At 73.2% G+C, this 57,671-nt stretch carries 43 protein-coding genes and 1 pseudogene (1 of these 44 running past the window's edge); 20 read left to right on the top strand and 24 right to left on the bottom strand.

What is annotated here, in order from left to right:
- The 6 genes from ACGFIZ_RS11095 to ACGFIZ_RS11070 all read right to left on the bottom strand — a co-directional run.
- Nucleotides 1–488 carry the 5' portion of an SDR family NAD(P)-dependent oxidoreductase gene (locus ACGFIZ_RS11095; RefSeq protein ID WP_393418070.1) on the bottom strand. 5,020 nt of this gene lie to the left of the window's left edge, so 488 of the gene's 5,508 nt are visible here — the first part of the coding sequence; it begins with the start codon at nt 486–488; the stop codon falls past the left edge of the window.
- A 45-nt stretch (nt 489–533) separates the two neighbouring features.
- The gene (locus ACGFIZ_RS11090; protein ID WP_393418272.1) at nt 534–4,034 is read right to left on the bottom strand and encodes an amino acid adenylation domain-containing protein; all 3,501 of its coding nucleotides are present in this window, start codon (nt 4,032–4,034) and stop codon (nt 534–536) included.
- A gap of 5 nt (nt 4,035–4,039) precedes the next feature.
- The gene (locus ACGFIZ_RS11085) at nt 4,040–6,364 is read right to left on the bottom strand and encodes a lantibiotic dehydratase (RefSeq protein WP_393418068.1); all 2,325 of its coding nucleotides are present in this window, start codon (nt 6,362–6,364) and stop codon (nt 4,040–4,042) included.
- The gene (locus ACGFIZ_RS11080; protein WP_393418066.1) at nt 6,346–9,483 is read right to left on the bottom strand and encodes a thioesterase domain-containing protein; all 3,138 of its coding nucleotides are present in this window, start codon (nt 9,481–9,483) and stop codon (nt 6,346–6,348) included. The genes ACGFIZ_RS11085 and ACGFIZ_RS11080 overlap by 19 nt, the downstream gene beginning before the upstream one ends.
- Entirely contained in the window at nt 9,480–12,956 is a 3,477-nt protein-coding gene (locus tag ACGFIZ_RS11075; RefSeq protein WP_393418064.1) for an AMP-binding protein, read from the bottom strand. The genes ACGFIZ_RS11080 and ACGFIZ_RS11075 overlap by 4 nt, the downstream gene beginning before the upstream one ends.
- A gap of 332 nt (nt 12,957–13,288) precedes the next feature.
- Complete coding sequence (locus tag ACGFIZ_RS11070; protein WP_393418062.1) at nt 13,289–13,735, bottom strand: DUF2267 domain-containing protein; 447 nt, start codon at nt 13,733–13,735, stop codon at nt 13,289–13,291.
- Between the two features lie 145 nt (nt 13,736–13,880).
- Here ACGFIZ_RS11070 and ACGFIZ_RS11065 point away from each other — a divergent pair, with 145 nt between their 5' ends.
- On the top strand, nt 13,881–14,489 hold the full coding sequence (locus ACGFIZ_RS11065) for a class I SAM-dependent methyltransferase (RefSeq protein WP_393418060.1): 609 nt from the start codon (nt 13,881–13,883) through the stop codon (nt 14,487–14,489).
- A gap of 49 nt (nt 14,490–14,538) precedes the next feature.
- Here ACGFIZ_RS11065 and eccB read toward each other — a convergent pair whose 3' ends face one another.
- Complete coding sequence (gene eccB / locus ACGFIZ_RS11060) at nt 14,539–15,930, bottom strand: type VII secretion protein EccB (RefSeq protein ID WP_393418058.1); 1,392 nt, start codon at nt 15,928–15,930, stop codon at nt 14,539–14,541.
- A 329-nt stretch (nt 15,931–16,259) separates the two neighbouring features.
- On the opposite strand from eccB, the gene ACGFIZ_RS11055 reads away from it, so the two are divergent.
- Complete coding sequence (locus ACGFIZ_RS11055) at nt 16,260–16,973, top strand: spermidine synthase (RefSeq protein WP_393418056.1); 714 nt, start codon at nt 16,260–16,262, stop codon at nt 16,971–16,973.
- Nucleotides 16,974–17,026: 53 nt separating this feature from the next.
- Here ACGFIZ_RS11055 and ACGFIZ_RS11050 read toward each other — a convergent pair whose 3' ends face one another.
- Together ACGFIZ_RS11050 and ACGFIZ_RS11045 are read right to left on the bottom strand one after the other, a co-directional pair.
- On the bottom strand, nt 17,027–18,169 hold the full coding sequence (locus ACGFIZ_RS11050; protein WP_393418054.1) for a fatty acid desaturase family protein: 1,143 nt from the start codon (nt 18,167–18,169) through the stop codon (nt 17,027–17,029).
- A 14-nt stretch (nt 18,170–18,183) separates the two neighbouring features.
- A complete protein-coding gene (locus tag ACGFIZ_RS11045) occupies nt 18,184–19,278 on the bottom strand; it encodes a ferredoxin reductase (RefSeq protein ID WP_393418052.1) in 1,095 nt (364 codons plus the stop codon).
- 85 nt (nt 19,279–19,363) lie between these two features.
- Here ACGFIZ_RS11045 and ACGFIZ_RS11040 point away from each other — a divergent pair, with 85 nt between their 5' ends.
- A complete protein-coding gene (locus ACGFIZ_RS11040) occupies nt 19,364–20,590 on the top strand; it encodes a PucR family transcriptional regulator (RefSeq protein ID WP_393418270.1) in 1,227 nt (408 codons plus the stop codon).
- Between the two features lie 70 nt (nt 20,591–20,660).
- Here ACGFIZ_RS11040 and ACGFIZ_RS11035 read toward each other — a convergent pair whose 3' ends face one another.
- From ACGFIZ_RS11035 to ACGFIZ_RS11025, 3 genes are read right to left on the bottom strand one after another with little or no spacing between them, the layout of a single operon-like run.
- On the bottom strand, nt 20,661–20,822 hold the full coding sequence (locus tag ACGFIZ_RS11035) for a hypothetical protein (RefSeq protein ID WP_393418050.1): 162 nt from the start codon (nt 20,820–20,822) through the stop codon (nt 20,661–20,663).
- Nucleotides 20,819–21,052: a hypothetical protein gene (locus tag ACGFIZ_RS11030; protein WP_393418048.1), complete on the bottom strand. Its 234-nt coding sequence runs from the start codon at nt 21,050–21,052 to the stop codon at nt 20,819–20,821. Before ACGFIZ_RS11030 ends, ACGFIZ_RS11035 begins: the two co-directional genes overlap by 4 nt.
- Nucleotides 21,049–22,599 carry a PQQ-dependent sugar dehydrogenase gene (locus ACGFIZ_RS11025; protein ID WP_393418045.1) on the bottom strand — a complete coding sequence of 517 codons (1,551 nt, stop codon included), beginning with the start codon at nt 22,597–22,599 and terminating at the stop codon, nt 21,049–21,051. The genes ACGFIZ_RS11030 and ACGFIZ_RS11025 overlap by 4 nt, the downstream gene beginning before the upstream one ends.
- 246 nt (nt 22,600–22,845) lie before the next feature.
- Between ACGFIZ_RS11025 and ACGFIZ_RS11020 the strand changes: the two genes are divergently transcribed.
- The 3 genes from ACGFIZ_RS11020 to ACGFIZ_RS11010 are packed head-to-tail and all read left to right on the top strand — an operon-like array spanning nt 22,846 to nt 23,836.
- Nucleotides 22,846–22,995, top strand: a complete 150-nt coding sequence (locus tag ACGFIZ_RS11020; protein WP_393418043.1) for a substrate-binding domain-containing protein — start codon at nt 22,846–22,848, stop codon at nt 22,993–22,995.
- Nucleotides 22,983–23,384, top strand: coding sequence for a DegT/DnrJ/EryC1/StrS family aminotransferase (locus ACGFIZ_RS11015; protein ID WP_393418041.1), 402 nt, complete (start codon nt 22,983–22,985; stop codon nt 23,382–23,384). Before ACGFIZ_RS11020 ends, ACGFIZ_RS11015 begins: the two co-directional genes overlap by 13 nt.
- Complete coding sequence (locus ACGFIZ_RS11010) at nt 23,381–23,836, top strand: NUDIX hydrolase (RefSeq protein ID WP_393418039.1); 456 nt, start codon at nt 23,381–23,383, stop codon at nt 23,834–23,836. Before ACGFIZ_RS11015 ends, ACGFIZ_RS11010 begins: the two co-directional genes overlap by 4 nt.
- Nucleotides 23,837–24,069: 233 nt before the next feature.
- Here the strand turns inward: ACGFIZ_RS11010 and ACGFIZ_RS11005 are convergent, their stop codons facing one another.
- Complete coding sequence (locus tag ACGFIZ_RS11005) at nt 24,070–33,744, bottom strand: hypothetical protein (protein ID WP_393418037.1); 9,675 nt, start codon at nt 33,742–33,744, stop codon at nt 24,070–24,072.
- 236 nt (nt 33,745–33,980) lie between these two features.
- Between ACGFIZ_RS11005 and ACGFIZ_RS11000 the strand changes: the two genes are divergently transcribed.
- Nucleotides 33,981–34,850: an alpha/beta fold hydrolase gene (locus ACGFIZ_RS11000; RefSeq protein WP_393418269.1), complete on the top strand. Its 870-nt coding sequence runs from the start codon at nt 33,981–33,983 to the stop codon at nt 34,848–34,850.
- A 62-nt stretch (nt 34,851–34,912) separates the two neighbouring features.
- Here ACGFIZ_RS11000 and ACGFIZ_RS10995 read toward each other — a convergent pair whose 3' ends face one another.
- Nucleotides 34,913–35,812 carry an amidohydrolase family protein gene (locus tag ACGFIZ_RS10995; RefSeq protein WP_393418035.1) on the bottom strand — a complete coding sequence of 300 codons (900 nt, stop codon included), beginning with the start codon at nt 35,810–35,812 and terminating at the stop codon, nt 34,913–34,915.
- Nucleotides 35,813–35,867: 55 nt separating this feature from the next.
- Complete coding sequence (locus tag ACGFIZ_RS10990) at nt 35,868–37,049, bottom strand: D-alanyl-D-alanine carboxypeptidase family protein (RefSeq protein WP_393418033.1); 1,182 nt, start codon at nt 37,047–37,049, stop codon at nt 35,868–35,870.
- Between the two features lie 285 nt (nt 37,050–37,334).
- Between ACGFIZ_RS10990 and ACGFIZ_RS10985 the strand changes: the two genes are divergently transcribed.
- The gene (locus ACGFIZ_RS10985; protein WP_393418267.1) at nt 37,335–38,603 is read left to right on the top strand and encodes an Ig-like domain-containing protein; all 1,269 of its coding nucleotides are present in this window, start codon (nt 37,335–37,337) and stop codon (nt 38,601–38,603) included.
- 131 nt (nt 38,604–38,734) lie between these two features.
- On the opposite strand, the gene ACGFIZ_RS10980 is transcribed toward ACGFIZ_RS10985, so the two are convergent.
- A complete protein-coding gene (locus ACGFIZ_RS10980) occupies nt 38,735–38,917 on the bottom strand; it encodes a hypothetical protein (protein WP_393418031.1) in 183 nt (60 codons plus the stop codon).
- On the opposite strand from ACGFIZ_RS10980, the gene ACGFIZ_RS10975 reads away from it, so the two are divergent.
- Nucleotides 38,916–39,386: a hypothetical protein gene (locus tag ACGFIZ_RS10975; RefSeq protein ID WP_393418029.1), complete on the top strand. Its 471-nt coding sequence runs from the start codon at nt 38,916–38,918 to the stop codon at nt 39,384–39,386. The two genes, ACGFIZ_RS10980 and ACGFIZ_RS10975, sit on opposite strands and share 2 nt — an antisense overlap.
- A 63-nt stretch (nt 39,387–39,449) precedes the next feature.
- Here the strand turns inward: ACGFIZ_RS10975 and ACGFIZ_RS10970 are convergent, their stop codons facing one another.
- The 4 genes and pseudogenes from ACGFIZ_RS10970 to ACGFIZ_RS10955 all read right to left on the bottom strand — a co-directional run bounded on the left by ACGFIZ_RS10970 (nt 39,450) and on the right by ACGFIZ_RS10955 (nt 44,276).
- On the bottom strand, nt 39,450–40,955 hold the full coding sequence (locus ACGFIZ_RS10970; RefSeq protein ID WP_393418027.1) for a hypothetical protein: 1,506 nt from the start codon (nt 40,953–40,955) through the stop codon (nt 39,450–39,452).
- A gap of 222 nt (nt 40,956–41,177) precedes the next feature.
- Nucleotides 41,178–41,366, bottom strand: a pseudogene (locus ACGFIZ_RS10965) (hypothetical protein); the annotation flags it as partial.
- A 263-nt stretch (nt 41,367–41,629) separates the two neighbouring features.
- Entirely contained in the window at nt 41,630–42,970 is a 1,341-nt protein-coding gene (locus tag ACGFIZ_RS10960; RefSeq protein WP_393418025.1) for a low temperature requirement protein A, read from the bottom strand.
- 202 nt (nt 42,971–43,172) lie between these two features.
- Nucleotides 43,173–44,276 carry a LacI family DNA-binding transcriptional regulator gene (locus ACGFIZ_RS10955; RefSeq protein ID WP_393418023.1) on the bottom strand — a complete coding sequence of 368 codons (1,104 nt, stop codon included), beginning with the start codon at nt 44,274–44,276 and terminating at the stop codon, nt 43,173–43,175.
- Between ACGFIZ_RS10955 and ACGFIZ_RS10950 the strand changes: the two genes are divergently transcribed.
- Entirely contained in the window at nt 44,206–44,625 is a 420-nt protein-coding gene (locus tag ACGFIZ_RS10950) for a sugar phosphate isomerase/epimerase family protein (RefSeq protein ID WP_393418021.1), read from the top strand. The genes ACGFIZ_RS10955 and ACGFIZ_RS10950 overlap by 71 nt on opposite strands.
- 499 nt (nt 44,626–45,124) lie before the next feature.
- On the opposite strand, the gene ACGFIZ_RS10945 is transcribed toward ACGFIZ_RS10950, so the two are convergent.
- Complete coding sequence (locus ACGFIZ_RS10945) at nt 45,125–46,333, bottom strand: ROK family protein (protein WP_393418019.1); 1,209 nt, start codon at nt 46,331–46,333, stop codon at nt 45,125–45,127.
- Between ACGFIZ_RS10945 and ACGFIZ_RS10940 the strand changes: the two genes are divergently transcribed.
- Together ACGFIZ_RS10940 and ACGFIZ_RS10935 are read left to right on the top strand one after the other, a co-directional pair.
- Nucleotides 46,324–46,548, top strand: a complete 225-nt coding sequence (locus tag ACGFIZ_RS10940; RefSeq protein ID WP_393418017.1) for a hypothetical protein — start codon at nt 46,324–46,326, stop codon at nt 46,546–46,548. The genes ACGFIZ_RS10945 and ACGFIZ_RS10940 overlap by 10 nt on opposite strands.
- Nucleotides 46,535–47,197, top strand: a complete 663-nt coding sequence (locus ACGFIZ_RS10935; protein WP_393418015.1) for an HAD family hydrolase — start codon at nt 46,535–46,537, stop codon at nt 47,195–47,197. Before ACGFIZ_RS10940 ends, ACGFIZ_RS10935 begins: the two co-directional genes overlap by 14 nt.
- 98 nt (nt 47,198–47,295) lie before the next feature.
- Here the strand turns inward: ACGFIZ_RS10935 and rox are convergent, their stop codons facing one another.
- Nucleotides 47,296–48,762 carry a rifampin monooxygenase gene (gene rox / locus ACGFIZ_RS10930; protein ID WP_393418265.1) on the bottom strand — a complete coding sequence of 489 codons (1,467 nt, stop codon included), beginning with the start codon at nt 48,760–48,762 and terminating at the stop codon, nt 47,296–47,298.
- Nucleotides 48,763–49,243: 481 nt separating this feature from the next.
- Nucleotides 49,244–49,402 (bottom strand): hypothetical protein, encoded by a 159-nt coding sequence (locus ACGFIZ_RS10925; protein ID WP_393418013.1) that lies wholly within the window; start codon nt 49,400–49,402, stop codon nt 49,244–49,246.
- A gap of 307 nt (nt 49,403–49,709) precedes the next feature.
- On the opposite strand from ACGFIZ_RS10925, the gene ACGFIZ_RS10920 reads away from it, so the two are divergent.
- From ACGFIZ_RS10920 to ACGFIZ_RS10885, 8 genes are all read left to right on the top strand, one after another.
- On the top strand, nt 49,710–50,612 hold the full coding sequence (locus tag ACGFIZ_RS10920) for a LysR family transcriptional regulator (protein WP_393418011.1): 903 nt from the start codon (nt 49,710–49,712) through the stop codon (nt 50,610–50,612).
- A gap of 159 nt (nt 50,613–50,771) precedes the next feature.
- Nucleotides 50,772–51,566, top strand: a complete 795-nt coding sequence (locus ACGFIZ_RS10915; protein ID WP_393418009.1) for an MBL fold metallo-hydrolase — start codon at nt 50,772–50,774, stop codon at nt 51,564–51,566.
- Nucleotides 51,566–52,861, top strand: coding sequence for an ABC transporter substrate-binding protein (locus ACGFIZ_RS10910; RefSeq protein ID WP_393418007.1), 1,296 nt, complete (start codon nt 51,566–51,568; stop codon nt 52,859–52,861). Before ACGFIZ_RS10915 ends, ACGFIZ_RS10910 begins: the two co-directional genes overlap by 1 nt.
- A 2-nt stretch (nt 52,862–52,863) precedes the next feature.
- On the top strand, nt 52,864–53,781 hold the full coding sequence (locus tag ACGFIZ_RS10905) for a carbohydrate ABC transporter permease (protein WP_393418005.1): 918 nt from the start codon (nt 52,864–52,866) through the stop codon (nt 53,779–53,781).
- Nucleotides 53,768–54,601 (top strand): carbohydrate ABC transporter permease, encoded by an 834-nt coding sequence (locus tag ACGFIZ_RS10900; protein ID WP_393418003.1) that lies wholly within the window; start codon nt 53,768–53,770, stop codon nt 54,599–54,601. Before ACGFIZ_RS10905 ends, ACGFIZ_RS10900 begins: the two co-directional genes overlap by 14 nt.
- The gene (locus ACGFIZ_RS10895; protein ID WP_393418001.1) at nt 54,602–55,645 is read left to right on the top strand and encodes an ABC transporter ATP-binding protein; all 1,044 of its coding nucleotides are present in this window, start codon (nt 54,602–54,604) and stop codon (nt 55,643–55,645) included.
- On the top strand, nt 55,635–56,276 hold the full coding sequence (locus ACGFIZ_RS10890) for an HAD-IA family hydrolase (RefSeq protein ID WP_393417999.1): 642 nt from the start codon (nt 55,635–55,637) through the stop codon (nt 56,274–56,276). The genes ACGFIZ_RS10895 and ACGFIZ_RS10890 overlap by 11 nt, the downstream gene beginning before the upstream one ends.
- 407 nt (nt 56,277–56,683) lie before the next feature.
- Nucleotides 56,684–57,184, top strand: coding sequence for an alkaline phosphatase D family protein (locus ACGFIZ_RS10885; protein WP_393417997.1), 501 nt, complete (start codon nt 56,684–56,686; stop codon nt 57,182–57,184).
- A 17-nt stretch (nt 57,185–57,201) separates the two neighbouring features.
- Here ACGFIZ_RS10885 and ACGFIZ_RS10880 read toward each other — a convergent pair.
- Nucleotides 57,202–57,671 (bottom strand): transposase (locus ACGFIZ_RS10880; protein ID WP_393417995.1); only part of this gene is annotated, 470 nt, incomplete at its 5' end.

Genomic DNA, 57,671 nt, shown 5'->3' with positions numbered 1-57,671 from the left:
TTGCTGGTGGCGATGGAGACCTGGCTGTGCGGGTTGCCGCCGGCCCGCTTGTTGCGCAGCACGTTCTTCTGCAGGTACATGTTGCCGCCGGTGCCGGCGTACACGCCGACCGCCCCGTCGTAGCGGGCCGGGTCGTAGCCGGCGTCCTGCAGCGCGGTGTAGCAGGCCTCCAGGAACAGCCGGTGCTGCGGGTCGGTGAGCTCGGCCTCGCGGGCGGTCATGCCGAACAGGCCGGCGTCGAACTCGTCGTAGCCGTCGACCAGCGGGGCCTTGCTGACCCAGCCCGGGTCGTCGACCTCCTCGGGGCTGACGCCCCGGGCGAGCTGCTCCTCCCGGGTCAGCTCGGTGACGGACTCGACGCCGTCGACCAGGTTGCGCCAGAACTGCTGCGCGTCGGCCGCGCCGGGCACCCGGGCGGCGAGCCCGACGATCGCGATCGGCTCGATGCCGTCGTCGGCGGGGTTGTCGGTTGCGATCGCGTTGTCCATCAGGTTGTCCTTATCGGGGTGCGCCGCCGGAGGCGGCAGGGTCAACTAGGCTGTGCCGCCGGGGCGGCGGGGTGGGTTACGTCGCGCCCGGTTGCGGCGGGCGGCGGCTCGCAGTGCGGCGCGGGCCAGTTCCGGCCGGTCGGCCGCGCCGTCGAGGTGCGCGGCGAGGGCCCGGACGGTGGGGTGGCGGAACAGGTCGAGCATGGCGATCGACCGGCCGGTGGCGGCGATCAGCCGGGCGTGCACGGCGGCCAGTGCCATGGAGTGCCCGCCGATGTCGAAGAAGTTGTCGGTCACCCCGACACCGTCGCGTTCGAGCACCTCCCGCCAGATGCCGGCGATCAGCTCCTCGGTCTCGGTGAGCGCGTCGGGGCCGGCCGGCAGGACGACCGCGCGGGCGGGCTCGGCGGCGACGGTCATCGCGCCGAGCCGGGCGGTGCGTACGGTCGGCCGGGGCAGCTCCGGGGCGGCCTCGGCGGCCTTCGCCGCCGGGTCGGCGGTCAGCGCGCCGACCAGGCCGGCCAGGTCGGCCAGCAGCGCCTCGATCCGGTCGGCGTCGAACAGGTCGGGGTTGTAGACCACCTCGACGCCGAGCCGGTCGGCCCGCTCGACCACGTAGACCGTGATGTCGAACGGCGAGCCCGGCTTCGGCACCGGCACCGGCTCGGCGGCCAGGCCGGCCAGCGCCAGCCGGGGCTGGACGAAGTTGAGCACGTTGAACAGCACCTGCACCAGCGGCGCCCGGGACGTGTCCCGGCCGACGCCGAGCGCCTCGACGATCCTCTCCAGCGGGGCGCCGGGGTGGCCGGTCACCTCGTGCAGTTCGTCGGCGCAGCGGTCGACCAGCTCGGCGAAGCTCGCCGCGCCGGTGCGCACCCGCACCGGAACGGTGTCGATGAAGAAGCCGACGACGTCGTCGAGGGCGGACAGCCGGCGGTCGGCGACGATCGCGCCGACGACGTGGTCGTCGGCGCCGGTGAGCCGGGTGAGCAGCTCACCGAAGCCGGCCAGCAGCACGGCGGCGACCGTGGTGCCGCGCCGCTCGGCCAGTTCCCGCACCGCCCGGTCCGTCTCCGGGGAGAGGGTGACGGCGGCCTCCGCGCCCGTGTACGTCTGCACGGCCGGGCGGGGCCGGTCCCGGGGCAGGTCCAGCACGATCGGCGCGTCCCGCAGGTGCGCGGCCCACCACTGGAGGTCCTCGGCGCCGCGGCGCCGGTCCCGCTCGGCCCGCCAGACGGCGTAGTCGGCGTACCGGGCCGTCAGGGCGGGCAGCCCGGGCGCCTCGCCTGCGGCGGCCTGCCCGTACGCGGCGGCGAGGTCGTCGTAGAACACGGCCTCGGACCAGCCGTCGAAGACCGCGTGGTGCCAGGTGATCGCCAGCACGTGCGCGGCCGGGCCGACCCGGTAGACGGTGACCTGCCAGGGCGGGCCGGTGGCCAGGTCGAAGGCGTGCCCGGCGCCCGCGGCGAGCATCCGGGCCAGCTCCGCCTCCGGGTCGGCGCCGCCGGTCAGGTCGACCACCGGCACCGCCACGTCGGTCGGCTCCTCGCACACCGCGTACGGCACCCCGGCGGTCTGCGGGATGCGCCAGCGCAGCACGTCGTGCCGTTCCGCCACGGCCCGCAGCGCCGCGCCGAGGGCGGGAACGTCCAGGTCGCCGCGCAGCCGGTGGGCCACCGCGATGTTGTAGGGCGCGCTGGACGGCGCGATCTGGTCGACGAACCACAGCCGCCGCTGCGGCGGGGACAGGGTGGGCGGGTTGCCGGTGGTGAGCCCGTGCTCGGCGTCCGGGGCGGCGGCGGTGATCCGCTCCACCAGCCCGGCCAGGGTGCGCCCGGCGAACACGTCCCGGGTGTCGACGTGCCGGCCCAGCTCGGCCCGCAGCGCGGCGACCAGGCGCATCGCCGCGATGGAGTTCCCGCCGGCGGCGAGGAAGTCGGTGTCCGGGCCGGGGGTCGCCCCGAGCAGCCGGGCCCACGCCCGGGCCACCGCCCGGGTCACGGGATCGCCGTCGACCGGCTCGTCGGCGGCCGGCGCGGGGCGGGCGGCGGCGGCCAGGGCCCGCAGCGCGGGCCGGTCCAGCTTTCCGGTGGTCGGGCTGACGGGCAGCTCGGCCAGGCGCACCGTCCGGGCCGGCCGCATCGCGGCGGTCAGCCGGGACTCGGCGTACGCCGCCAGCGCCGCGTCGTCGGGGGCGTCGGCCGGGGTGAGGAAGGCGACCAGCTCGATGCCGGCGGGCCCGTCGACGGCCTCCACGGCCGCCCGGTCCACGCCCGGGTGCCCGGCCAGCACCGCCTCCACCTCGCCCAGCTCGATCCGCTGGCCCCGGACCTTGACCTGCCGGTCGATCCGGCCGTGGTAGACGATCCGCCCGTCGGGCGCCTGGGTGACCAGGTCGCCGGTGCGGTACAGCCGCTCCCCGGCCAGCCCGGAGAACGGGTCGGGCACGAACCGCTCGGCGGTCAGTCCGGGCCGGTTCAGGTAGCCCTCGGCCAGGCCGGGGCCGCCGACGAGCAGCTCGCCGGTCTCCCCCGGCGGCACGGGCCGCAGGTCGGCGTCGACCACGTACGCCCGGTGGTTGGGCAGTGGGACGCCGATCGGCGCCGGGTCGGTCTCCGTGCCGAGCAGGTCGGCGGCGAGCGCCACGACGGTCACCTCGGTCGGCCCGTACGCGTTGACGAACCGGCGGCCGGGGGCCCAGCGGGCCGCCAGCTCGGCCGGCACCGCCTCGCCGCCGCAGAGCACCGTCCGCCAGGCCGGCACGTCGGCCGGGTCCAGCAGGGCCAGCACCGCCGGGGTGAGCAGGCCCCAGGTCACCTCGTGCGCGGCGATGAACCGCGCCAGCCGCACCGGGTCCGTCCGGTCGTCGGCGCCGGCCAGCTGCACGGCCCCGCCGAGCAGCAGCGGGACGAACAGGTCCAGCACGGCGGCGTCGAAGCCGAACGAGGACGCGCAGAGGCCGCGGACGTCCGCGTCGGCGCCGGTGACCCTCGCCAGGCCGGTCGCGAACTCGACCACGGACCGGTGGCTGACCACGACGCCCTTGGGTCGTCCCGTGGAGCCGGAGGTGAACAGCACGTACGCCGGGTCGCCGGGGCGGGCCGGGCAGGGCCCCAGCGGGGCCGGACCGGGCAGTCCGACCGCCTCGACGCCGGGCACGTCGCCGAACTCGGCCTCGGCCGCGTCGCCGACGACGATCCGCACCCCGGCGTCCTCGGCGATCTCGCGCAGCCGCCGCCGGGGGCCGCCCGGCTCCAGCGGCACGTAGCAGCCGCCCGCGAGCAGGACGCCGAGCAGGGTGACGACCATGTCGGGCCGGCGCTCGCCGCAGACCCCGACCCGGCTCTGCCGGCCGACACCCCGGGCGCGCAGCGCGGCGGCGACGCCGGCGGCCCGCCCGACCAGCTCCCGGTAGGTGAGCCGGTCGTCCCACTGACGCACGGCGACGGCCCCCGGGGTCCGCGCGGCCTGGGCGACGATCAGGTCGGCCAGGGTGGCGTCCGGCCACGGCAGCGGCTCCCCGTGCGCGGCGCTGATGGACAACATGTCGGTCACCCGTGTTCTCCCCGGTAGGTGGCTGGATCGGTGATCTGCAGACGCAGCTCGCTGACGTAGCCGCGGCCCGCCGCGTCGGTCACCCAGGCGTCCGCCGGGGCGGGCAGCAGCTCGCTGACCGTGAGCGTGACGTCCTGGCCGGTCCTCGCGGCGGCGTCGGCCATGGCGCACAGCGACTGGGCGTACAGCGGGCCGGTCAGGTCGACGTAGCAGGGCTTGACCTCGGTGCCGAGCTTGACGAAGACCCGCTCGGGCAGGTTCAGCCGCTGCCGCCAGCGGCGCACCGCGAGGTACCGCTCGGACTCGCTGCTCAGCCCGGCCAGCCCGCTCTCGGCGACCGTGGTCCGCCAGGTGCGCCGGGCGACGACCAGCCGGTCGATGGTGATCCGCGGGGTGGTCGGGGCGGGGGCCAGCAGCTTGAAGCTGTCCAGCAGCAGGGCGCCGAGCAGGTAGGCGAAGATCTCGACCAGCGGCCACCGGGCCCCGTCGGGCAGCACCGCGGTCAGCCGGCCCTCGACGTCCGCCACGCGTACGGCGGTGGCCGCGACGAGCTGCTCCACGTCGGCGCCCCGGGCGGTGTCGATGCCGAGCTGGCGGTCTTCCGGCTCCCGGGAGTGCCAGGTGGTGCGGGTGGTCTGCCGGGGGAAGCCCTCGGGGTAGAGCACCCGCATCCGGGCCGGCCCGAGGTCGGCGTCGAGGGCGGCACGCAGCGCTCGCGGGTCGGGGTGGAACGGGGCGAACACGGCGCTGTCGAACGGCGTCATCGCCGGGTGCAGCTCGCCGAGGACCAGTTGGAACTCGCCCCGGTTGAGCGCGTCGACGCTGGCCGCGCCGAGCTGCACGTCCGGGCTGTGCACGCGGGCGCTCGGCCAGCCGGGCGCGTCGGCAGGGAACAGCTCGGCGGCCCGGCCGGCCAGGTCGGCGCTGCGCAGCCGCAGCTCGGGCTGGTCGGCGGCGACGGCGGCGAGCCCGAACAGCTCCGCCCACCGGGCGGTGAACCGGGCGCCGGCGGCCGCGACCGGGCCGTCCGGGGCGAGCAGCAGCCCCTGGGACAGGAACCAGACGTCGGCCAGCCGCACGGGCCCGTCAGCGGACAGCTCGGCGTACAGGTCGGCGAGGATCCGCTCGCACCCGGCGCCGACCTCGGCGGTGAGCCAGCGGGCCGCCCGCAGCACGATGGCCAGCGGGTCGGCCAGCGCGTCGAGCACCGCCGAGCCCACCGCCAGCTCCACCCCGCGGGTGGTCTCCTCGTAGAGCACGGTGCGGCCGGTGTACATCTGCCCGCCGTGGCGGGTGGCCGGCCGGCCGGTGACGGCGGTGAACTCGGCGTTGAGCGCGGCCAGCGCGGCGCCCAGCCGGTCGGGGTCGCCGGCGGCGGCCGCCACGGCGTCCCGGGCGGCCCGGAGCCGGTCGAAGCCGGCGGCCACCTCGGCGCGCACCGTCTCCTCGCCGATCGCGGCGATCCGCTCGGCGAGCACCCGCTCCGCGCGCGGGCTGTTGGGCAGGCCGGCGTCCCACGTCAGCAGGCCCCGCTCGACCAGCCGGTCCAGCAGCAGGAACCCGTCGGCGGTGCCGCGCAGGCCGGTGTCGCCGTCGGCGCGGACCCGCTCCACCAGCTCCTGGGCGGGGGTACGGCCGTCGCAGCCGGCCAGCAACCGGGCCTCCAGCACGGACAGCTCGACGGGCGGGTGCAGCGGCCGGCGCAGCCGGCGGCCCTCGACGGTGAGGTGGGGCGGCAGCGCCGGGGCCCACCAGCGGCGCACCGCCAGGTCGTCGGCGAGCCGGTCGGCGTACGCCATGAGCGCCCACGCCTCGAAGTGGACCTGACGGCGGTCGACCAGGTCGGGCCCGGCAGCCAGCCGGGTCGCCGGGCTGTCCGGGTCGAACACGCCCCAGCAGACCGGCCCGAAGAACCCGATGGTCTCGGCCTTGCCGCAGTATCGCTGCCAGTAGCGCAGCACGGCGATCTCCCGCTTGCGGCGGGGCTTGTTCCGGGCGGCCGGGTCGGTGCGCAGCAGCCCGTCGAGGGCGACCAGCATGTCGGGGTTCTGCCAGGTGACCGCCTCGCGCAGCAGCGGGTCGGCGCAGATCTCCCCGAGCGCGGCCGACGAGCGGGCGAAGGCGGCGGTGAGCGTCTTGTCGTACACCTCGGCGGCGACCTCGCCGGCCAGCAGGCCGTCGGCGGCGGTCGCGGCCTCCGGCGCGGCGAACCGGTCGAGGCCCGCGGCGGGGAAGCCGGCCGTGCGCAGCAGCACGTCCCGCCACACCGACCAGCCGGTGTCGCCCAGCGGCAGCAGGTGGCTCACCGGTCGGCCCGCCATTCCTCGTCGACGATGTGCAGCCGCAGCTCGCTGAAGTAGCGCCGGCCGGTGCCGTCGGGCACCCAGGCCTGCCCGGGTGTCGGCAGCATCTCGCTGACGACCAGCGACACCCCGTCCCCGCCGTCGCCGCGGGCCGCCCGGACCATCGCGCAGAACATCGCCGCGTACGCGGGGCTGCTCAGGTCGACGAAGCAGGGCTTGGTCTCGGTGCCGAGCTTGACGTACACCTGCTCGGGCAGGCCCAGCTCGCGCCGCCAGCGGCGGACGGCGAGGAACCGGTCCCGCTCGACGGTGACGTCGGCCAGGCCGCACTCCCCCACCGTGGTACGCCAGGTCTGCCGCGCCACCACCAGCCGGTCCAGGGTGATCCGGGGCGTGTACGGGGCGGCGGCGACCAGCTTGAACCCGTCGACCGCGTGGGCGGCGAGCAGTCCGGAGAAAACCTCGGTCAGCGGCCACCGCTGCCCGTCCCGGGCGGTGGCCACGAGCCGGCCGTCGGCGTCGTCGACGGTGACGTCGACGGTCGGCAGGACCCGGTCCGGGTCGGCGCCCGGCGCCGGCAGGAAGGCCAGCTGAAGGTCCGTCGGGCCGGTGAGCGCCTCGGCGGTGCGGCTGGTGCGCCGGGGCCAGTCGGCGGGGAACAGCAGCCGCACCCGCCGCTCGCCCAGGTCGTCGGCGAGCCCCGCGCGCAGCCGCTCGACGTCGGGGTGCGACGGGGTGAACACCTGGCAGTCGAACGACGGCCAGCCGGCGTGCAGCTCGCCGAGCACGACCGTGTAGTCACCACGCGTCAGCGCGTCCACGTCGGGGGCGCAGATCTGCAGGTCCGGGCTGTGCAGCCGGCCGCCGGACCAGTCGGTGGGACCGGTCGGGAAGGCCGCGGCGACCCGCTCGGCCAGCTCGGCGACCGGCAGCCGCACCTCGGTGGCGCCGGCGGGCAGGTCGGCCAGGCCGAACAGGCCCGCCCAGCGGGCGGCGAACTCGGCGGCGACGCCGTCGACGGGCCGCTCGCCGGTGCCCCAGAACATGCCCTGGGCGAGGAACCACAGGTCGGCCAGCGAGACCGGGCCGTCCCCGGCCTCGGCGCGCAGCTCGTCGTACAGCTCGCGGAACGCGGCGCCGTACGCCTCCTCCAGCGCGCCGGCCAGCCACCGGGCGGCCCGCAGCAGCACCGCGAGGGGGGCGGCCAGCTCGGCCAGCAGCGGGGCGCCGAAGACGATGTCGAGGTCCCGGCTGGTGTCCTCGTAGCAGAGGGTGCGGCCGGCGTACATCTGGCCCTCGCGGCGGCGGGGCGGCTGGCCGGTCAGCTCGGTGAAGGTCGCGTCGAGCCGGTCGAGCGCGGCGCGCAGCCGCTCCGGGTCGCCGGCCGCGGCGGCCACCTCGTCCCGGGCGGCGCGCAGCCGGTCGAACCCGGCCCGCGCGGCCCGCCGGACGGGCTCGTCTGCGATGCCGTCGATCCGGGCCGCCAGCACGTCCTCGGCGTCCGGGCTGACCGGCAGGGCCGCGTCCCAGGTGATCAGCTCCCGCTCGACCAGCCGCTCCAGCAGGGCGTACCCGTCCTCGGGCCGGCGCAGCCCGACGGCGGGGTCGGCGACCAGGTCGCGGGCCGGGCGGTGGCCGTCGGCGGCGGCGAGCAGGGCCGCCTCGACCGGGGTGAGCGTGACCGGCGGGCGGCCGGGCCGCAGCACGGACCGGTCCCGCAGGCTCAGGTGGGGCTGGAGCATCGGCGGCCACCACTGCCGCACCGCCAGGTCGGCGCCGATCGTGTCGGCGTACGCGGACAGCGCCCACGACTCGAACCACACCCAGCGTCGGCGGGTCAGCCCGGCGCCGGTGCGCACCCGGGCGGTCTCGGCCTGGTCGGGGTCGATGGTGACCCAGCAGCTCGGCCCGAAGAAGCCGACCGTCTCGTTCTTGCCGCAGTAGCGCTGCCAGTACTTGAGCAGGGCCCGCTCGCGGTCGCGGCGGCGCACGTTGCGCGGCGCGTCGGCGCCGCCGCGGGCCAGCCCGTCGAGGGCGAGCAGGGCGTTGCGGTTCTGCCAGGTGACGGCCTCGCGCAGCAGCGGGTCGGCGGCCAGGGCGGAGAGCCGACCGGCGGCGGCGGTCACCGCCTCGGTGAACTCCTTGTCGAACCGTTCGGCGCCCTCACCGGTGGCGAGCAGCTCGTCGGCGGCGGCCGCGGCCTGCGGGGCGCTGAGCGCGGTGAGCCCGTCGGCCGGAAACCCGGTCCCACGCAGGATGGCATCACGCCACACCGACCAGCCGGTGTCGCCCAGCGGGACCCGGTGCCCGCCCGGCCCGGGCGTGTTGATCAAGAGGTTTGCGTCAGACGAGTGCGTTTCCCCGACGCAAACCTCTTGATCAACGGAAACAGGCGACCCGTCGGACGCCAGGGCGGCGGCGAGGTCGGCGCGGATCGCGGCGGCCACCTCGGGGAGCTGGTCGTGCAGGAAGAAGTGTCCGCCGTCGATGTCGTGCAGGGCGAACCCGGCGGCGGTGTGCCGCCCCCAGGCCGCGCTCTGCGCGCGGCTGACCGCCCGGTCCTGCCGGCCGCTGAAGACCACGATCGGCAGCGGCAGCGGCTCGCCGGGGACGTACCGGTAGCTGTCGACGCGGCCGAAGTCGGCGCGCAGCAGCGGCAGCAGCAGCTCCACCAGCTCCGGGTGGTTCAGCACCTCGGCGGGCAGCCCGCCGCCCTCGCCGAGCCGGCGCAGCAGCTCGTCGTCGTCCACCGTGGACAGCCCGTCGAAGAGGCTCTTGTCGTCGACGTGGGGGGCGCGGGCGCCGCCGACGTACAGCCGCAGCGGCAGCTGCCGCCCGAGCCGGCGCAGCTCGCGGACGACCTCGAACCCGACGCGCCCGCCCATCGAGTGCCCGTAGATGGCGTACGGACGGTCGGCCCGGTCGGCGATCGCGGCGGCGACGTCGGCAACGGTGAAGTTCGGGTCCTCGCCGATCCGGTTCTCCCGGCCGGGCAGCTGCACCGGCAGCACCTCGACGTCGGTGCCGAGCTCCCGCTGCCAGTGCCGGAACACGCTCGCCCCGCCCCCGGCGTACGGAAGGCAGAACAACCGCACCGGCGCCTCGGGGCACTTTCCGGCGGAGACGAACCAGTTCACCGCAGACCTCTCTGGTGGGGGTCGATCCAGTACCGCTGGCGCTGGAACGGATAGGTGGGCAGCCCGGTGCGCCGGAAGCCGCCCTCGGGATGCAGGGCCGCCCAGTCGACGTCCCGGCCGGCCACCCAGTCGGCGGCCAGGTCCCGCAGCTCGCCGGGCGGGCCGGCGATCCGCTCGCCGCCCTCCAGCAGGGCGTCCAGCCTTGCGAGGGCCTCGGCGAGGTCGGCGGCGACGACGGCCGCCCGGCAGCCGAACTCCCGGCGGCCGAGCGCGAGGGTGGCGGCCACCTCGGCCAGCGCCGGGGCGGCACCCGCCAGGTGCCGGCGCAGCCGGGCCAGCGCCGCCCGCAGCGCCGCCGGGGTGCGCGCCGACACCGGCAGCAGGTGGGCCGCGGCGTCCGGGGCGTCGACCGGCTCCGCCGGCGGCGGCTGCTCGACCACCACGTGCGCGTTCGTCCCGCCGAGCCCGAACGAGCTGACCCCGGCCACCCGCCGGGCGCCCTCGGGCCAGTCCCGGGCCTTCGTCGGCACGTAGAACGGGCCGGCGTCGAGGTCGATCTCCGGGTGCGGCCGGGTGAAGTGCAGGTTGGGCGGGATGACGCCGTGCTGCACGGCGAGCACCGCCTTGATCAGCCCGGCGATGCCGGCGGCGGCGTCGAGGTGGCCGATGTTGGTCTTCACCGACCCCAGCGCGCAGGACTCGGCGGGCGCCGCGCCCTCGTACACCTCGTGCAGGGCCGCGACCTCCAGGGCGTCGCCCAGCGGGGTGCCGCTGCCGTGCGCCTCGATGAACCGGACCTCGCCGGGGTCCACCTCGGCGGCGGCGAGCGCGCCGGCCACGGCGGCGGCCTGCCCGGCCGGGCCGGGCACCGCGAAGCCGGCCCGGTCGGCGCCGTCGTTGGTGACCGCCCAGCCGGGCAGGATCGCGTAGATCCGGTCCCCGTCGGCCTGCGCGTCGGCGAGCCGGCGCAGCGCCACCACCCCGACGCCCGAGCCGAAGCCGGAGCCGTTGGCGGCCTCGTCGAACGCGCGGCACCGCCCGTCCGGGGAGGCCAGCCCGCCCGGGGTGTGCCGGTACCGGGGCCAGGTCACGTTGACCCCGCCGGCCAGGGCGATGTCGCACTGGTAGTCGGCGAGGCTCTGCGCGGCGACGCAGACGGCGGTCAGGGAACTGGAGCAGGCCGTCTGCACGGACATGGCCGGGCCGGTGAGCCCGAGCCGGTACGCGACCTGGCCGGGCAGGTGGTCGGTGGCCTGCCGGCCGACCAGCCGGGCCTCCCAGTCGTCCGGGTCGACGTCGCCGACCACGGCCGGGTTGTCCATGAGGTGGAACAGGAAGTACCGGTTGGCGGAGGCCGCCGCGTAGACGCCGACCAGCCCGGGGAACCGGGACGGGTCGTGCCCGGCGTCCTCCAGGGCCTCCCACGCGGTCTCCAGGAACAGCCGGTGCTGCGGGTCGGTGCGGGCGGCCTCCTGCTCGCCGAAGGCGAAGAACTCGGCGTCGAAGCCGGCCACGTCGTCGAGCCGGCCGGCGGCCCGCACGTGCCGGGGGTCGGCGAGCAGCCGGGGGCCGATGCCCAGGGCAACCAGTTCCTCCTGGGTGTGGTCGTGGATCGCGTCCACGCCGGCCAGCAGGTTCCACCAGAACGTCGCCACGTCGGGGGCGCCGGGGAAGCGGCCGGCGAGGCCGACCACGGCGATCTCGTCGCCGGTGTACTCGCGGGCGGCGGTGGCGGGGGCGGCCGGGGCCGGCCCGACCGGGGCGCGCTGGGCCACCGGCGGGGCGTCGACCAGGCGGGCCTGCGCGGCGACCGTGGGGTTCTCGAACAGCCGCACCATCGGCAGCCGCACGCCGAACCGGTCGGCGAGCCGCTGCTGCACCACGCCGAGCAGCAGCGACTGCCCGCCGACGTCGAAGAAGCTGGCCGTGCGGGCGACCGCCGGACGGCCCAGCACCGCGCACCAGATGTCGTGCACGGCCCGCTCGGTCGCGGTGGCCGGCTCCTCCCCCGGCGCCACCTCGGGGGCCGGGTCGGGCAACGCCCGCTCGTCGACCTTGCCGGTGACGGTGAGCGGGAACTCGTCGACCACCACGACGGCCCGGGGCAGGGCGTACTCCGGCAGCCGCCGGGCGAGGGCGACGCGCAGGGCCGCCGGGTCGAGCGCCCCGCCGGCCGGCCGGGCGTACGCGAGCAGCTCGCCGTCGCGGGCGATGGCGCGTACGGCCCCGACGCCGGGCTGCGCGGCGAGGACGGCCTCGATCTCGGTCAGCTCGACGCGGAACCCGCGCACCTTGACCTGGCGGTCCAGCCGGCCGAGGCAGACCAGTTCGCCGCCGGGCAGCCGCGCGCCGAGGTCCCCGGTCCGGTACGACCAGACCCCGTCGGCCTCCCGGGCGAACCGGTCGTCGGCGCGGTCGAGGTAGCCGGGGGCGACGTGCCGGCCGCGGACCACGATCTCGCCGGTGTCGCCGGCGAGGTCCACCTCGTACCCGGGCAGCGCGGTGCCGATCGGCAGCGGGCCGGTGGCGGCCGGGTCGGCGTCGGCCAGCGGCACCGCGTACCGGGCGGCGAACGTCATCTCGGTGGCGCCGTAGCCGTTGACCAGCACCCAGTCGGGGCCGAACCGGTCGCGGCCCCGGGCGGCGTCGGCGAACGTGGCCTGCTCCCCGCCGAGCAGCACCACCCGGACGGTGTCCAGCCGCGCCTCGCCGAGGGCGTCGAGCAGGAACCGGTAGACGGTCGGGGTGGAGTGGTAGACGGTGACCCCGTGCCGCACGAGCAGGTCGAGGGCGTGGGCGAGCCCGTGCCGGCGCAGGTCGACCGGGATGGCGGCGGCGCCGGTGAGCAGGGCCGGGTACAGGTCGGGGATGGCCGCGTCGAAACTGAACGAGGCGAGCAGGCTGAGCCGGTCGTCCGGGCCGATGGACAGGGCGGCGATCTGGTTGTCGACGACGTGCGCGAGGTTGCGGTGGGTCTGCCCGACCGCCTTCGGCACGCCCGTCGAGCCGGAGGTGAACAGCACGTACGCCAGCGCGTCCGGGTCCACCGGGACGGGGCGCAGCGGCGCCGGGGGCACCTGGTCGAGCACGACGACGTCGGCGCCGGGACGGTCGACGGTCAGCCGGTCGGCCAGCTCGCGGTGTTCCGGGGCGGCCAGCACGGTCCGCGCGTCGGCGGCGGCGACCATGTGGCGCAGCCGGTCGACCGGGAACCCGGGGTCCAGTGGCACGTACGCGCAGCCGGCGGCGAGGGTGCCGAGGATCGCCGCGACCGTGGGCGCACCGTGCGGCGTCAGCAGGGCGACCCGGTCACCGGGGCGGACGCCGGCGGCGGCGAGCAGGGCGGCGTGTCCCCCGGCGGCGGAGGCGAGTTCCGCGTAGCCGACCGCGGGGCCCGCGCCGAGCAGGGCCGGTCGGTGCGGAATCGTGGCCGCCAGGTCGGCGAACCGATGGATGATCGTGTGCGTCGCCATGTCAGGGGAGGGGATACGCCACACCGCCGGCCGGCACCCGACATCCGTCTAACGTGTTCACGATCCCCCCCAGGACTTCACAATGGATGCAGCATAGGGCTGGATCCCTGGCTGGGAAGATCGTCGATCAAAGGTCGGGCCGAAGAGCCGAACGACCCCTCCGACGTCGGACGGCGAAAATCGTCCGATCATCCCCCTAGCGCCTAGAGGAGTTTCAACCTAGGGCGCTACCGTCAAGTAAGTTTTCCGGTGAAAGTGCCCAACGGCCGGGGTTTTTCCTATGTAGCCGGTGTTGAACGGCAGCTCAGGAAGGACTCTGCCCGGCGGGCGCGTCAGCCATCGTACGGTGGCGGGTCCGCCCCGCCGGCGCCGGTCTCACCGCGCGGCATCCGGGCCACCAGCTGCCGGAACTCCTGCACGGTGACCGCCGCGCGCAGCGTCGCGAACACCGCCTCCGTCCCGTCCCGGGCGGTCGCCGCGTCGACCCCCGCCCGCGCCCCGACCCGGGCCAGGAAGTCGTCGTCGGCGGCACCGGCCGGGCCGGCGGGCTCCGCCGGGTCGACCAGGTAGCCGCCGACCCGCTCGGGCAGCGGCCGGCCGTCCTCTCCCGACGAATGGCCGCCGACCCGCTCGGGCAGCGGCCGGCCGTCCTCTCCCGACGGGTCGCCGTCGACCCGCTCGGCCATCGTCCGCAGCACCGCCCCGGTCACCGCGGCGGCCTGGGCCACGGTGATGCCGGCCCGCCGGGACACCGCGTCGACGAAGCGGGGAAACAGCACCCGTCCTCCCGTCCTCACACCGGCCCGGCGCTTACCCGACGCCGGCACCGGCAAACGGCCGGCTCGCCGGAGCGGTGCCGGCTGGACGCGGCGCCTTCCCGCGGGCCCGGCCGAGCCGCCGGCCGACGGCGGATAGCGTGGGCGCATGGCGAACCCGACCCGCTGGGCCACCGACACCGGCCCGGAGCACTCGCAGTGGTACATCGACCGGTTCCGGCGGCTGGCGGCCGAGGGCGCCGACCTGGCCGGCGAGGCCCGGCTGCTGGACGCGCTGGTCGCCCCGGGCTCGCGGATCCTCGACGCGGGCTGCGGCACCGGGCGGGTCGGCGCCGTCCTCGCCGCCCGTGGTCACACGGTCGTGGGGGTGGACGCCGACCCGGCGCTGGTCGAGGCGGCCCGCGCCGACCACCCGGGCGCACGCTGGCTGGTCGGCGACCTGGCCGAGCTGGACCTCGCGGCGGCCGGCGAGCCCGAGCCGTTCGACGCGGCCGTGGTGGCCGGCAACGTGATGGCGTTCGTCGCACCCGGCACGGAGCGGCAGGTGCTCCGTCGCGTCGCCGCCCACCTGCGCCCCGACGGCGTGGTGGCGGTCGGGTTCGGCACCGACCGGGGCTACCCGCTCACCGACTTCGACGCCGACGCGGTGGCCGCCGGGCTACGTCTGGACCACCGCTTCGCCACCTGGGATCTGCGCCCGTGGCGGGACGACGCCGACTTCGCCGTCACCGTCCTGCGCCGCCCGGCCGCCGGCTGAGCGCAGCGGTGGGCCCGTCTGCCCGGCCGCCACGGTCACCCGCGACCGTTCAGCCGGGGGTGGCGACCGCCCGGGCGGCGGCCGGATCGAGCGGACTACCGGCGGGCACCAGGCTCACCAGGCCGGCGGGCAGCCGGACGGGCCGCACGTTCCGGTAACCGAGCATGCCGAGCACCTCGACGTCGGCCAACGCGTACCGCCGGCCGAGGTCGGTGACCACGGAGACCGTGCCACCGGTGGCCCCCGGTGCGGCGGACGACTCGACCACCGCGCCGCGCCCCGGCTCGACGACGACGTGGTCGGCCAGCGCCGCGCCGCCGGCCGCCACGCCCGTGCCGCGGGGACTGCCGGACAGGTCGGGCACGGCGGCGCCCAGCCGGACCTCGCGCACCCCGCCGTCGTCGCCGACCCGGGCGCAGAGCGCCCCGCCGTCCGGGGCGGCCAGCCGGGGCGGGCCGGGCGGCGGGGCGGCCGGCCCGGTGGGCGCCAGGTCGGGCAACTTGGGCAGGGCGGCGAACCGGCCGAGGGTCATCGTCTCCGGCTCGCCCTGGCCGGTGCGGGCGAGCAGCAGGCCGGCCTGCAACTCGGTGATGCCGGCGAGACCCCCGGCCAGGGCGACCGCGTACTGCCGGCCGCCACCGGAGTTGCGCACGAGGAAGACCTCGCCGATCACCGCGCCGGACACCCGCGCCGAGGGGCGCCCGAGGTCGGGCAGGTCCAGCGGGGCGAGGTCGGCGCCGGCCGGAAAGCTGTCGACCAGGGCCGACGCGGCCGGCACCGCGCGCTGCCGGGTGGCCGCCAGCGCCGCGAGCACCCGGCCCGGGTCGCGCAGCAGGTGGCGTCGACCGTGCCAGACCAGGTGCAGGCTGCCGTCGGGGTGCCGCAGCAGGAACCCGTCGTCGCCCGGGTCGCGTCCGCCGGTCGCGGCCACCCCGATCAGCAGCGCCGACCGGGGTACGGATCGCCCGCCCTCGCCCGTGACGACGGAGCAGACCGTCCACGGCGCGGTCGACAGGCGGCCCCGGTCCGGCAGCGAGTCCGGCGCGTCGGCGATGCCCAGCGGCAGCCCGCGCGGCACCCCCTCGATCGAGCGGCGGGAGACCAGCACGGTCCGCGGCTGCTCGGCGCCGATGATCAGCAGCGCGGAGGCGTAGTTGAGCACCGGGTGCAGGCTGCCGTCCCGGTAGACGAACCGGGCGCCGGACTCCTTCTCCACGATCACCGCGCCGGGATCGCGCCACTTGGTGCCGCCGCCGGCGAACAGCCCGTACAGGGCGAAGCCGCCGAGGGCGATCGCGGCGACCAGCACGCTGGCCAGCCCCGCCCCGGCGAGCCGGCGGAACGGCGACCGGGCCGGGTCGGTCTCCCGCATCACCAGGGCGGCGACGGCCCGCTGGACGGTGAACTGGTACGAGTGCAACTGGTCCTGCCGCGACGGCATGCGGTCCCCTCCGACGGATCGGTCGGGGCACAGGATAGGCGTTCCGTCGATCCCCGGGAGACCCTCCGTCACCACCCCAGCCCACCCCACCCCCACCCCCACCCCCGCTCCCGTCCCGCCCCCGGTCCCGCCCCGATGATCATGGGGTTGACGGCGAAATTGATCGCCGAACGGACCGCCAACTCCATGATCAACCGGGTGGGACGGGGCGGCGCGCGGCCGGGATGCCCCGGACCGCAGCGGGATGCGTACCGGGTGCGCGGTGTTCCGGCGTCCGGGCCGGCGCGGGCGGTAACATCCGCACGGACCCGGCCCGAAGTGAGGATCCCGTGGGCGTACGATTCGAGGAACTGGCCTGGCGGGAGACCCCGATCGGGGAGATCAGCCTGCGCCGGCGGCACGACCCCGCGCTGGACCGCGAGGTGTACGAGGTCAAGCTCGACGACGAGTTCCTGATGTCCAGCCTCTTCCCGGTCGCGGAGATCGAGCTGGCCCGGCTGGGGCTGGCGCCGCTGGGCGGCGAGGCCCTCGACGTGGTGGTCGGCGGCCTCGGCCTCGGGTACACCGCCCGCACCGCACTGGAGGATCCCCGGGTGCGGTCCCTGCTGGTGGTGGAGGCGATCGAGGACGTCATCGACTGGCACCGGCGGGGCCTGCTGCCGTTCGCGGACGGGCTGGCCGCCGACCCGCGCACCCGCTTCGTCCGGGCGGACTTCTTCGCGGCGGTCCAGGACGGGACGGGCCTCGACCCGGACGAGCCGGGACGGCGCTTCCACGCGGTCCTGCTGGACGTGGACCACTCCCCCCGGCACCTGCTGCACCCCAGCCACGCGCCGTTCTACACCGCCGAGGGCCTGCGCCGGCTCGCCGACCACCTGCACCCGGACGGCGTCTTCGCGCTGTGGTCCAACGACCCGCCGGACACCGAGTTCCAGCGGGTGCTCACCGGGGTGTTCCCGACGTCGCTGGCCCACGTCGTCCGGTTCCCCAACCCGCTGCAGCGCCGCGAGTGCGCCAACACGGTCTACGTCGCCCGCCGATGAGGAAGGGCCCCTCCTCCGTGAGAGGAGGGGCCCACCCCAAGGGACGGTGGGCGCTACGCGTCGGCCAGCGCGGGGACCGGCAGGTCGTCGGCGGGGCGCGGGGCCGGCGTCGAGCGGTTGGGCAGCGACAGCCGGATGACCTTCCACCACGCGGAGGCGACCTGCCTGGGCAGGGGACCGGTGGTGTACGTCAGCCCGTACCTGGCGAACAGTGCCCGTACCTCCGGCGCGATCTCCTGGTAGCGGTTGCTCGGCAGGTCGGGGAAGAGGTGGTGCTCGATCTGGAACGACAGGTTCCCGGTCATGATGTGCAGGAGCCGGGGGCCGCTGATGTTGGCCGAGCCGAGCATCTGCCGCAGGTACCACTCGCCCCGGGTCTCCCCCTCGATGGACGTCTTCTCGAAGGTTTCCACGCCCTCCGGGAAGTGCCCGCACATGATCACCGAGTGGCTCCACAGGTTGCGGATCAGGTTGGCGGTGAACGTCGCCGCGAGGGTGCTGAGGAACGACGGGCCGGACAGCAGCGGGTGCACGACGTAGTCCTTGAGCACCTGCTTACGGATCTTGCGGCCGACCGCCCGCACCCGGGCCCGGAACTCGGGGCGCTTGTGCCGGCCGTCGCGCAGGTTCTCGCCCAGCTCCAGGTCGTACGCGGCGATGCCGTACTCGAAGAAGCAGGCGTTGATGAGGTTCCACAGCGGCTGCCCCAGGTGCACGGGGTGCCACGGCTGGTCCTCGTCGACGCGCATGATGCCGTACCCGAGGTCGTTGTCCTTGCCGAGCACGTTGGTGTACCGGTGGTGCAGCTCGTTGTGCGAGCGCTTCCACTGCTCCGGCGGGGAGACGTGGTCCCAGTCCCAGGTGGTCGAGTGGATCTTCGGGTCGCGCATCCAGTCCCACTGGCCGTGCAGGACGTTGTGGCCGATCTCCATGTTCTCCAGGATCTTGGCCACCGCGAGGCCGGCGGTGCCGACCACCCAGGCCGGCGGGAAGAGCGAGAACAGCAGCACCGCGCGACTGCCCAGCTCCAGCTTGCGCTGGGTGGAGATGACCCGACGGATGTACCTCGCGTCGCGCTCGCCCCGGCTGGCGATCACCCGTTCGCGGATGGCGTCCAGCTCCCGGCCCAGGTTCTCGATGTCCTCGGCGGTGAGGTGGGCGATCTGGTTGCCGGGCTTCTTCTGGATCGCGGTCACGCGCGGTTCTCCTGTCAGAGGTCGATGTCGCAGGTGCCGGCCGCCGCCGACACGCAGGTCTGGACGAGCACGCCGTCGCCGGGTAGGGCGGTGGTGATCTCCCCGTTGCGCAGGTCCCGGACCGCGCCCTGGCGCAGCGGCACCACGCAGCCGAAGCAGATGCCCATCCGGCACCCGGACGGCATGAGCACCCCCGCGCCCTCGCCCGCGTCGAGCAGGGCGGTGCCGCCGTCGGCCTGGACCGTCACCCCGGCCCTGGTGAACGTGACGGAGCCGCCCGCCCCGGGCGAGATCACCGTCGGCCGGAACCGCTCGGTGTGCAGCCGGCCGGCCACCCCCTGGGCGGCCCAGTGCCGCTCGACCGCGTCCAGCAGGCCGCCGGGCCCGCACGCCCAGGTCTGCCGCTCCAGATGGTCGGGCACCAGGCCGGCCAGCTCCGCCACGCCCAGCCGGCCGTCGGTGTCGGTGTGCCGTGCCACCAAACGGATCGCGCCGCGCGCGGCCAGCCCGCGCAGCTCCTCGGCGAAGATCACGTCGTCGGGGGTCGGCGCGGAGTGCACCAGCACGACGTCCGCCGCGGCGAGCGCGCCGGAGCGCAGCATCCCCATGACCGGGGTGATCCCGCTGCCGGCGGTGACGAACAGGACCCGCTCCGGGACCGCGGCGGGCAGGACGAAGTCCCCCTCGGCCTGGTCGAGCTGGACGAGGGTGCCCGGCCGGATCCGGCGGACCAGGTGGTCGCTGACCCGGCCGTCCGGGATCGCCTTCACGGTGACCGTGATCAGCCTGTCGGCGCGGCCCGGGGCCGAGGTGAGCGAGTACGTCCGCCACTGCCGCACCCCGTCGACGTCGACACCCAGGCGGGCGTACTGCCCGGGGGTGTGCCCGCGCCAGCCGCGGCCCGGCCGGATGGCCACGGTGGCCGCGTCCCGCGTCTCCGGGCGGACGTCGACGATCCGCCCGCGCAGGGCGGCCCCGGTGCGCAGCGGGGCGACCATGTCGAGGTAGTCCCCGGGCAGCACCGGCGTGGTGACCGTCTCGGCGAGCCGGAGCAGCCTGTCCCGAAGTGTGACTTTTTCGCCGGGCGGACGCGGGACGGTGGTGGTCATATGACCAGGGTGGCGGCGTTGTCGCATAACATCTTGACCGGCAAAGGTGAATAAGCCGCAGGTACTTGTTCGGGGAGAACAATTGATCACGGATCGCTCGGGCACCACCCGCCGGGCCGCCCACCTCGAACTGGACGAGCGGACCGCAACCGGACTGCGCACCGCGCTGCCCGTGGTCGCGGAGCGCACGGTCACCGCGATCACCGCCGAGGTGCCCGCCTACTCCGGCACCCTCACCGGGCAGATGCGGGACAAGATCGAGAACGCGGTACGGATCGCGCTGGGCACGTTCCTCCAGCTCCTCGAGCGCCCCCAGGGGTCCGATCCGGGCACCCCGCTCACCCCGGCGCTGGAGGCCGCGTACGCCCTGGGCAGCGGCGAGGCCCGCTCCGGCCGCAGCATGGACGCGCTGCTCGCGGCGTACCGGGTGGGGGCGCGGGTGGCGTGGCGGGAGGTCTCGGCCACGACCGTGCGCAGCGGGCTCGCCGCCGGGACGGTCGCCGAGTTCGCCGAGCTGATGTTCGCCTACATCGACGAACTGTCCGCGGCCAGCGTGGCGGGGCACGCCGACGAGCTGGCCAGCGCCGGCCGGGCCCGCCAGCGGTACCTGGAGCGGCTGACCCAGCAACTGCTGGCCGGCGAGTCCGAGGAGGTGCTGCGCCGCAGCGCCGAGCGGGCGGACTGGCCCCCGCCGCAGACCCTGACCGTGGTGCTGCTGCCCCGCAGCAACCTGCGGGCCGTGCTGGCGGCACTGAGCCCGCAGACGCTGGAGAGCGGGGAGGACATGCCGGGGGTGGACCCGGCCGAGGAGCTGGCCGTGCTGCTGGTGCCGGACATGCACGGCGGCCGGCGGCGGCAGCTCGTCCGGGTGCTGCACGGGCACCGGGCGGTGCTGGGGCCGGCCCGGCCGTGGCACCGGGTGGCCGCCTCGTACGAGCGGGCGGCCCGGGCGCTGCCGCTGGGGCTGCGCCGCGGCGACCCGGACGCGCCGCTGGACACCGAGCAGCACCTGGCGCGGCTGCTGCTGAGCATGGACCCCGACGCCCTGGCCGACCTGCGCGCGCAGGTGCTGCGGCCGCTGTCGTCGCTGCCGCCGGCCACCGCCCACCGGCTGGCCGAGACCCTGCGCTCCTGGCTGCTGCATCAGGGACGCCGCGACGACGTGGCGGCGGACCTGTTCGTGCACCCGCAGACGGTCCGGTACCGGATGGCCAAGGTGCGGGAGCTGTACGGCGACCGGCTGCACGACCCGGCGACGGTGCTGGACCTGACGCTCGCCCTGGCGGTGCTCCCGGGCCCGACACCGGCCTGACCCAGCCACCCGGCCCCGCCCGCCCCCGCCCCGCGACCCCCGCGGGACCCGAGCGTCCGCGATCTTGCACTTACGGCCCCTGGTTCGCGAACTTTGCACCATATGACCGGGCGGCGAGCTGGGAGAACGAGTCGCCGAGCACGGAGAGGATCTGCGCCGACCAGAACGTCTGGAAGCGCCGGTCGTGGCGCGACGAGCTGGATGCGGCCGGCTTTCCGGTGGCGACCGTCACGGCGCCGAGGCTAGCGGAACCGGGCCTGATCCGGGCAGCCGCCACACGTCGACCACGAAGAGTAACCATGTTTCCAACTCTTGACGCCGCGCCTCGATCTCGGCGGACGACCAGGCCGGGCCGGCGCTCAGGACGGCGTACTCGAACGGCCGGCGCGGACCGGGCCGGCTGATCCCGGCCTCGGCCAGGACGACCTCGTCGCGCTCGAACCGCCACTTCGCCGGCGTCACCCGGGCCCAGTCCGCCGCCCCGCCGTCGGCGCGTAGCTTGGTGTGGCAGACGTCGCCGTCGGCAAAGACCGGGTGCCGGTGACCTTCCAGACCTTCCCGTTGGCCTTGGCCAGCAGGTACAGCCCGCCCGCGGCGTCGGTGCCGAAGCGCAGGTCGACCCGCGTCGGGTCGCCGGGCGCGCCGGGGCCGGAGAGGTCCTGCATCCGCACCGCGTTGCCGGCGGCGTCGAACAGGGCGAGCCGGTGAATCGGGGCGAGGCCGGCGCCCCGGCGCATCTCGTTCGCCTCGGTGTAGAGGACGCGGCCGTCGACCAGGTCGCCGAAGACGTACTTGCCGCGCAGCGCGGGCAGGTCGTGCCCCCGGTAGACGAAGCCGCCGGCCACCGCGACGCCGACGTCCGAGGTGCAGTCCCAGCCGGGCGGCGGGTCGTGGTCGTACGCCGCGACGGGGTACGTGTAGCCGTACCGCTCGTCGTCGGCGGGCAGCGGCAGCAGCTTGTCGCAGGCGTTGGTGGCCGCCTTGTCGAAGACGTACGACCCCTCGCGCTCGCTCCAGCCGAAGTTGTCGCCAGCGCGCACCTCGACGATCGCCTCGACGGCGTGCTCGCCGATGTGGCCCAGGAACATCCGGCCCGTGGCCAGGTCCCAGCTGAACCGGTGCGGGTCGCGGAAGCCGACGGCGTAGATCTCGCCGAGCGCGCCGTTCCGGCCGACGAACGGGTTGGTCGGCGGGATGCCGTACCGCCCGTTGGCGGAGTCGGTGCCGCGGGGGTCGATGCGCAGCAGCTTGCCGTGCGGCATGCCCATGTGCTGCGGGTCGCCGTTGCGCACGCCCAGGCCGCCGTCGCCGACGGCCAGGTACAGCAGCCCGTAGTCGGCGTCGTCGGGCTTCGCCGTGGGGTTGAAGTTGATTTCCTGGACGCCGTGGATCGGCCCGCCGAACCCAATGCGCAGCACCTCACGATGGGTGCCGGCGAAGGTGTCGGCGGCGGGGTCGGCGGCCGTCCACTCGGTGATGACGCCGTGGTAGATGGTGCCGGACTGGGCGTAGTCGGGCACCTTCGTGGTCGCGGACGCCTGCTCGGTGTGCAGGGTGTAGATCCGGCCGTTGCTGCCGAACTTGGGGTGGAACGTGACGTAGCCGAAGCCCTGGCCGAGGCCCCGGCCGGAGAAGAACTGCGGCGCGAAGGTCGCGGCCACGTCGAGGTAGACGTGCGGCACGCCGTTCTTGACCAGGTAGAGGTTGCCGTTGAGGTCGGGCACGGCCCGGCGTCCGGAGCCGTCGGGTAGCTCCATGATCGTGTTGATCCGGGCGGTCCGCACGAGCCGCTGGTCGACCGGCGCCGGGGTGGGCGTCGACCGCGGGAAGCTGGCGTACTCGCTCAGCACCAGCCCGAGCCGGGACTGGGTGGGCATCTTGGGGACGGGATCGTAGACGGCGTCGGTGGCGGGCTCGGCGGACACGGCGACCAGGGTGGACAGGACGAGGGCTGCGGCCGTGAGCCCGGCCGCCGCCAGCACCGGCCGGCGGGTCGTCGGTGTGCGCACGCGGTTCTCCTTCTCGGTGGGACGGTGCCGAGGATAGTCACCGAACCATGTGGTGGTACTGCTTGGCGACATCGTCCGGGGAGAGGACGCTGTCGAGAAACATCAGGCCGTCCATGCGGCAGTCGCAGGGGTCGGCCTCCCGGGTGTCCTGGCGCCCAACTGCAACACCGCCAACCCCGACGACCGGCGGAGCGGATCCTGCGCGAGCACCCGGAGACGACGGCGATCGTCGCGCTCAACGACGCGATGGCCATCGGCGTGCTGTCGGCGCTGCGCGCCCGGGGCATCCCCGTGCCGGAGCGGATCTCGGTCGCCGGCTTCGACGACTACGCGGCGGCCACGGCGTCAACTACAAACTGGCCGGCCCACTCGCCGCCATCGGCATGCGCCGCCTGACCCAACTCGACACCCAGCTCGACCGTCGGCGCCGCAACGCCGAACGGATCCTCGCCGCTCTGCCCGCTGGCGGCCTGCTGCGCGAGCTGCCATACGGCGTGCAGGACAAACCGAACTACTACAACCTCGTGCTCCTCGCTACCAGCCGCGCCACCGAGGTCGCCAGAGCCTTCCAGGCTGCGGGACTGCCGCCGGACTCGATCCGATGGCGGTACCGGCCGTTCTACCACCAGCAGCTGTTCCAAACACACGCCACGAGGTGCCCGAACGCCGAACGCCTCGCCACGAACACCATCCAACTGCCCGTTCACCCCCACCCGCCCGAGGCGACGGTAGCGTGGATGGCCGACCAAGCGGCCCAAGTCGCCCGAGGGGAAACCGCAGCATGATCCGCCACTTCACCAGCTCAGCGGTCGTCTTCAACAGCGCGGGAAAGGTCCTTCTCGTCCACCACAACAAGATCGGCCTGTGGCTGTACCCGGGCGGACACGTCGACCCCAACGAAGACCCCGCCGAGGCCGCGCTGCGTGAAGTCGTCGAAGAAACCGGCATCGAAGCCGAGGTCCTCGCACCTCAGCGCTTCACCCACCCCGCCGTTCGAAGCATCCCGACGCCATTCGCGATCATCGAGATGGACATCGAAGACCGCAAAGACGGCCTGCACCGGCACATCGACTTCGTCTACATCTGCCGAACCACCAGCGACACCCTCGATGCTCACCTCGAGGAGGTATCCAACGTCGCCTGGTTTGACATCGCCGACGTCGCAGAACTACCCACCCCGAAGGAACTGCCATCGCTGATCGCCGAAGCATCCCGGGCAACAGCACAACTCGTCTAGGCCACAGCTCATAGCGCCCGTCGAGGGACTCGCCGCCGCCCGCCCTTCGCTATTCCCAGGAGCGAGCCGGAAGATCCGAGCTCCGGCCCGCTCCGCATCAGTGACCACCGTGAAGTCGCGGACGTCGCGTGCGCTGACGAAGCTGCGCGGCCTGCTCGACCGCGAGGCTCCGCCGGCACAGGCCGGGGCCCGGCTCTCCTGGGAGAGCCGGGCCCCGGTGGTGCGTCGGTCGGTCAGTCGGTGCAGGACGGCAGGTCGAAGTGCCCCGGGGTGCCCGGGAAGGCCACCCCGGCGCCCTGGTCCTTGTTGTCCCGCGGGTAGACGTACGACAGCTCCAGGAAGGCCGAGGTTCCGGCCGTGGTCACGTCGGACGGGCTGCGACCCGCGCCGGTGGCCCAGGCCAGCCTGGTCAGGAAGTCCTGCATCTCCGGGCTGTGCTGCCGGATGTCGTTGAACCCGCCGTAGGCCGCGTTGCAGTGGGTGAACATGTTGTACGCGCCGTTCCAGTCGAACATCCGGTCGCCGTTGTTCGGCCCGTTCGCCGCCACGTCACCCTGCATCACGTCCCGGTCCCAGCCGCCGTACATCCAGTCGGTGCCGTGGTGGTGCTGGTTGTCGGCCACGACGTCGTTGTCCAGGCCCGTCATCTCGAACCAGCGGCACGGGTCGACCGTGCCCTCCGCCAGGTCCACCGGCCAGGCCCCGGCCGCGCAGTTGTCCGGGTAGGAACCGCGCGGACGGAAGTCCAGCAGGTCGGAACTCAGCACCGCGGTCACGGCCGGGCCGCCGGTCGCCCCGGCACCGCCGAACAGGTGGTCGACGTACTGGTCGTGGTCGCCCCGGGCGGCGGCGCTGAAGACGCCGTCCACCTGGCACTGCGGGTTGGCCGCGTCGAGCACCGGGTCGCAGCCCTTGCCGCCCCACAGCACGTCCGACCCCTCCGACCCGAACAGCTGGTCGCCCCCGCTGTCGCCGTTGGCGACGTCGTCACCGAAGCCGGCGTGGATGTTGTCGGCCCCGGCGCCACCGCGGATCCAGTCGCCCGCCCCGGCGGTCAGCCCGGCGTGCGGCATGGGCGCCGAGGTGGAGCCGCCGATCCAGGCGTCGCCGTCGGTGTCGTGCAGCAGGTCGACCCGCCGGTCGTAGTCGCCGGCCCGGAACCCGGTGAACGTCTCCTGCGGCACCGACGACAGCGTGGTGGTGAAGCCCAGCGCCGCCACGTCGTCGGCGTTGAGGTACTGGTTCATCACCCCACCCCGGTCACCGAGGATGGCGTCGGCGCCGTCGTCGCCGTACAGGGTGTCCGCACCCAGCTCGCCGAACAGGTCGTCGTCGCCGTCGCCGCCCCGGATCGTGTCGTCGCCGTCCTGGCCCCAGACGCCGTCGTTGCCGGCGTCGCCGTAGAGCTGGTCGGCACCGAAGGCGCCGGTCGGCTCGCAGGTGGGCTGGGCGGTCGTGCAGAACCGGGTGGACGGGCCGGGCAGCGCCGGGTCGTGGGTGCGGACCCGGGTCGCGTCGGCCGGCACCGCGCCGGTCGGGTACCGCTCGGTGTAGACCTTCTCGGCCTGGCCGCCGTTCACCGTGGTCACGGTGCGCAGCAGCGAGCCGTTGTCGCCGAGGACCACGTCGTCGGCGCCGTTGCCCTCCACCACGTCCCCGGTGTCCCGGAAGCCGGCGGCCGAGCTGCCGCCGATCAGGTCGTCCTGCCCGGCCGGCGCGCCGGTCCCGACCAGGTCGGTTGCGGCCGACGGGTCACCCGGCCAGCCCGGGTCGGGCAGCGCCGTGACCGTGGTGCGTCCGGCCGCCGTCAGGGCGTTGTCGCCGCGGAGGACGTCCGCGCCGCCGTTGCCCTCGGCGTAGTCGCCGTCGCCGTCACCGGCCAGGGCGTCGTCGCCCTCCTGACCCCAGAGGGCGTCGACCCCGTCGCCGCCGCTGATCCGGTCGGCGCCGTACCGGCCGGCGACGACCGCCGCCCGGTCCAGCAGCACCACGATCCGCGGGCCGAACGGGCTGCCGTCGGCGGCGAGCCGGACGGTCGCCGGGGTCGGCTGCTCACCGGGCAGCGGGCGCAGCACCGCGCCGTTGTCGCCGATGACCGCGTCGGACCCGGGTCCGCCGAAGACGGCGTCCGCCGTGTCCGGCTGGCCCGTCGTGGTCGCGCCGCTGCCGTCGTACGCGGTGCTGGAGCCGCCGACCAGGTCGTCGTCGCCCGCGTCGCCCTCGACCCAGTCGGAGCCCGGGCCGCCCTCGGCGAAGTCGGCGCCACCGCCGGCCCGCACCCGGTCCGGTCCGCTCTGGCCGAAGACCACGTCGTCGCCGTCCCCGCCGGAGATCAGGTCGCCGCCGCTGGTGCCGGCCACGGGGGCGAACCCGAGGTCGAGCAGGGTGACCTTGCGCTGCGGGCCGCTGCGGCCCTGGGTCACCCGGGTGGCGTCGGTGGTGGCCGGCGCGAACCGGCCGTTGTCCCCGGCGATCAGGTCGGCGTCGGCGTCGCCGTGGAGCTCGTCGCCGGTGTCCGGCCGGCCGACGCCGGCGGCGGGCTCCTGCCCGGAGCCGCCGACGATCTCGTCCCGGCCGAGGTCGCCGTGGACCAGGTCGGCGCCGTTGTTGCCCTCGAGCTGGTCGTCCCCGGCGTCGCCGTTGATCCGGTCGTCGCCCAGGCCGCCGTAGACGAGGTCGCCGTCCCCGCCGCCGGAGATCACGTCCCCGGCGCCGGCGCCGGCCGCGTCGCCGGCCAGGTCCAGCGGGTACGGGCCGACGTCACCGATGCGCGGGGTGCCGTTGTCGCCGACGATCCGGTCCACGCCGTCCTCGCCGTAGAGGAAGTCCCGCCCGTCGGCGGCGCCGGCGGCGCGCCCGCCGCCGTACAGCACGTCGCTGTCGGGGCCGCCGGAGACCTGGTCGCCGCCGGAGTTGCCCTCGGCGGTGTCGGCGCCCGGGCCGCCGTAGAGGCCGTCGTCGCCGGTGTTGCCGAAGAGCAGGTCGTCGCCGTCGTCGCCGTGCAGCTGGTCGACGCCGTTGCCGCCCCAGGCCCGGTCGGTCCCGCCACCCAGGTGCAGGGTGTCGTCGCCGAGCTGGCCGCAGGCGCGGTCGTCGCCGCCCCCGAGGTCGGCCCGGTCGTCGCCGCCGCCCGCGGTGACGACCTCGGTCCCGGCGCCGCCGAGGATGAGGTCGGCCGCGCCCTGGTCGGCCGGGGCCGGCTGGGCGTCGGCGAGGGTGGCGTCGGCGCACGCCTCGGCGGGCAGGTACCGGTCGCCGAAGACGGTCGACCCGCCGTCGCCGCCGATCACGTGGTCGCTGCCGAGGCCGCCGACGAGCAGCTTGGTCTGCGACTGCGTGTTCGCCGGCAGCGGCTCGTGGACGACCTCGCGGAACGGGCCGTAGCCGTCCGAGCCGTCCGGCTCGCCGACCTGGGAGGGCTCCGCGATCACGTAGTCCTCGTCGGGCCCGCCGAACAGTTGGTCGGTGCCGTAGCCGCCGACCAGCACGTCGTTGCCGCCGTAGCCGTAGACGCGGCCGGTCTGACCGTTGGCCGAGTGCGACACGACCAGGTCCACTCCGGCGCTGCCGTGCACGGTGTCCTGACCGGCGCCGGTGTCGACCTGGTTGACCAGCCCGTCCACGGCGTCGCCGCTGCCGGGCTGGTCCGCGTCGGCGGGGACGTCGGTGTCGTACGTGTGGATCGTGTCGTCGCCCTTACCTCCGTTGATCGTGTCCGCGCCGGGCCCGCCGACCAGCGTGTTCCCGCCGTTGGGCCGGTTGTCGACGACCACGCCGAGCGCGTCGTCGCCGCCGTTGCCGTAGACGGTGCTGGTGCCGTGGCCGACGGTCACGTTGTCGTCCGCGCCGTCGTGGCCGCCGTTCGGGGCGGTCAGCGTGGTCCAGTCCACCAGCCCGTTGAGGGTCTTGTCGCCAGCCCCGGTGTGCACGGTGGTGGCGCCCCGGTCGGTGCCGCCGAGGCCGCTGTCACCGGCGACCACGTTGTCGCCGTCGCCGGTGGTGATGCTGTCCTGTCCGGGGCCACCGGCGACCCGGCTGACCACGCCGGCCGCCTCGGCAGTGACGATCACGTCGTCGCCGCCGCGCCCGTCGACGTACGCCGGTCCGGTCCCGGTGCGGATCCGGTCCTTGCCGTCGGAGCCGAGCACCACCGCGGTCTTGTCGAACGCGGAGGTCTTCGTGCCGTCGCCGCTGGTGTCGCCGTCGCCGACCAGCAGCACCGACAGGGACGTCTTGTCCGGGTCGGCGACCTCGTAGCCGCGCCCGTCGACGACCACCCGGGTCAGGTTCGGGTCGAGGAACTCCTGCCGCCGGCCCAGGGCCTCGACCGCGAAGCCGTCGAAGTCGTCCGTGGCGCCCTCGGTGCCCGCGTCGGCGTAGTGCAGCGCGTACACCTTGACTATGTCACCGGCGTAGGTGCCGGCGCCGTTGTCCCACGCCTTGTCGCCGCGCTGGTCCTTGGTGCCGAACTTGCCGGCGAAGACGACCAGCGTGTCCCCGGCGGTGCCGGCGAGTTCCGGTGGCGGCGGGGAGCAGTCCGGTTGCGCCCGGAAGTCGAGCAGGGTCGCGTCGACCAGGGTGAAGTTGAACTTCTTCTTGAACAGGAACAGGTTGATGGTGACGTAGACCCGCAGGAAGACCGAGAGCCGCCCGCTGGTGGTGAACAGGCAGATCGGGTTGGTCAGCAGCGCCTGGAGGAACTCGCTGGTGCGGAACTTCCCGTCGTTGTTCGGGTCGTTCCAGCTGAAGCCGACGGTGAGCTGGATGCCGCCCTCGATGCCGACCTTGACGATCAGCACGCTCACCTCGGCCCCGGCGGCGATCTCACCGCGCAGGGTGACCACCGGTACGGCCTTGCCGCTGCTGTCGGCGGTCTTGAAGTACAACCCGTCGAGCAGGCTGACGGCGTCCAGTTCGGTGCCGTCGGTGGCCGCCTCGACGGCGTGCCGGATGCCGGCGGTGTCCAGGCCGGCGATGAACCGGGCGGTCACCGAGGCGCTGCCGGACAGCGTGACGAACACCGGCGGCGGGGCGTAGACCGGGCCGAACGACTGCCGCCAGCTGAAGCCCAGCTCCAGCGGACCCGAGTCGAAGCTGATCAGCTCGACGTCCTGGCCCAGCAGCAGGCCGAACAGCGACCCCGGGTTGTCGAAGATCGGGAAGCTGAAGCCGGTCTTCTGGGCGTTGCTCTTGCCGTCGGCGGCCGGGGTGAACAGCTTCTCGCCGTCGTCACCCGCGGCGGTGTCGACGTCCGCCTTCACCTGCCCCGCGGAGGCCGGATTGTACTCGGAGGTGCGGTCGATCAGGCTCTCGGCCGAGGCCGGCGACACCTCCGTGGTCAGCGCCTTGGCGCTGTCCATCTTGAACCCGCCCAGCGGGATGGAGCAGCCGGAGTCGCAGTCGGGTATCCGGTTGATGAAGGTGACCACGGCGCGGACGGTGTCGATGAAGTCGAGCTTCGGCCCGCCGTTGAGGGTGCTGAAGGTCTTGGCGAGCCAGACCAGGGTGATGTCGGGGCCGCCGGTGGCCTTCGACAGGTCCGACAGCACCGGGATCGGCGCGTACAGGGTGTCGATGACCGGTTGCAGCGGGCCGGTGACCGCCTTGAGCTTCTCCACCACCGGCTTGAGGATCTTGCTGAAGAAGGCGCCGGCGTCCAGGGCGATGTCGGTGAAGGTCACCTTCAGCGGCGTGGTGACGCCGTCGCCCGTGGCGGTGAGTGCGCCCCGCTTGTGCTTCAGGCCCCACTGCAGGCCGAAGGTGGCGCTGATGCCGGGCAGCGCGGAGTCCTCGCCGCCGGTGTCGACGGCCGCCGCCAGCCTCCAGTCGATCTTGACCTCGGCGGTGAGGTCGGTGGCGAGCAGCGAGCCCAGGTCGGCGAACTCGGCGAGGGTGAGCCGGTCGTCGGAGTTGGCGGTGCAGTCGGCGGTGACGGTGGGGTCGAAGCAGCTCTTCTCCCCCGGCGAGCCCTTCAGGTCGATGCCGAAGTACGCCTTCACCAGCGGGTCGGTCGTCCGCTTCGTCGCCTTCACCTGGATGAAGGCGAGCTGGGCGGCGAGGTCGCCGGTCATGTCGAACTGGGCGCCGACCTGCACCTCGGGCGAGGTGTCACCGTCGTGGGTGGGGACGTAGAAGCCCTCGTCCCGGTCCAGGACCAGGTCCAGGTGCAGCTTCCAGCCCAGCTTGGCCTGGATGCCGTCCGGGGCGCCCTTCTTCGCCTTCAGCGACAGGCCGGGGATGCCCAGGTCGAGCGGCACGTTGTGTTTGAGGCACTCGTCGGACGCGCTGGCGTCCTTGCAGCCGTCGGCGGCGGACGGCGCACCCTTGGAGTTGGTGAGCTTGATCCGGATCGCCTGGAAGTCCTCGGGCGCGCAGGGCGCCGTCACGCCGCTGCGGCAGCTGACCACCGCGCTCACGCCTGGGTCCAGGTCGGCGAGCACCTCGTTGAGGGCCGCCTGCACGCCCGCGCTGTCGAGCGTGGCGTTGGCCAGCACCGGGCCGATCGCGGCCTTGATGTCCTCGCGCAGCTGCGCGACGAACCGCTGGCCCTGCTGCAGGTCGTCGCCGACCAGGGGCAGCTTGCCGTCGAAGCTGGCCAGCCGCAGCGCCTCCTCGATCTTGGCCAGGTACCCGTCGATGCCCACGTTGAAGTCGGTGAGCTTGAGCGACAGGTTGGCGAAGCAGGAGTCGAGGTTGGGGGTGCCGGCCGTGGGCGTCAGGTCCAGGCCGACGGTGAAGGTGAGCAGGTTGGTGTCGTCGTCCGGGTCGCAGTTGTTGACGAACAGCGGCGCCTTCGCGCACAGCGGCACGTTCGCGCCACCGATCCCGCCGCCGCAGTCGACGCCGGCGGTCGTGAACTTCGGCGTCAGCCCGAGCAGGCCGGTGATCGGCCCGTCCTCGGTCAGCCCGTCGAGGCCGACGCTCAGGTTGGCCTTCACGGTGGCGAAGTCGGGGTCCTTGCCGAGGTCGAGGGCGAGCGGCCCGACCCGCGCGGCGATCGCCGCGTCGGTGACCCCGCCCGCGACGGTGACGCTGGCCGACGAGCTGTGGTCCAGCAGCGGCGCGGCGTTCAGTCGCAGGGGCAGCAGCAGGCCGAGCTGGGCCCGGGCGTCGACGTCGACCGCGAAGGTGCCGGAGCTGTCCAGGGTGATCAGTTCGCGGTGGGCGTCCCAGGCGAAGTTGAGCGGGCCGCCGGTGTGGAACTTGCGCTTCCAGTCCAGCCCGAGCCGCAGGAACGGCCCGCCCTCGCGCTGGTCCAGGGTGAAGCTGATCCCGCTGTCCTCGCCGATGGCCTCGTTGAGCTTGTCGAGGGCGTCCTGGAGGGTGTCCGGGGGCGAGGCCAGCAGCTTGTCCAGCGCGTCGGCCAGCTCCGGGCGCAGGGCGTACGCGCTGCCGTCGGCCGGCTTCGGCGTACCGGCCGCCTCCACCCGCAGGGTCCGCCCGTCGATCCTGTTCAGCACCCGGTACGCCTGGCTGCCGATCACGACGGTCCGGCCCTCCAGCCGGGTGTCGAAGCCGGAGTCGCCGTCGCGGGAGGCGTCCTTGAGCAGGAAGTTCGCCCCGTCGGCGACGAACGTGACGTCCTTGCCGACGCCGCTCTCGTCGCCGCCGAGCAGCTGCCGCGCGGAGCGGCCGAGCAGCGGGATCTCCTTGTCCAGCGGGCCGCTGCCGCCGGGCTGGGACAGCGCGACGTTGATCAGCCGCAGCGCCTCGACGACCACCGCGAAGAGCGCCTTCGGGTCGTCGGGGTTGAAGTCGACGGCGAACAGCTCGGACAGCGCCGAGGTGTCGACCACCGGCTGCCCACCGGCCGTCCAGCTCACGTCGACGCCGATGCCCGTACCGAGGGCGCCGGTGGCGCCGGGCACGCTGACCGTGACCCGGCCGGTGGTCTTCACCGACGACGACACGGCCAGGAGGTTCCCCGGGTCGGACTTCAACCGTTGGAAGAGCGTGCCGAGGCTGATGTCCTGTGCCTGCTTGAAGCTGACCTGGAGCATCCGCTTGTCGGCGGCGGCCGGCCCGACGGCGAGGTTGCCGGCGAGCTTGACCTTGAGGAAGCCGGCGGTGGCGAAGAAGTCCACCCCGGTGGTGATCGGGAAGTCGGCGGCGAACAGCGGCGTCGCCGGGTCGGTGCGCAGCAGCACCCGGTCGACGTTGGCCTTCGGGTCGGTGATGCCGTCGCGCAGGTCGAGCACGAGCGTGACGGCCGCGCTGTAGCGGGGCTTCACCTTGGCGAAGCTGGCCTGCGCGTTCGCCGTCCGCAGGCCGACCTTCTTGTCGCCGCCCACCGGCTTGGTGAGCGTGCCGGCCAGCTCGACGGCGCCGATGTTCGGGCTGGAGCCGCTGATCACCCAGACGCTGTCGTTCGGCGGCTGCCCGCCAATCCAGTCCTCGGTGAGGGTGACGGAGTTCGCGGTGTTGGCGGCGACGGTGCCGGCGGAGGTGCCGGCCACCACCCGCTGGCCGACCAGCGCGCCGGGCGTGAAGCGGTCACCGCTGACGCTGAAGCCCTTGGCGGTGAAGGTCGCCCCGCGCCCGGACAACTCCGCGGCGGCCGGGTCGAGCGGCACCTCCACGGTGGACTCCCGCTCCAGCCTGACCCGGAACACCAGCTTGTCGTCGGCGAAGGAGAGGTTGTCCACCGGCAGCCCCTCGGCCGCGAGCAGGGCGAGCAGCTGCTGGATCGAGCTGAACTTCGGCTGCCCGGCCAGGGCCGGGTCGTCGGTGCTCGGGTCGAACTGCGGGTCGTCCGGCCGCGGGTGGACGTACTCGCGGAGGAAGCCGGTGAGCTTCTCGTTGACCTGCACCGCGTCGGCGAACGTGCCGCGCAGGAAGGGCAGGTTGAGGTTGCCGGCCGGGCCGCTCTGCTGCACGCCGCTGAGCAGGGTGGCGAGCTGGGCGAGCCCGGAGGCCAGGTCCAGCGGGCTCATGTTGCGGAACTTGGCGATCGTCTCGTCCAGCCCGGTGGTGGTCACCGTGGGGGTGCCGACGGAGATGTCGTTCCAGTCGACGTTCACGGTCGCCGCCACGGCGGGCAGGGCGAAGGGCGCGCCGGAGACGGCCGCGCCGAGCTTGATCACGCCGTGCACCGAGCCGGGGCCGGGCTCCGTCTCCGTGTCGGAGATCTTCCCGCCGGCGGAGTTGTCGAGGGCCACCTGCACGAGCCCGGCGAGGGAGCCGGCGGCGCCGAGCTCGCCGGTGTTCGCGCCGGCGGTCGTGTCGAAGGCCAGCCGGCCGTCGCCGTTGGGGTCGGTCAGGGTGACCTTGAGGTGGGTACGCGCGGTGAGGGTGCTGCCGGCGGTCAGTGTGACCCCGAGGATGCCGACCGAGGCGGTGGCCTGGTCGAGGTCGGCGCGCAGCCGCGCCGCCGCGTCGATGTCGATGCGCGGGGTGTCCCCGTCACGCACCAGGTAGGTCTCCCCCGACGCGGTGTGCCGCGCCCGCAGGTGCAGGGTGGCCCAGCCGGTCACGCTGACGGCCTTGTCCAGCGTCACCCCGGCCAGCGTGAGGTCCTTGTCGACCACCTCGCGCTTCGTGGTCAGCAGCACGTCCAGCAGGTGGTCCCCGCCGCTGGTGCTGACCGAGCTGGTGAGGCGGGTGCCGCCGCCCAGGTCGACGTCGTCCTTGGTCAGGCCGTCGGCCAGCGCGTCGGACGCCTTCTTCGTCAGCTTGTCCGCGTCGACGAGCGCGCCCGGGCTGACCCCGAGCAGCGGCAGCGGCTGGCCGAGCAGCCCGACCTGGGACAGGCCCCCGTCGGCCCAGGTCGCGGTGCGGGACATCAGGGTCTTGAGCGCGGTCTCCCACGCCTCGTCGGCGTGGGCGGGCGCCGCCGTCCACACCAGAGCCATCGTGGCGGTCATCACCGCCGCGACAGCTGCGGCGAGCAGCCGTCGTAGAGCCACCATGAGCCACCTCGTTCCTCGATGGCCGTCGACGACGGCGCGGGGGTCGGCGACAGCACATCGACCGCGACCACCGTCCACAACGACTGTGTCAGCATCGTGACAGGGCGTCAGACCGAACGGCTCGCGCGGCCGACCGGGTGGTCAGTCAGGCCTGTGCTCGCGGACCGGAGACCCCTACCGAGGGCGGATTGCGGCCCCGCCTCCGCGGGGACTCATAGGCTGCGCCGCGACTCAGGATCGGACGGCAGGGCACAGCGGCCGGCGTACGCGCAACGCCCCGTGGTCCCCGCCGGACCAGGGGCCGCGGGGGTGCGGCCCTTCCAGGGGACGTCAAGCCCACCTCGGCGACCTGGGCGAGTTGTCGGCGCACCGGTCGCTGGTGCTGCTGGACCCGCGCGGGACCGGGGAGTCCGCCGCCCCGGCGGACCCGGCGAGCGGCGGGCCGGCCGGGTAGGCGCGGGTCTCGGCGTTACCGGTGCGACCGGCAAATCGAAGACGTCGAGGCGCTGCGCGTACACCTCGGGCTGGACCGGCTGGACCTGGCCGCGCACTCCGCCGGCGCGGCCCTGGCCCTGCTGTACGCCGCCCGGCACCCGGACCGGGTCGCCCGCCTCGCCCTGATCACTCCCAGCCCGCGCCCGGTCGGCCTGGACGTCGCCGACTCCGACCGCCGGGAGCTCGCCGAACTGCGCCAGGGGGAGCCCTGGTTCCCGGACGCCTTCGCCGCGTTCGCGCGGATCTGGTCGGGTGAGGCCGCGGCCGCCGACTGGACGGCGATCACGCCGTTCACCCACAGCCGCTGGGACGCGGCCAGCCAGGCCCACGCCGCCCAGGGAGCGCACCAGCGGAACACCGACGCGGCGGTCGTCTACTACTCGGACGGCGCCCTCGACCCGGCGGCCGTCCGGTCCGCCGCCGCCCGCCTCCGGGCGCCGGTCCTGTTCGTCGCGGGCGGGTACGACGTCGGCCTGCCCCCGAAGCGCGCCGCCGAGTACGCGGGCCTGTTCCCGCGGGCCGAGCTGGCCGTGCAGCCGGGCGGCGGGCACTATCCCTGGCTCGACGATCCCGAGTGGTTCGTGGAGACGGTGCGCGAGTTCCTGCGCTGACAGCCTCTTCCCGCCAGCCGCTACCGGAGCCGGGCCTTCCATCCACGGCCCGACAATCTCCGTCAGTCGGCTCCCAGGCGCAGCAGCCGGGCGCCGTTGGTCCACAGCACCCGGCGCATCCATTCGTCGCCGAGGTCCAGGCGGGCCAGGGCCTGCAACTGGTGGGCGTAGGGATAGGGGATGTTGGGAAAGTCGGAGCCGAGGACGACCCTGTCGCCCAGGGCGAGCAGGCGCTGCCGGTATCCGGCGGGCAGCGGCGCGAACCTGTCGGCGAAGTCCGTGCCGGCCATGGTCGTGTCGAGGTGGACCCCGGGATACCGCTCGGCGAGGTCGGCGAAGGCGTGGTACTCGGGCATGCCGAGGTGCGCGATCACCAGCACCAGCCCGGGGTGCCGGCCGAGCAGTCGCCCGACGCCGTCCGGGCCGGTGTGACGCCCGGGGGCCGGCGCGGAGCCACCGTGCAGGACGACCGGCACCCGGTGCTCGGCGAGGACGGCCCAGGCCGGGTCGAGCAGCGCGTCGTCCGCGGCGAACTCCCCGACCTGCAGGTGGACCTTGAACAGGCGGGCCCCGGCGGTGACCGCCGCGGCCACGTAGTCGCCGACGCCCGGCTCCGGATACAGGGTGGCGCAGTGCACCGCGTCGGGGACGCGGTCGGCGAACTCACGGCACCACTCGTTGAGCCAGGTCGCCATCCCCGGCTTGTGCGGATAGGTCAGGGCCGGGATCACCCGCATCCCGAGGCGGCGCGCGACGCGCAGCCGGGTCGGCTCGTCGAACCGGTAGGTGATCGGCCAGGGCACCCCGTACCGGACGCCAGCCTCGTCGAAGAAGGCCCACACCTTGCGCAGCATCGGCTCGGGCAGAAAGTGGACGTGGATGTCGACCAGCCCCGCCAGCCCCACGGCGGCCAGGTAGGCGGGAATCTCCCCGTCCGTGGCGGGGCCCGGCGTCGTACTCACGGGTGGCCAGCCTAGGGGAAGACCCCCCGCCGCCGGGACGCGTGTCCGGCGGGCCCTACCGTCGGCGGGCCGCCCGCCGGGCGCCGGCCCGCCAGCCGGCCAGGACCAGGACGACCAGCACGAGGGCGGCGCCGAGGGTGAGGCCGACGGGCACCGGGAACGACCTCGACTCCGCGACCCGACCGCGGCCCTGGCCTTCGGCGGCCACCGCGAGACTGGTCTGCTTGTCCTCGCCGGGCGTCACGAGACGGCCGACCGACGCGTCGGCGGGAAGGGCGAAGCCCCAGTTGAGCAGGGCCAGCGCCTCCCCCAGGCTGCCCAGCGGCGCCGTCTCCGCCCCGAGCAGGGCGACCACGAGCCGCCGGCCGTCGCGCTCGGCCACGCCGACGTACGTCTGCCGGGCCAGATCCGTGAAGCCCGTCTTTCCGCCCACCATCCCGGGGTAGCTGTCCAGCAGGGTGTTCTCGTTGCGGATCTCGAAGGGCACCTGCGCCGCCCTGGTCGCGATGTATCGCCGGAAGTCCTCCCTGGCGAAGGTGGCGCGGGCGATCAGCGCGAGGTCGTACGCGCTGGTGTACTGGCCCGGGCCGTCCAGGCCGGAGGGCGTGGCGGCGTGGGTCTGGTTGGCGTGCAGCCGGCGCGCCTCGTCGTTCATCGCCTGGACCCCGCCCTGCCTGCCGGCGGGGCCGCCGCCGACGCGGGCGAGCACGTTGGCCGCGTCGTTTCCCGACCGGAGGAGGAGCCCCAGCCAGAGGCTCTCGACGGAGTACCGGCCGCCCTCGACGACGCCCATCAGCGAACTCGCGGGGTCGAGATCCCGCAGGTCGGCCCGGGTCACCTCGACGACCTGGGCCGGATCGAGGCGGGGCATGAGCGCCGCCGCCAACAGCAGCTTCTGCACGCTGGCCGGCGTCCGGCGCTCGTGGGGGCCGCAGCCGCCCAGGACCAGCCCGCTGTTGAGGTCCGCCACGAGCCACGAGGTCGCCGTCACCGCCGGGGCCGTCGGCACACCCGCAGGGGTCACCAGTCCCGCGGTCGCCAGTGCCTCTCCCCCGACCGCCCCGTCGGCCGGGTCGACCGGTGGCGGGGCGGGGGCGGTGGGCGGCGGGGCCGGCGGCTGCACGGTCGGGCACGGCACGTGCGGCGCGGCCGCCGCCCGTGCCGGTGGCCCGACCGCCACGGCGGGGGTGAGCAGCAACGCGCTGAAGGTCGCGGTGGCGACGCGGAAGCCAGTCACGGTTGAGAACGTAGTCCGCGCCGCCGGGGGGCGCGGCCGGGTTCCAGAAACAGGCCGAGGGGCCGGCTGCTGGGACTACTGTGCTCGGCCCTGCCCTGCCCGCCCCCCTTTCGCCGGCGCCCCGACGCCGGGATTTTCCGGCCGGAAAGGGACACGATCGCCCGTCTGTCACCCCGGCCGGACCCGGCCCGTGAATCGTTTTCGGGGTTCCGCCGAAAACGCGAACGCGCCCACGGGCCGCGGAGAGAATATGGCGAAAGGAAATCACGATCGGGAGGAGGCATGATGGGCTTCGAGCGACGACTGTCGCTGTTGGCCGCGACCATCGCGGCGACGCCACTGGCTCTCGCCGCGTGCACCGCCGACCAGAGGTCGGGCGCCGGACCGGCCGGCGTGCGGGCGGCGGCGCCGGAGTTGGCCCTGACGCCCGCCGACCAGGCCCGCGACGTGCCGATCAGCGCCGAGGTGGGCACCGCCGTCAAGGGCGGGCGCGTCACCCAGGTCCGCCTCACCGACGACAAGGGCGCCCAGGTCGGGGCGGAACCGCGGGAGGACGGGTCGGCCTGGGTGCCCGTCGCGCCGTTGCAGCCGCGGCGCACCTACACGGCCGAGGTGACCGCCACCGGCGACTCCGGGAATACCACCACCCGCCGGACCACGTTCACCACGACGGCGGCGTCCACGAAACCGGAGATCACCAGCAACCTGTATTTCGAGAGCAACCAGACGTACGGCACGGCGATGCCGGTGACGGTCTCCTTCGACCCACCCGTTCCGAAAGAGGCCAGAGCCGACGTGCAGCGCCGTTTGTTCGTGAAGACGAATCCGCCGCAACCCGGGGCGTGGTCCTGGGTTTCCGACGGTTCCCAGGTGTATTACCGGGCGCCCGACTTCTGGCAGCCGGGCACGACGATCAGCGTCCGGGCGGCCCTGGAGGGGCTGCCGATCGGCAAGGACAGGCAGGGCGACGCGGACCGCTCCGCCACCTCGAAGATCGGGCGGCAGGTGGCCCTGGAGATCGACAACGCCACCAAACAGATGTCCGTGCTCCGCGACGGCAAGCTGATCCGCAAGATCCCCGTCAGCCTCGGCAAGCCGAGCACGCCGACCTCCAGCGGCAAGATGGTGATCATGGCAAAGCACCAGTACGCCACGTTCGACACGCGGGGCGAACCGGACGGCGGCTACGTGGTCGACGTGGAGGACGCCCAGCGGCTCACCGCCGGTGGCGAGTTCATCCACGGGGCGCCGTGGTCGGAGGGGGACCAGGGCAGCACCAACGTCTCGCACGGCTGCACCAACGTCTCCGCGGCCGCCGCCGACTGGCTGATGAACGTCACCCAGGTCGGTGACCTGGTCACCGTCAGGGGAACCGAGGTCCCGCTGACCGAGGGCAACGGCTGGACGGCCTGGAACGTCGGCTGGGACGAGTTCGTCAGGGGCAGTGCCCTGCCGGTGCCCGCCGGGCTCCGGCCGGCCCCGACCCAGGCGCCGCATCCGGGCGCCGTGGCCGGTGGTTCCCCGGCCCCGGCCCCGTCCGTCGGCGGACGCTGACAGCGCTTCGGGCGGCCCCGCCCCGGCGCCCTCGTCCCAGGTGGACGGAGTCGCCGGGGCGGGGCTGCACCACTTCCGGGCTCGCGGGGTGGTCGGTGCGGGGCCGCCGGCCGAAAGCCGACCCCGGCACGTCAGCACAGGCTCGGCCGCCGCTGCTCCGCCCACCGCACGACGTACGGGGTGATCGCGCCGAGCACGAGGAACACTCCGCCGAGCAGCAGCCAACCCGGCGCTCCCCAGGCGATGCAGAACAGCGCCAGCACGGACGGCGCCACCACGTTCGCCAGCCCGGTGCCGAGCCCGAACAGCCCCATGTACTGCCCCTGGGCGTGCGCCGGTGCGGCCGGCCCGCAGCTGCCGACGCCGCTGGCCCAGTGCCGTGGCGCTCGGAGCGTCGAGCTGGCGGTGCTGCCGTTCCGGGGCGACTGGCACTGCGCCGGGGTGCTCGCGGCGGCGGAGGCGTACCGGCACGAGCCGCTCACCTTCCCCGGCGCCGCCGCGCCCTCCGCCGCGCTGCCGGTGGCCGGCCTGACGGTGACCGGGGAGGGGGTCGCGCTGACCAGCGTCCGGGACCGGGACGGCCGCATCGAGCTGCGGGTGGTCGCGCAGACGCCGACGGCGACCAGCGCGGTCATCGGGGCCGGTCGGGGCGTGCGCGCGGCGTGCCGGGCGGACCTGCTCGGCCGGCCCGGCGAGGCGCTGCCCGTCGACGGTGACGGCCTGGTCCGGCTGGCGCTGCGCCCCTGGGAGATCGCCACGGTGCAGCTGCGACCGGCCGCCTGAGCCGGGGTCGGGGCGCCGGCGGTCGCGTGCGGACCGCCGGCGTCCCGGCCGTGGGCCGTGCGGTCAGGAGACGCCGGCCTCGAGCCCCGGACGGTCGTCGAAGAGCTGCACCCAGCGCCCGTCGAACCCGCCGTTCGCGGCGAGGTACCAGGCGCCGCGCAGCCACTGGCCCCGCTCCCGGGCGGAGCTGTCGGCGTCGACCGTTCCGTCGTGGACGAAGAAGTCGTGCTGCCACCAGTAGGCGTTGGGCGAGTCGGGGCGTCCGCTGGCCAGCTGCCGGGTCCAGCCGTAACTGTCCACGCCGGTGCCCTCGTACGCGGGGAAGTGGTCGGACGAGCCCTCGAGGTCCTCGTCCGCCTCGGCGGAGTACGCCCCGTAGAGCCAGTCCTTGTGGATGATCCCCTCGCGGTCGTCGGTCAGGTCCGAAGCGCCGTTGTCGCGGGACTTGCTGTAGAAGCGCTGACGTCCGGCGTTCACCTCGACCGCGCCGGCCTCGTTGATCACCGGCGACTCCAGTTCGACGTCGTCCTGGGCTGACGACAACCAGTGCGTGGACCAGGCCGGGTTGCCCGCCCAGTGGGTCGGGATGATGTCGGCGATGTCCTGCAGCTCGTAGGTGATCCGCTTGGCCTGGTACCAGTCGACGGTGTGGTCGTTGTCGTGCCCGCCGATCAGCGTGGCGGCGTTGGCGAAGGTCAGCGGCCTCGCGCCCCAGGCGGTGACCGCGGCGGACGACGCCTGCGGGACGAAGATGTAGTGCACGTTCCGGTTCTCGTCCTTGCCGCTGATCTCCACCTCGGCGTCGTTGGTGACCGGCTGGCTGACCAGGGAGCTGTAGGTGTCGTTGACGTACCGCAGCTCGTGCGCGTGCGTGCCCAGGACGCTGCCGGCCTCGTCGGCCTGCCAGACCATCAGGTGCCGGCCGGTCGAGGTGTTCATGAAGTTGAAGCCGAAGTCGCCGCGCTTGCGGATGATGTGCTCGTGGTGGTGGGTGATGGTCGAGTTGTTGACGTACTCGCCGGTCGCCCCCGGTGTGCCGGTGACGTTGTGTACGACGATCTCGATCCGCTCCCAGTCGTGGATGGCGTCGCCCTCCTTGTCCGCCGCGTTGTACACGTGGTAGAGCAGCACCAGCGACTTGGTGGCCCCGTTCTGGTACTCGATCAGCGAGGTGTAGAGGGTCGGCCGGATCCGCCACGCCGCGTACGGGCTGGTGGTCGCCTGCGCCGCCGACGCGGCGACGTAGTGCTCGCTCTCCAGCCAGTGGTACCGGTTGGTCGCGAAGTTGCGGTCCTGGTCGAAGTCGTAGTTCGTCAGCCAGTCGCGGCCGTCCTGGCCGTTGTCCTCGTTGGCGCGTTTGAAGATCACCGGCGCGTAGTAGTACAGGTAGGCCTGCCGTTGCGCCGTCGTCAGCAGCGGTGCGCTGGCGTGGGCCGGCCGGTTTCCGGCCACCGGCAGGGCCGCGAGGACGATCGCGGCGAGCGCCAGCGCCCGGGCCAGCGTCCACCGCAGCGTTCGCGAGCGCCGGCCGGGACGGCGACCGGACGGGATTGGTGCGCGGAGCGGCACGCATCCTCCTTGGACGCTTCACGGAAGCACCCGACGACGAACCGGTCACCGGTTCGCGCCGGGCGGGGGGCGCCCCACTATCACACGCACCCGCGAGAGATCGCCATATTTCGATCACTGTGCCGGCCGCGTCGCCACGAGCGCGGGCCGCCGTGGGAAACCTTCAACAACAGAGAGCTAGATCGCAGACATCCTTCACTAACGCATCGACATTCGTTATAGTCACGCCGTGCAGCTCCCGCCTCGCCGACGACGCGCGCGGTGCGCGGTGCCGGTCGCCGCGGTTGCCCCGGCCCGCCCCAGGTACTCCTCGACGAGGCGGCGCCGGTCCGGGCCACGGGGACGGCGGCCGGGCCGGATGTCGCAGGTGAGGGCCTTGACCTCCTGGATGTGCACGTCCGGGTCGCTGGCGGTGCGGCCCGACTGAGGCTGGCGTAATGCCTCGACGCGGCGGCTCCCGGGTTGTGCCTGGGAGCCGCCGCGACGTCTGCGTCAGAGGCTCCGGGTCCGCCGTCGCCGGTTCGATGCGCGACTCGGGCAGCCGCAACGAGTTGCACGTCGTCCAGAGCGCGTTGCCCCGGCCGTCGGTGCACCGGGGCTGGTTGCCGGCCAGGTCGTAGCCGAACGAGGTCGCGCTGGCGGTTGTCCCGGTGACCGGCCGCGTTGCAGGCTCCTCAGGCCTGCATCCGGTTGGCCAGGCCCGACTCGCGCAGGCGGCGGCGCTGCCCGTCGGCCACGATGACCTCCACGACGATCAGGGTGAAAGAGACGGCCGCCAGCAGGCCCAGCGCGCCCATCGCCGATATCCGCCGTGCGACGGGGACGAGTGCGGCCAGCACCAGCACGGCGGCCACCCTGGTCCAGATGATTGTCCTGATCGCATGGGCGATCCGCAGCTGGTAGGCGACGTTGGCCAGGAGGAAGAGGGCTATCCCCCCGTAGAGGCCGAAGAGGCCGATGGCGGAGAGCGGTTCGTCGGGGTGATGTCCTTCGATGCGGCCGATGTCATTGACCAGCTCGCGTATTCCGAGGGCCGGCAGGAGGATGCCGGCGACCATGGGGAGGTGCAGGTAGCTGTAGGCGTCCCGGGCGAGGGCGAATCTGGTCTTCGGGTCGGCCCGCTCGAGGACCTGCTCACCGATGAGCGCCACCACGTCGAAGTAGGTCCAGAGCAGCGCCCCGATGACGGTCATGGCCAGCATGACGGCGAACAGGAGCTGCCGACTGAGCGACACGTCGGAGCTGGACGTTCCGACCGAGATGATGTTCTCGCCCACGGCCACGATCAGGATCAACCCGTACCGCTCGCACCAGTGCCGGGCAGAGAAGATGCCGATCTCCCAGACGGGCAGCGTGAAGCTGCCCACGTAGTCCACGAGCACGGCCAGTAGCCAGAGGAGGGTGACGGCGAGGGCGGCCTGGCGCTGGTCGGTGAGGAGTCGGTGCGGCACGAGCGCGGCGCAGACGAGCAGGGCGGTGCTGGCGACCATCGGCACTGCGGGCACCAGGATGTGCCGGACCAGGTGCTGGGCCGAGACGGCGTACGCGTACAGCGCCAGGTGCAGCGACCGCACGAGGAAATAGCAGGCGGGAAAGATGAGCGGGCCGTACAACCCGCCGGGCCGGTCGGTGAACGCGACGAGGGTCGACAGCGCCATCACGAAAGTGATCCCGGTGACCACGAACAACCCGAACCGCATCACCCCGAAGCTGGCCTGCAGGTTGTTGCTCAGCCACGCGAAAGCGCCCCAGGACCACCAGAGCAGGGCCAGCACGAGCATTCCGCGAAGCACGCCCTGAGGGGTGTAGTCGCTCAGGATCAGCGCGCCGAGCTGGACGAAGGCGAACACGAAGACCAGGTCGAAGAAGAGCTCCTCGGTGGCCGTGCGGGTGCCCTCGCGTACCCGCCGCCTGCCGAGCAGGCTGGCGACGGCGTCGCGCAGGTATTCGCGTACCGGTTTGCGCCCTGCGGTCCTGTCCCCGTCACCTCCAGCCGTCGGTCGTTCCTCCGTCACCGCGCCAGTCTGACAGTACGCCCGCTCGAAAGCTGCGGTTTCATACCGGTTGGCCGGATTCTAGACGGGTCCGCCCGGTGGCACCGACGGAACAGCGGCTCGAGCTGCGGTCACGCCGACCGCCCCAGGCACGGGCGCGGCCGCAGGTGCGGGTGCAGGTGCGGGTGCAGGTGCGCCTGGGCGGCAACCCGCCTGCCGGCCGTCACGAGAAGGGCACGGTGGATGAGCGTCTGATCAACTTGGCGGGAAGCTCCACATGCTCGGGCGCGGGCCTGTCGTCGGCGTCCCTGTCCCAGGCCGGCCCGCCGGCAATGCCGCGTAGCAGCAGGCCCGCGGCCCGGGCGCCGAGCTCGTAGCTCGGTTGCCGGACGACGGTCAGTTGCGGGCGGACGATCGTGGTCCATTCCTGGTCGTCGAAGCCGACCATCGAGACCTCGTCCGGGAACCGCCGCCCGCTGGCCTGGATGGCCTGGTAGGCGCCGACGGACAGGACGTTGTCCGTGGCGAAGACCGCCGTCACGCTGGGGTCGGCGTCGAGCAGCTTCTTCATGGCCCGTGCCGCGATCTCGCGCTGGTAGGGCGCGTGCACGACGAGCGCCGGGTCGAGCTCCAGCCGGGCTGACCGCATCGCGAGCACGTACCCGGCGAGCCGGGCGGCGCTCGGCCGCATCGTGCGGCAGTCGCCCAGCCGCTCCACCACGTGCGACAGTTCCCGGCCGGCCTCGGTCAGGATGGCGATCCGACGGTGCCCCAGGCCGAGCAGGTGCCGGACGGCCGCCCGGGCACTTGCGGCATTGGCGATCATCACGCTGTCCACGTCCGGTCGGTCGGGAACCGGGCGGTCCAGCAGGACGAAGGGGAGCCGAGAGTCGCGCAGCGAGTCCAGGTGTTCGGTTTCGGCCGGTGAACCGGTGGCGATGATCGCGCCGTCCACCCGCTTCTCCGACAGCACCCGTACCGCGTTGCGCTCGGCGTCCAGATTGGAATCCGTGTTGAACAGCAGGACCTCGTAGCCGGCCGTCCGGACCTTGTCGACGACGCCGCGCAGCGCCTGGGCGAAGAACGGGTTGCCGACGTCGGTCACCACGACGGCGATGGCCTGCGTCGATCCGTTGATGAGGCTGCGCGCCAAGCCGTTCGGCCGGTAGCCGAGCCGCGCGGCCGCGGCACGGACCCGCTCGGCCGTCGCCGGGCTGACCTGACCGTATCCGCCGAGGGCCCGGCCGGCGGTAGCCGTGGACACACCCGCCTCGGCGGCGACCTCGATCAGGCTCGGTCCCCGTGCTGGGTGCTCGCGCTCGCGCATCCTCATCCCCGTCTTCGGCGCCGGGCTACCGAGCGTCGGCGTGCAGCTGGACACCTTCCACATGAACATCGAGGAGTCGGACATGGCGGAGGCGATTCGGCTCGCCGGGCCGCGGCTGAAGCACTTTCACGCCGTCGAGAACAACCGTGGGGTTCCGGGGACCGGCCAGGTGCCCTGGGCGGACTGCTTCGCGGCGCTCAACGAGGTCGGCTACGACGACCTCTGCGTCTTCGAGTTCTTCCCGGTCGACCTGCCGGTGATGGCCCGACGTACCCACACGTGGCGGCAGGTGGCCACGAGCGAGGAGGTCGCGGTCGGGGGAAAGCGGCGGCTGAGCGCCTTTCTCTGAAACGGTCGCCCGATGGCCGCCGGAGGGCGGCCAACACCCGCTCCCACCGAGCAACGGCTACGCGGTGGCGCGCGGCCATCGCGAGATCCGACGCCGTGTCCACAACGCACGGACGATCACGCGGTGGCCTCCCATCCACCCCTGCTGCCCAGTAGGACCTCAAAGGCAGCTGCCGTACACCGCTGCCGACCGACCGACGCCTTCACCGGGGCGGGCGCTGGGCCTCAGACCCTGACCGCGTCCCGGTCGTGGCGCCGGAGCTCCCGGGCAGTCGGAGGGCCACCGCGAGGCCCAGGCCCGAACAGGCGACGCCCCAGCCGACCGGGCCCGCTTCGCGAGCCGGCCCGCGCTCCATCACACCTCCAACCTCGGCGCTGCGGGGGGCGGGGCCAGGCCCGCCCCCCGCAGCGGTATCACGAACAGACCCAGGGAGTGAAAAGCAGTTCGCATCCCTTCCTGGTCAAGCGGAGGTCCGCTCCGGGACTGGGTTGCCTTCTGATCAGGTCGCCGGCTGGTGATGTGTGGCCGGGCTGCGGTGGAGGGCGGCGGCGATGTGTTCCTCGGTGAGGAGGGTGGCCCAGGCGGCTTCGGCGGCGCCGATGGCGGGGCCGTCGGTGGTCAGGGCGGCGGGGACGATCGGTGGCAGTTGTGATCGGCGCCAGGTCATGGTGGCGTTGGCGACAGCGGCGAGGAGCGGGTCGGGGGCGGCGTCGAGGAGTTCGGCGCCGAGGTCGCCGAGGGTGACGATGTCGGGGTCGGTGGCGTTGATGAGGGCGCCGATGCCGTGGCCGAGAGCCGTGGCGACGGTGGCGACGGCCGTACGGGCGGCATGGTCACCGCAGCGGGCGGCGCTCAGGACGTTTGCGGCGAAGGTGCGGGGATCGGCCGGTGGCGGTTGGTGGAGGTGGCGGGCCATGGCGCGTCCGTCGACCATCATGTCCCAACAGCCTCGGGTGCCGCAGTCGCAGCGCAACGCCGGGTCGCCGAAGGGCATGTGGCCGTACTCGCCTGCGGCCCCGCCTGCGCCGCTGGCCGGGGCGCCGTCAATGACGAGGATGCCGCCGACGCCGACCTGAACGGTCAGGTGCAGCAGTACGCGCCGGTCGCGTGCGGCGCCGCGGCGGGCTTCGGCGACGCCGGCCAGGGTGGCGTCGTTGCCGACGACCAGCGGCAGGCCCGGCGCGGCAAGCAGGCCGAGGTCGACATCGTGCCAGTGCAGCGTGGCCGCCTGGCGCAGGAGCCCCTCGTGAACGGTTCCGGTGACACAGACCCCGACGGCGCGTAGCCGGCGTCCGTGCCGGCGCCGCAGGGCAGTGATCGCGCGGCGGATCGCCGCGAGGATCGTCGCGGCATCCTGCCCGGTGTGGTGGTGCGCCGGACCGGCAGTGAGCGCGCCTCCCACAGCACTGGTGCCGACCCGCCAGGCCTCGTAGTTGATCTCGGCCACCGCGACCAACGGACCATCCGGATGCGCCGTCAGCAACGCCGTGGGCCGGCCCCGACCGGCAGGCTGAGGCAACGGCTGTTCGGCCAGCAGGCGGGCGCCGCGAAGCCGACCGACGACCTCGGACGCGGACCCGCTGCTCATGCCCAGACGCGCAGCCGCCTCGGCACGGGTGACGCCCGGGTTGTCGTGGGCGTGGCGCAGCATCGCCAAAGCGCCCTGGACCCTGGCCGCGTCGGCCCGCATGCCCGCGGATGCCTTCATCGTGCGCCGACCTCCTGCTACCATTTTCCTCGCCAAGCGAGTTTAACCTGACCGCGCTGATACTCGGCGTCGGCCTGTGGATCGTCTGCGCGGTCACGACGAACATGCCCAACCTGCTCAGCAACACCGCGCCCGCCGTAGCCGCAGCCGCTCTCGACATCACCCAGCGGCCGTGGCGACGCAACCTGGAAGGCCACTCCGATGTCACTGCATGACCTTGCCGCGGTACTCCTCGACATGGACGGCACCCTGGTCGACTCCGACGCGGCCGTCGAGCGATCCTGGCAACGCTGGGCTGCCGAGCACGGCGTACCCATGAGCGTGCTGCGACCCCGCCTACACGGCAACACCGCCCTCGCCACCGCCATCGCCGTCCTTCCCGCACTCACCCCCGCCGAACACCGCCGCGCCGCTCAACGCCAGCTCGACCTCGAGTACGCCGATGTAGCCGACATCCACGCCGCTACCGGAGCACGTGAACTGCTCGACACCCTCGCACGACTCGGCTTGCCCTGGGCCGTGGTCACCAGCGCCGATCGCCGGCTGGCCAACATCCGCCTCGGCGCCGCCGGGATCACCCCACCGGTACTGGTCACCGTAGAAGACACCCCATCCGCCAAGCCCTCACCCCAGCCCTACCTGGCCGCCGCCGCACACCTGGGCGTCGATTCCGCCCGATGCCTCGTCGTCGAAGACTCCGTACCCGGGATCCAGGCCGGCAAGGCCGCCGGGGCCCAGGTCGCGACCCTACGCGGACTCGACGGCGATTTCCCCATCAAGGACCTGAGCGAGCTTGCCGCACTCCTCGACGTCTCCGACCCACAACAGCGCCCACGGCACGCCCACCAATCCGCACGACACTGAACCGACCGCGAGCAGACCATCGATCTCCAGCCTCGGCAATGACCGGCTTGACCTGCACCACCGTATGGGCGGCGTCGGTGCCCCGTACCGGGTCGCCCTCACCCGGCCGTAGGGGCTCCTGCGGCACCGCCGAACCACCTGGCCAGCGCGACCTCGAGCGTCTGCTGATCCTCGCCGACCCACGCGACGTGCCCGTCCGGCCGGAGCAGTACCGCCGGCACGTCCAGCTCTTCGCTGGTGTCGGCGACGTGGTCGACCCGGTCGGCCCAGCCGTCCACCGAAAGCCGCCCCGTCTGGTCGAGCAGCAGCCCGCTGCCGGTGCGCATCAGCTCGAACAGCCGGCCATGCTTCAGCTGGACGTCGCGCAGCCGCCGCCCGAGCAGGGCATGGCCCTCGCCGAAGTCGTACCGGATGCCGATCGCCGTGATCTTCTCGATCAGGAACCGGTTGACGTCGTCGAAGTCCATCAGCTGCGCCAACAACCGCCGAACCGCCTGCGGCCCGGGCTCGTTGGTCGTCAGGTGCATCTGTGCACGGGTGTTGTTCAGCACGTCGGCGGCCACCGGATGCCGCTCGGACTCGTAGCTGTCCAGCAGGTCGTCCGGCGCCCAGCCGTTGAGGGCCGCCGCCAGCTTCCAACCCAGGTTGAACGAGTCCTGGATCCCGAGGTTGAGCCCCTGCCCGCCCATCGGCGGGTGGACGTGCGCGGCGTCCCCGGCCAGAAACACCCGTCCGACCCGGTAGCGCTCGGCCTGGCGGGTCGCGTCGCCGAAGCGCGACAGCCAGCGGGGGGAGTGCACGCCGAAGTCGGTGCCGGCGTACCTGCGAAGCTGCTGCTTGAACTCCTCGAGCGTCGGCGGCACCGAACGGTCTTCGACCACGCCCGCCGCCGGCACGACCACCCGGAACACCCCCGGCTTGCCCGACGGCCCGATCCCGAACCGCTTCTCGGTCTTGCGCACCTCGGTCATCACTTCGGTGATGTCGTCCGGGGACGCCGTCACCTCCATCTCGCCCAGCAGCGTGTCGATTTTCGACGGCTCGCCCGGGAATCCGACCCCGAGCAGTTTCCGAACCGTGCTCCGCCCACCGTCGCAGCCGACGACAAACCGCGCCCGCAACGGCGTGGCAGTCTCATTTCCAACGTGGACGGTGACACCGTCGTCGTCCTGCTCCAGCCCGACCAGTGCACAGCCACGCCGGATCTCGGCTCCGACTTCGGCCGCGTGCTCGGCGAGCAGCCGGTCGGTGAGCGTCTGCGGAATGCCGAGCACGTATCCGTGGGCGGTGTCCAGCCCGGTGGGAGCGGGCTTTTCGATGCCCGCGAAGAATCCCCGGACGCCGCCGGGACGGATCGGGTACGGCTTGCCGTTCTCGAGGAACCGCTCCAACAGCCCCCGCTGATCCATCACCTCGATACTGCGCACGTGCAGCCCGAGCGACCGCACGAACGGCGGCAGCTCGGCCTCCTTCTCCAGCACGAGCACGTTGACGCCCTGCAGACGCAATTCGCTCGCCAGCATCATGCCGGTCGGCCCCCCGCCGGCGATGATCACATCAAACACGCATTCCCCCATGGTGTGCCGATTCCTATGCTCGGCCGACGATTGTGCGCCACGACCGGGGTCTTGCCACAAGCCTGGGGGTGCGGTATATGTTAATAGTGGCAAGGAGTTCTCCTCCTTGCCTCTGTTTTCAGGCCCGGCCTTTGTTGTTTTCACGCCGGCGGGCGCAACCGAGCTCACAGTTCGACGGCTGGCTCACCGAACAAATGACAGCGAACACCAGTTCGAGCATCACGCAGTCGTGCCTCCGGCGAGCGCATCCGGCTCGGCTCCCGCCCGTCGCCACCGAGCCGATCCGCCAGCCCCCTTCCTGCACCAGAACGAATGACGCCTGAAAGGTGCCACGCCCGGCCCGGTTGCGGTACGCGAAGACGGCCTCATCTGCAGCATCCCTCGTACCCCTGGGCCAACCGCACCGCCCTCGTCGGAGCCGTCGCCGTAGTCACGTACGGCCGCTCCCCGAAGGCCGAGGCGGACCTGGTCAATCTCCGTCACGTCGGTGCCGGCATGAGATCTCCTGCCGCAGGCCGAGCAGTGGCAGATCCAGCTTGCGATTTCCCAGACGTTCGTTCCATGCGTCGTAGGCCAGGGCGGTGGGAGCGGTGATGCCGTACCCGTCGCGAAACCCGGTGACGACCATGTCGGCACGCTCATGGCCGGCGCGGTCCGACCCGCCGCTGTCGTCCGGTGCCGACAAGCCCGCGTACGGCTGATCTTCGCTGGACGTTCGCCCCCGCCTCGGCAGGCGGTGACCCCACCGGTACCCGACGGCTGGATCTTCACCTCGTGCCCACGCGGGGATGGCTACGGCCAGCCTGACGCGGGCTGTGCCGGATGCTGGTCTCCGCGCGAGTACCACCGCGGTCCCGCATCCTCATGTGCTGCGTCAGTGATGTTCCTGGGGGCGTACCCGCGCGTTCACCTCGCCGTGGTGCCATGCCCGGGTAATGGAATTTCGCTACCTTGAGGCGTTTCGCGCGATTGCGGAGGAGAAGCACTTCGGACGCGCGGCGCAGCGGCTGTTCCTGGCTCAGCCCTCGGTGACCCAGCAGTTGCAGCGGCTGGAGGCCGAGGTCGGAGTCCGCCTGGTGCACCGATCGTCGCGGAAGGTGGAGTTGACCGCCGCCGGCGTGGTGTTCCTCGGCGAGGTGGAGCGGATCTTCGCCGACGTCGAGCGGGCAGTGCAGCTCGCCCGTCAGGTCGGTGCCGGCAGGGAGGGCACGCTGCGGGTGGCCACCAACTACCCGGCGAGCCGGCTACTGGTGTTGCCGCTGCTGGAACAGTTGCGACGGGCGGAACCGCAGCTCGGCCTGCTGCTGCGGGAGATGAGCACGCCGGACCAGCTTCCCGCCATCGCCCGCGGCGACCTCGACCTGGGGCTCGTCTACGGTTCGGTCGACCATCCCGAGCTGCACTCCCGGTACCTGCTCGATGTCCCGGTGGTGGCCACCGTACGGGCCGGACATCCGCTCGCCACGCTCTCGGCGCTGAGCTACCGGGAGATCGGTCGGCACCGGTACCTGACCGGCTACCGGGGCGGTGGTACCCGCATCGAGAAGGCGCTCCTGAGCGAGGCGGCGCGGCACGGCGTCCGGCTGGCCCCGGCGCACGGGATCAGCGACCTGTCGAGCTACCTGCTGGAATTGGAGGCGACCGACGCGATCGGGTTCAGCTCCGCGCCGCGAGGTGAGCAGAACCGGGCGAGCGGGATGCACGTGTTGCGGCTGGCGCCTACCGAGCCACGGCTTGAGATCCACGTGGCGTGGCGCCGCAAGTTCCCCGAACCCGCGGTGAACATTGTCGTCGAGAACCTCCTGCGGCTTGCCGACGACGTCCGGCGAGGCGCATAGTGCCTTCCTTCATCGATTGCCCACGGCAATCCCTGGTTCCGAATCTGCTCGTTGATCGGCGACTCGCCAGTTCCCAGCATGGTCTCCGACGGTCCCGTGGAGCGGGCCTTGAGCAGAAATGACACCATGCGACTTCTTACCCTCGGCCGACTCGCTGGCATGCCTGCGGATGGGCAGGCCAGCTCCGGCTACCTCGTCGAAGCCGGAGACACCCGGATCATGCTCGACGCCGGACCCGGCACGGCCCTGAACCTCAGCCGGCACCTCGGCGACCGCCCGCTGGGCGGTGTGTTCATCAGCCACCTGCACACCGATCACCTGCTCGACTTGCTGCCCATCGGCAAGATGCTGCTCAGCCGGCGGCTGCGTGGCGACCTGAGCACCGACCGGGTGGAAATCGACGAGAGTGTCCCGCGGGTGCCGCTGCTGGTGCCCGAGGGAGCCCGCGCCGTGCTCGACCGGTACGCCGCGCTGTTCCCGGTCACCACCCACCCCGTGCTCGACCGCGCCTTCGAACTCGCCTTCGAGGTGAGCGAGTACCAGCCCGACGAGGAGCGGCGGCTCGGCGAGCTGTCGCTGCGATTCGCCTCGTTGCGGCACATCGCAGCCAACTGCGGGGTGCGCGTCGAAACCGGTGGGCGCAGTCTCGTCTACACGGGCGACACAGGGGTCACGCCCGCGTTGCCCGAGCTGGCCCAGGGAGCCGACCTGCTGCTCAGCGAGAGCACCCTGCGACAGACCGACACCACCGGCCACGGGCACCTCAGCTCCCGCGACGCCGCGTACGCCGCCCGGGACGCCGGCGTCGGCACCCTCGTCCTCACCCACTTCGCCAGCCCGGACGTCGCCGAGCACGAGTGGCACCGGGCCCGCGCGGTGGAGGTGTTCGACGGCTCCGTCGACATCGCCCGCATCGGCCAGACCCACATCATCGACCCGCGAAAGGCATCCTGATGAACCGGATCATCCACGGCGGCCTGGCGCTCGCCCTGGTCGCCGCCGTCGGCGGCACCGCCGCCTGTTCCGACGGCGCAGCCGGCGACGCCGACGGCACCGTCACCATCACCTTCAGCTCCTACAACTACGGTACGCAGGGCGCCGCCGGCACCGGCACCCAGGCGCTGCTCGACCGCTTCGCCGAACTGCACCCAGAGATCAGGGTGCGCCCGGAAGCCGTGCCCACCGCCGAGGTGCTGACCAAGACGAAGGCCGCCGTGGCCGCCGGCGACGCTCCCGACGTGGTGCAGATCGGATACAGCAAGCTCGCCGAGGCCCTGCGGACCCTGCCCACCCAGTCGCTGGAAAGGATCGCAGGCGACGAGTGGCGCGGGCACGTCGAGGGCATCACCCCGGGACCGGTGCAGGCGGGCAGCTGGGAGGGCAGCGTGCACGCGCTGCCGTACACGATCTCGATCCCCACCGTGTTCTACAACGGCGACCTGTTCCGCAAGGCCGGACTCGACCCGGCCAGCCCGCCGGAGACGATGGACGAGGTGCGGACCGTCGCCCAGGCCATCGCCAAGACCGGAAAACACGGCGTGTACTTCGGCATCGTCGACTCGGGCAAGTCCGACTACCTGGCCCAGTCCGTGATCAACAGCGCCGGCGGTGCGCTGCTGGACACGAACGGCCGAGTCGCCGTCGACTCGCCCGAGGCGGTCGCCGGCATCCGGCAGATACAACAGCTCACCACCGACAAGCTTCAACCCGCGGTGACCACGGAGGACGCACTCGCCGCGTTCGCCGCAGGCGACCTCGGCATGTTCGTCGTCAGCACGGCCGTCCTCGGCAACCTGCAGACCGCCGCTGAGGGCAAGTTCGACCTACGCACCGCCGCGTTCCCGAGCTTCGGCACTGGCCCGGCCCGACCCACGCACTCCGGCGCGGCCCTCGTCGTGCTCAGCCAGGACACGGCGAAGCAGCGCGCCGCGTGGGAGTTCGTCAAGTTCCTCACCAGCGACGAGGGCTACAGGCTGATCACCACCAAGATCGGCTATCTGCCGCTGCGCGCCAACCTGGTGACCGGCGCGCTCGCCGACCACTTCCGGCAGAACCCGCTGCTGCTGCCGACCATCGGACAGTTGGGGAACATGCAGCCCTACCGGTCGTTCCCCGGTGCCAAGGCCAACCAGGCGACCGTGTTGTTGCAGGACGACGCGATTGCGCCAATCGTGCTGCGCGGCGCGGATCCCGACGCGACCCTGCGGAAGACAGCCGACCGGATCCGCACCCTGGTCGGATCGGAATGACCGTGCCTGCCCGACCGCCGCGGGGCGCCGCCACCGGCGCTGCCCCGCGGCGGCGCTCCACCCGCCACGCCTGGCTGTACGCGTCGCCGCTGCTGGTCATGCTCGGCGTCTGGATCTACGGGCCGGCGCTCGCCACGCTGGTGCTCTCCGTGCTGGACTGGAACCTCACCGGACCGTCCGCCGACCTCGTGGGGCTGGCGAACTTCGAGCGACTGGTACGTGAACCGGAGTTCGGCCAGGCGGCCGCCCAAACCCTGCTGTACGCGATCGCGCTCCTTCCGTTCGCCACGCTCGTGCCCCTGGTCCTCGCGATCATGCTCTGGCTACGGCCCGGCCAGGCGAGCAGCGTGTACCGCTCGCTGCTGTTCCTGCCCGCGATGGTGGCACCCGTCGCGCTCGCCGTGTCCTGGCGGTTCCTGCTGAACCCGCTCAACGGCCTCGCCAACGAGGTGATCGGCTGGCTCGGGCTGCCGGGGGTGAACTGGCTCGGCAACCCGGCCACGGCGCTTCCCGTCGTCGTGGTCGTCACCGCGGCCCGGGTGGTCGCGTTCAACATGCTGCTCTACAGCGCCGCGCTCGCCACCATCGACCGGCGGACGATCGAAGCGGCGAGACTGGAAGGCGCGACATCCGGCGAAGTGGTCTTCTTCGTCGTCGCGCCCCAACTGCTCCGGACGACCGTGCTGCTGGGGCTGCTGAGCATCGTCCTCGCCGGCCAGTGGGCCTTCACCAACATCGCCGTGCTCACCCAGGGCGAACCGGACGGCGTGACCGACAACATCTACTACCGCATCTACACCCTCGGGTTCGAGTTCTTCGAGACCGGGACCGCCTCGGCGGCGTCCGTGCTCGTCCTCCTCTCCTTCGGTGTCGTGGCGGTCGCGGCCGCGGCGGTTCGGAGGCGTCGTGCGACGGTTTGAACGGGTCCGTCCGGTCTTCGGTCGCGTCGGCTGGCACGTGGTGCTCGCCGGCACCGTACTGGGGATGCTGTTTCCGGTGATCTGGGCGCTGCTGGCCTCCCTGAAGCCGGCGAACGAGATCTACCGACCCGTGCCCGTGGCATCCGCGCCCACCCTGGAGCACTACCGGCACGCGCTGCTCGACTGGCCGGTCGGAACCCTGCTGAGCAACACCTTCACGATGGCCGCCGGCGTCGCTGCCGGCCAGATCGTGATCGGGGTGCTCGGCGCGTTCGCGCTGGTGCACTTCGCACCCCGGGGACGCGGGCTCGTCCTGGGGCTGCTCACGATCTCGCTCGCGATACCGCCGCAGGCTCTGATCATCCCCCAGTTCCTGATCACCGCCCGGCTCGGCTGGCGCAACACCGAACTCGGGCTGATCGTGCCCCAGCTGGGCGCCTCCGCGCTGGCCGTACTGGTGCTCATGCAACACGTTCGGGCCATCCCGCCCTCGGTGGTGAACGCGGCGAGGCTCGACGGCGCCCGTCCGCGGGAGATCCTCTGGCACATCGTGCTCCCGGCCCTGCGGCCGGCCATGGCGGCCGTGGCCATCCTGATGTTCATCACCACCTGGAACGAGTACCTCTGGCCGCTGCTCGTGGCACCACGGGCTGAGGACACCACGGTGCAGATCGGGCTTGCGCAGTTCCAGACCGCGGAAGGCAACGACTACGGCGGGCTACTCGCCGCGGCCACGCTGACCAGCCTGCCCATCCTCCTCGTCTACTCGATCGCCGCGCGTCGCATCACCGACGCATTCCTGCAGACAGGACTGAAATAGATGACGGATCACGATCCCGCCGGTGATCTCCGGTTGACCGGACTCACCATGCGCTACGGGAGCACCGCTGCTCTGGACAGCATCGACCTGCACATCCGGGCTCGCTCCTTCACCGCCGTCGTCGGCCCGTCCGGATGCGGCAAGTCCACTCTGCTGCGGGTGCTCTCCGGACTCGAGACACCCAGCGGCGGCGTGGTCAAGATCGACGGCCGGCGCGTGACCGGGCAGGACGCCGACAGACGGCCCGTCGCGATGGTCTTCCAGGACTATGCGCTCTACCCCCACATGACCGTCGCCGCGAACATCTCCTTCGGGCTGCGCCTGCAGGCGCTGCACGACCGGCGGCACGGGCCGTCCCGACAGGAGATCGACCAGCGGATACAGAACGTGGCCGAACTCCTCGGCCTGGGCGCCCTGCTACGACGCAAGCCGGGCCAGCTCAGCGGCGGCCAGCGCCAGCGGGTCGCGCTCGCCCGTGCCATCGTGCGCCGCCCAGCCGTCCTGCTGCTCGACGAACCGCTCTCCGCCCTCGACGCGCGGCTGCGCGCGGACGCCCGGGCGGAACTGCTGCGACTGCATCGCGAGATCGGCGCCACGATCGTCCTGGTCACCCATGATCAACACGAGGCGCTGTCGATGGCCACCGATCTCGTCGTCCTGCGCGACGGCCGTGTTGTCCAGGCGGGCACGCCCCGGGAACTCTACGAACGGCCCGGTACAGAGTTCGTCGCCACCTTCGTGGGGGCACCGGCGATGAACCTCTGCGCGGATCCACACGGCGGCCGGCTGGGCTGGCGTCCCGCCGAGGGCCGACTGCTCGTACCCGGAGAGGCGCCGGGAGGGTTCGTCGCCGAGGGCGTCGCGGAGGTCTGCGCCTACACCGGTTCCGGCCAGGACGTTTTATGTCGCTCGTCGGCGGGTGACTTCGTCCTGCAACAGCGCGACGGTGACCGCTGGCTGACCCCGGGCGAGCCCGTACGCGTCGGGGTGCCGGAACAGCGGCTACACCGCTTCGACGAAACGGGGCGACGCCGTGCTGACTGACCCGGGCGCGGACGCGGTCATCTGGTGCGACTTCGGTGGGGTGCTCACGCCACCGATCAGCACCGCTGTCGACTCCATCGTCGCAGCCAGCGGAATTCCCTGGGCCGTGCTCGCTACGGCCGCCGAGACGGTGGCGGCGGACGAGGGGTTGCAAGGCTTCGCACCGCTGGAACTCGGCCGCCTCAGCCAGGCCGAGTGGGGCAGGCGAGTCACCGCGGCCCTACCGCCGGATGTCCAGCCCCGCATCGATCTGGGCGACTGGGGCACCTACTGGTACAGCGGCCGAGAACTCAACGGAGTCCTCGTCGAGGAACTACGGCGGCTGCGCCACCGTGGGCTGCGGATAGGACTGTTGACCAACAGCGTCCTGGAATGGGAGCGGCACCGCGAGCGGATGCTGGCCGCCGTCGACGTGTTCACGCATGTGCTCCGCTCCCACGAACTCGGCATCGCCAAACCCGACCCGCGCGTCTTCGAGCACGCCGCCCGGGTGCTCGAGACCGGGGGCGAAACCCTGCTCATCGACGACTCCCCGCAGAACTGCCGGGCCGCCGAAGCGTACGGGTGGACGGTCATCGAACATCATGACAACGTGTCGACGATCGCGGAGCTACGGCAGCGGTATGGCTGACGCCCGACTCCACCAGCGCCACGGCAACCCGACGGCCCGCGAGGTCACTCGCGATCAAGCGCGGCTGACCCGCCACCCCCGCTGCCACGTGCACTGCACACCGACTCGACCCGCGTCGATCCGCGCCCAGGTCCCGTCCTCCTGCCAGCGGGCGAATCGCTTGTACGGCGTCTCCCACGGCCCGTACCGTGCCGGGACGTGCCGCGGCCATCGGGCCCGCTGCCTGGGCGCACAACGCGCGACCGCCATCGCAAGCGGCAGACACGAAGAGTTCGTGCGGTGTTCGCGCCGTTGCCACGACCGGGAATGCGCCGGTCGACAGCGTGGCTGCCGCCGCGAGCCGAGGTCGTACCGCCGATGCGCCAACTCTCCGGCGGGCGGCTCTCCCAATCTGTTGAAGGTGGCACATGAACGGCATTGGTGGGATACGGCGGCGGAGCCTGCTGGGGGGCGGCGTCGGCACCCTCGTCGGCCCGTACCTGCTGCAGGGGTCCGCTCAGGCGCAGGGGCGGTGGGCGTCGTACCCGTTCACGCTCGGGGTCGCGTCGGGAGCACCGAGTTCGAGCGGCGTCGTGCTGTGGACCCGGCTTGCGCCCGCACCATTGCAGCCGGACGGCGGGATGCCGCCGCAGCGCGTACCGGTGCACTGGCAGGTTGCCGACGACGAGGGGTTTACCCGGATCGTCGCCCAGGGCGTGGTGTTCGCCCGGCCGGAAGACGTCCACACCGTGCACGTGGAGGTCACCGGTCTGCGGCCGGGTCGCTGGTACTTCTACCGGTTCCGCTCCGGTGACGCGGTCAGCCGGGCCGGCCGCACACGTACCCTGCCTGCGGCGGCGGCGCACCCGGGCCGACTGCGGATGGCGGTGGTCTCCTGCCAGCGCGGGCCTGTCCGATTTTCTGTGTAACGTCCTATCCTGTCTAACTATCGGACATCGACGGGGATGCGGCCCGGGAAGAAGATTTCCAGTGAGTTCAGGGCCTGCTTCCAGCCGTGTACGCCGGCGCCTTCGACGAGGCGGGGCGGTGCGGTGCGGGTGTTGGCGGGCTTGCCGGCCTCAGCGGCGCGCTGGCGGGCTCGCTTGTCCTCGATGTCGGCGATGGCCAGCCAGATCAGCTTGACCACGGCGTCGTCGGTCGGGAAGTGTCCGCGATTCTTGATGACCTTTCGGATCTGGTAGTTGAACGACTCGATCGCGTTGGTGGTGTAGATGATCTTTCTGATCTCGGGTGGGAAGGCGAGGAACGGGGTGAACCTGTCCCAGGCCCGTTCCCAGACAGCGACCGCGGCGGGGTAGCGCTTACCGAGTGGGCTGTCGGCGAAGGCGAGCAACGCGGTCTCGGCGGCCTCGACGGTGGGCGCGGTGTAGATCTCCTTGAGCGCGGCGACCATTG

This window comes from Micromonospora sp. NPDC048830 (assembly GCF_043198215.1).
Taxonomy (GTDB): domain Bacteria; phylum Actinomycetota; class Actinomycetes; order Mycobacteriales; family Micromonosporaceae; genus Micromonospora.
Note: the sequence above shows the minus strand (reverse complement) of the source record. Positions and strands in the feature narration are given on the sequence as shown.

What these genes read in the sequence shown, in the direction of transcription:
- ACGFIZ_RS11090 (WP_393418272.1), bottom strand. Translation starts at nt 4,034, where the DNA reads ATGTTGTCCATCAGCGCCGCGCACGGGGAGCCGCTGCCGTGGCCGGAC.
- ACGFIZ_RS11085 (WP_393418068.1), bottom strand. Translation starts at nt 6,364, where the DNA reads ATGGCGGGCCGACCGGTGAGCCACCTGCTGCCGCTGGGCGACACCGGC.
- ACGFIZ_RS11075 (WP_393418064.1), bottom strand. Translation starts at nt 12,956, where the DNA reads ATGGCGACGCACACGATCATCCATCGGTTCGCCGACCTGGCGGCCACG.
- ACGFIZ_RS11065 (WP_393418060.1), top strand. Translation starts at nt 13,881, where the DNA reads ATGGCGAACCCGACCCGCTGGGCCACCGACACCGGCCCGGAGCACTCG.
- eccB (WP_393418058.1), bottom strand. Translation starts at nt 15,930, where the DNA reads ATGCCGTCGCGGCAGGACCAGTTGCACTCGTACCAGTTCACCGTCCAG.
- ACGFIZ_RS11045 (WP_393418052.1), bottom strand. Translation starts at nt 19,278, where the DNA reads ATGACCACCACCGTCCCGCGTCCGCCCGGCGAAAAAGTCACACTTCGG.
- ACGFIZ_RS11020 (WP_393418043.1), top strand. Translation starts at nt 22,846, where the DNA reads ATGGCCATCGGCGTGCTGTCGGCGCTGCGCGCCCGGGGCATCCCCGTG.
- ACGFIZ_RS11015 (WP_393418041.1), top strand. Translation starts at nt 22,983, where the DNA reads ATGCGCCGCCTGACCCAACTCGACACCCAGCTCGACCGTCGGCGCCGC.
- ACGFIZ_RS11010 (WP_393418039.1), top strand. Translation starts at nt 23,381, where the DNA reads ATGATCCGCCACTTCACCAGCTCAGCGGTCGTCTTCAACAGCGCGGGA.
- ACGFIZ_RS11005 (WP_393418037.1), bottom strand. Translation starts at nt 33,744, where the DNA reads ATGGTGGCTCTACGACGGCTGCTCGCCGCAGCTGTCGCGGCGGTGATG.
- ACGFIZ_RS10985 (WP_393418267.1), top strand. Translation starts at nt 37,335, where the DNA reads ATGGGCTTCGAGCGACGACTGTCGCTGTTGGCCGCGACCATCGCGGCG.
- ACGFIZ_RS10975 (WP_393418029.1), top strand. Translation starts at nt 38,916, where the DNA reads ATGTACTGCCCCTGGGCGTGCGCCGGTGCGGCCGGCCCGCAGCTGCCG.
- ACGFIZ_RS10980 (WP_393418031.1), bottom strand. Translation starts at nt 38,917, where the DNA reads ATGGGGCTGTTCGGGCTCGGCACCGGGCTGGCGAACGTGGTGGCGCCG.
- ACGFIZ_RS10955 (WP_393418023.1), bottom strand. Translation starts at nt 44,276, where the DNA reads ATGCGCGAGCGCGAGCACCCAGCACGGGGACCGAGCCTGATCGAGGTC.
- ACGFIZ_RS10940 (WP_393418017.1), top strand. Translation starts at nt 46,324, where the DNA reads ATGCCTTCATCGTGCGCCGACCTCCTGCTACCATTTTCCTCGCCAAGC.
- ACGFIZ_RS10945 (WP_393418019.1), bottom strand. Translation starts at nt 46,333, where the DNA reads ATGAAGGCATCCGCGGGCATGCGGGCCGACGCGGCCAGGGTCCAGGGC.
- ACGFIZ_RS10935 (WP_393418015.1), top strand. Translation starts at nt 46,535, where the DNA reads ATGTCACTGCATGACCTTGCCGCGGTACTCCTCGACATGGACGGCACC.
- ACGFIZ_RS10925 (WP_393418013.1), bottom strand. Translation starts at nt 49,402, where the DNA reads ATGGTCGTCACCGGGTTTCGCGACGGGTACGGCATCACCGCTCCCACC.
- ACGFIZ_RS10920 (WP_393418011.1), top strand. Translation starts at nt 49,710, where the DNA reads ATGGAATTTCGCTACCTTGAGGCGTTTCGCGCGATTGCGGAGGAGAAG.
- ACGFIZ_RS10915 (WP_393418009.1), top strand. Translation starts at nt 50,772, where the DNA reads ATGCCTGCGGATGGGCAGGCCAGCTCCGGCTACCTCGTCGAAGCCGGA.
- ACGFIZ_RS10910 (WP_393418007.1), top strand. Translation starts at nt 51,566, where the DNA reads ATGAACCGGATCATCCACGGCGGCCTGGCGCTCGCCCTGGTCGCCGCC.
- ACGFIZ_RS10895 (WP_393418001.1), top strand. Translation starts at nt 54,602, where the DNA reads ATGACGGATCACGATCCCGCCGGTGATCTCCGGTTGACCGGACTCACC.
- ACGFIZ_RS10885 (WP_393417997.1), top strand. Translation starts at nt 56,684, where the DNA reads ATGAACGGCATTGGTGGGATACGGCGGCGGAGCCTGCTGGGGGGCGGC.